This window comes from Roseateles sp. YR242, from assembly GCF_900109745.1.
In the GTDB taxonomy this organism is placed as follows: domain Bacteria; phylum Pseudomonadota; class Gammaproteobacteria; order Burkholderiales; family Burkholderiaceae_C; genus Roseateles.
This window is the reverse complement of sequence record NZ_FOAV01000005.1, coordinates 228802-286472: the sequence shown is the minus strand read 5'-3', so window position 1 is coordinate 286472 and position 57671 is coordinate 228802. Positions and strand designations below refer to the sequence as shown.

The following is a 57671-nucleotide window of genomic DNA, read 5'->3' as shown; positions in this document are numbered from 1 at the left end:
CATTGAGTCCGGCGGTGTCGCCCTGGACATGGCGGAGATCAATGTCGCCGAAGTGGCGAAGGCCACCACGCAGCAGCAGGAACCGGCCGCCCGGACGCTGGGTATCTCCCTGAAGCTCGACATCACCACAGAACCAGTGGAGGTGGTGACGGACGGCGTGCGTGTGCGCCAGATCCTGACCAACCTGGTGTCGAATGCGCTCAAGTACAACCGTCCCGGTGGCACCGTCACCGTGTCCATGGAGCCGCAGGCCGAGCGAGTGCATATCCGCGTGGAGGACACCGGCCAGGGCATGAGCCCAGCGCAGCTCAAAGGGCTCTTCCAGGCCTTCAACCGGCTCGGCCGGGAGCGAAGCGCCGTCGAAGGCACAGGCATTGGCCTGTTCATCACGAAGCGCCTGGTGGACCTGCTGGGTGGAACACTCACGTTCGAGAGTGTGGAAGGGGAGGGCACGGTGGTGACGTTCTGCCTGCCCACGCGGCTCGCGGCATCTCCGTTGCAGGAGCCCCCCGCCGACGCCGATCCGCCAGACCGCAGGCGGGAACTGGCCGCCAGCGTGGTCTACATCGAGGACAACCCGGTCAACGTTATCCTGCTGGAGCAGTGGTTCCGGCGCTACCCCGGTATTGCGCTGACCACGGCAGAGACCGGCCACGCCGGCCTGGCCGCCTGCCACGAATTGAAGCCCGATCTGGTGCTGCTGGACATGCAACTGCCCGACATGACTGGCGTTGAGGTGCTGAAGCAGCTTAGGCAGAACCCGCGCACCGCAGACCTGCGCGTGGTGGCGTTGTCGGCCAATACCCTCCCGGCGGACATCCAGGAGGCGCTGACCGCAGGCGCCATGGCCTATTGGCCCAAGCCGGTGGATTTTGACCGGATGGAAACGGACCTTGCCGAGGTGCTTGCCGATCGTCCTTGACCCACTCGCTGCGCTGGCAGCCTGCGCTATGGCCGGCGCTGCCCTGATGGCGCCGACATGATGGTGCCCGCTAATCGATGAGTGCGTTGATGGCCGCTTCGAACGCCGCCTGTAGGCCCTCAGGCACCTGAATGACGGGGGCTCCCGATGGGGCGAGTGGGGCGAGTGGGGCGCCATCAACGCTGCTGGCATCAGCGGTGTCGGCAACCGCAGCGTCCGGTGTGGTGACGGCCACCACCAGTATCGGCAGGGCTTTGGTTACCGCGCCCGAAAGGACCTGGTCTTCCCAGAAAGTGATGGGCGTGGACAGTGTTTGGCTGGACGGCTGGTTTGATTCAGGTGAAAAGGTCTTGCCGATGCGCTCGGGCCAGACCTGCGTGATGTTTTGGCGGCAGACCTTCACCTGAAGACCACGTCGAGCAAGCACCCGCAAGACATCAGGATCCCGCCCCCCAAGCGCCTGGGCCACGGCAACGAGGTCTGCGAAGTCCGCAGTGCCCTCACGTCTGATGAGTCGTGCCAGGTGTTTGGCCTCTTGAGGCGGCATTCCCTGGAGGCGCAAGCGGACCATCAGCCGCGTGGACATCATGGCATCGAGCGCGCTACGGCACCGTGCACTTTGGTGCAGATAAACGTTCTGGGTGTATTGCAGGATGCTGAGCAAGTCTTCGCGCGAGGCTACCGGCTCCGCCGTTGCCAGAAATTCACCAAAGGAGACCAGGGACGAGTGTGGAATGCCGTTGTAGTGCTGCTCCGGCAGGTGACGCACCAGTTGGCTCGCTGCGGCGTCATGTGAAAACCTTTTCGTCGGAAGCCCCAAGCTGTACTGGGTCAGTAAATCTGCCTTCAGCGTCTGCGCGCGCAGCAGATGTTCCCGAGCGGCCAACGCACCACCGATGGAATTCTCCGTCGCGGCATGAGCGAGGTCATGAGCCTCCGTAATACGCGTCAAGTGTTCCTCATGGTGTTGCTCGAGCATCCAGTGCTTCGTGCGAATCTCCCGCAAAACAGTGTCGTCGCGCGCCGTGCGGCGGTCCTCGTCGACTTGGGATGTCATGGAACGGGCTTCATCCATCCGTCGCAGCAAGCGGTCGGCTGCAACGTGCCAATGCCAAAACGTGGCGTTGTCCTGTGCTTCCGCCATACGGTCCATCAGGTCTTCGAAGTATTCAACCTGTTTCTTGTTGGGGCTGAGGTCCGCGAACTTCTTGATGCACTCGTCGCGCGTGCGTAGCAACTCGCCGATCGCCAACGGCTCATGCTGGAGAATGTGTAACGCCCTTTGCAGGGCGGTGACACTGCGACGGATGTGCCGCAAGTCCTCGTCGCGGAGAGCGTGGCCGCCAGCGTTGTCCGGGTAAATGTTGCCCACGCCACTGATGCGATCGGCCGCTTTCTCGCGATCGATCCACTCCCGCACCACCTGCGAGGTCTCTGGTGCGAGGGCGTCGAGGGACTGTGTCAGCTGATCAATGGCGAGGGTTTTGTTGCTGCATTGCTCTCGGTATTCGTGATACCGAAGCAGGGAATGATGGATCTCAAGCCAGGGCGGTCCCGAGGTCTGCGCGCCAGCCTCAGCGGTGATGACGCGCTGTGGAACCGCAGGTACCTGTGCATCAGGCCCGGCGCTGGCCAGTTGTCGCTGCGAGCGGCCAAGGGGAGGGCTGTCGGCCGCACTCACCGCGCTATAGGCCGCCCCCGGAAAACGTCCAACGGCCGCTCTCGCCAGGGTGCTCGTTGGTAGGCACCGGCTGATCACGCGCCCGAGCGCGGATCGTGCAATCTGAAAGCAACCCATGTTCCCGGTTTCTCGCCCCGTGGCTTCCGCATGGGTCGATGGCGCCATGCTGGACAACGACTCGTTGTGGTGATCAGGCAGGGGTTGCATCGGAAAGCTGTTGAAGTCAGGCCTGCGCATGCTGTATCTCTCGTGCATTTGTGCATTTGTGCGTTTCCGCGTTGGGGCTTGGTGAGGAAACCGGGTGGGCGCAGTTCTCCCTTAGCGCGAGATTGACCCTGAAGTGGCATCTGGGGTGACACTGGTGGTGGCGAGCGTTGTGGCGATGGTTGTGGCCCGTGATGCCGCCACCAGATCCCTCAAGGCGGCCGGCAGGGTGGCGAATCGATAGACGAAACCGCCGGCCAGCGCCCGCTTCGGCCACACCTGCTGCCCATCCAGCAGCAAGGTGGACATCTCCCCTGCGCACCAGCGCAACGGCTGTGCCGGCACCCGCATCCAGGCTCGCCGCCCGACGGCACTGGCCAATGCTTGTGTGAATGCCGCCTGTGTGTGCAGTTCCGGGGCAACGGCATTCACGGCGCCTCGCAGATCGGCGCGGCGCAGGGCCCAGACCACCATGCCCACGGCGTCCTGCAGGTGGATCCAGGGCAGAGGTTGCAACCCATCACCCAGCCGCGCCCCCAATCCCAGCCGGGCGGCCAGGGCCTGCATGGGCAGGGCGCCATCGTCGCGGCCGAGGATCACGCCGAACCGCATGCGAACCACCCGCACGCCCAGTGCCTCGGCCCGTATCGCCTCGTGCTCCGCCGCTGCACAGAGTTCGGACTGGAACACGCCGGCCATCGGCGCGCTGTCCTCATCGCAGCGGCGCGTTGGGTCCGGCAGGCCGTAGAAGCCCACCGCGGAAGCCGCCACCAGCACCGAGGGCCTGCGCTCCAGCCGCATCATCAACTGGCGCAACTGCTCCATCAGCGCGGTACGGCTGTGCACCAACACACGCCGACGAGCCTGGGTCCAGGGCCGGCCCAGCACCCGGGCGCCCGCCAGATGCACGATGGCTGCGATACGTGTCTCCGCCGCAATCTCGTCGAGCGAGCCCACCACGGCAATACCGCTGTCGAACTGCAGCCGCGCCTGCTTCACGTCCCGGCTCAGCACAATCAGGCGTTGCCCCTCGTCTCGCAGCCGAGCCACCAGCGCCTGGCCCACAAATCCCGTGGCGCCCGTCACCAGCACGGCATCGGCTCCGCGTGCCACTGGCACGGGGACGGGCGGTTCCGCCCGGCTCAGCCGGCGCACCGCCAGCGCGTTTCGGACACTCCAGGCCCACACGCCCACCGCAAAGGCGGTGTACAGCCAGGAGACCAGGCCCCGGCCTGCCGGCACCAGCGCGGTCGGCTGCTGCCACCAGCTCAGCAGTTGGGGGCCCATCAACCCGACAAACAACCCATAACTCACCGTCAGCACGGTGTGCAGCCAGCGCTCGAAAGGCGGCAGGGTCCGGGTGCGGTCTTCCTCCAGGAAGTCGCTCAGGGTGATGACGATCTCCACCACCAGAACGGCCGCCACCATCAGTGCCCAGGCGCCGTGCCAGGCCCACCAGCCCAGGCCCAGGAACAGCGCGCCGTACAACGCCTCGCGCCCCGCATGCAGGGCCAGCTCCCGCCGCGCGCCGCGGCGCTGGGGAAGGCGGGCGGCCCATTCGTGGTGCCAGAGATTGTCGAAAGCGCCCAGCAGCGCCTGAAGGATCAATACGGTATCGATCATCCACATGTCATTGCTCCTCGGCCGGGTCCACAAAGACGCCGGTCTGTTGAAAGGTCTGGCCCCAGCGGGCGTGTGTCATGGTCAAGGTGAAGCGGAAGCGGCCGGCACCCAGGTCCCGGTGTTCCGCACGGCACACCCCTGGGCTCATCCAGTCCGGCAAACGCAGGTGGAAGCGGCCGACGCACCAGAGGTAGTGACGGCTCTGGAACACCAGCGCGCCCTGGTCCTCGAATACATCCAGCGCCATGGCCAGGCCGCCGGTGGTGCGCTCCAGCACACCGTTCACCGGATGGGCCTGCTTGACCGAGCTGACCGTGTGGCGGCCGATGCAGCGTGTCCAGGCCACCCCGCCATGGCCATCCGGCGCCACACCCACCTCCACCGGCAGGTCGCGCACACGCTGCGGAACCAGCGGGCCGCGCAAGGGCCAGGTCAGCCAGGCCAGCACGCGGCCCGCACGGGAGCAGTCCAGGTCCATGTGGCCGCGATAACGCGCCGCTGCGGCATGGGTCCCAAACCGGCGGCGGACCGCTGGCGGCAGCCGGGCCCAGGCGTGCGCGCCCATCAGGATGGGCAGATCCAGGGCGGGTGGTTCCGCCGCGGCCACGGACGGGGTGGGGCGCCGCCATGGACGCAGGCTGTTGGTGAGGGCGGCGAGGGCAGTGGGGGTGTTCATGCCCCTTCTATTGCGAGAAGCGGGCCAGGCTTGATAACGCCGCTAAGTGATTGATTTATCAAGAAGTTGCCCTGCGAGTTGTCTCCGTCGTATACAGTTGCGCTCCACCGAACTGTCAACGACGGATACACATGCTGCTGCGTGTTGCGATGGGGTTTTCGCTGCTGGAGACGCTGCTGCTGGCCGGCGTGCTGCTGGCCTGGGCGGACCGGGTGGCAGGCGGCCGTTTGCTGGCCGCGTTTCTGGCGGCGATTGGTGTGTGGATCGCGGGCAATGAGTTGCCCAACTGGTTCGGCCCGGAGGTGGAGACCCTGGCGCTGCACCTGCTGGCCACGGCACCCCTGACCTCGGCCGTGTTCTTCCACTTCTGCGTGGTGTTCTGCCGCGCGCCGGTCGGCAGGCGCTGGGTGGTGGCGGGCTACGCGCTGGGCGGTGTGGCGGCGCTGGCTTCGCAGATCCTGCTGCCGGCGCGCTTCACCGACCATCCTGATATCGGCCGACTGGCCCTGGCAGAGCCTGCCGCCGTCATCACCAGCATCTCCTGGGTACTGCTGGGCCTGGCTGGCGTCACGGTGCTCATCCGTTCGCTGCTGCGCGCCCGCGCGGACGGTTCGACACCCGCTCGTGCCCAGATCGCGGCCGTGACGGCCTCCTGCCTCTGGGGGCTGGTCTGCATCGGCGGCTACGCCATCGCATTGATGCAATGGCCGATCTACCCATTTCCCCTGCTGGCGCTGCCGCTGTACCCGCTCATGCTGGTCTACGGCATCCTGCGCTATGGCGTGTTCGTGGCCAATGCCTGGGCGGGCCGTGCGCTGGTGTGGACGCTGCTGCTGGCCGGCGGTGCAGCCGTTGTCGGGTTGATGCCCTTGCTGCTGCCCTTTGAGTCGCGCTGGCTCAGCGGACTGGCGGTGGCCGCTGGTTGCCTGGCGCTGAACGGCCCGGTGCGGCGTTTTGTGCAGCGACTGATCTACCCAGGCGGGGAGGTCAGCGCCCAAGACCTGACCGCTTGGCGCGAAGCGCTGCAGCACAGCGATGGCTTCGCGGCGCTGTCGGCCAAGGCGACGGAACTGTTGAGTCAGCGGGCAGGCATGCGAACGGCGGTTCTGGTGGAGACAGCGGAAGGTGCTGACGCTCGCCTGCCTGGCGCCGCTGTGCTGCCCCGACTCACCTTGCGCCGCACGGATGCCGGTTGGTCGCCCATCTGGTCCGGCTGGGAGGCTGCACCCCCTGGACAGCGCCATGCGGCTGAACTCTTTTCCACTGTCCTGGCGGATGCCGCGCTGCACGTCGAGCAGGCGGAGCAGGTGGCCGCGCGGGAGCGCGAGCGGCAGGTCCAGGCGCGTCTGGCGGAGCTGGGGGCACTGGCGGCCACGGTAGCCCATGACATCCGCAACCCCCTCAACATCATTGGCATGGCGGTGGCCATGGCGCCCGCTGAGACACGCCAGGAAGTCGGCGTGCAGGTGGCGCGCATTGCGCACCTGGCGAGTGACCTGCTGGACTACGCCAAACCCTGGAAGCTGATGCCGCAGCGTGTGGATCTCGCCGCCACGGTGCGGGGCATTGCGCGGCGCGAGGTTGATGTCCGACTGTCTGATGCCTGGCCGCAGAGCTTGTGGATGGACCGGGTAGATCCCCACCGCATCGAGCAGGCGCTGGTCAACCTGATCGAGAACGCGCGCGGTGCGGCGCCGGATGGCTGCACCATCGATGTCGACAGCGATGACAGCGCCGTTCGGCTGCATGTCTGCGACAACGGGGCCGGCGTGCCGGAGGACTTCCGGACCCGTCTCTTCGAACCCTTTGCGTCCCGCAGCCAGGGGGGCACGGGCCTGGGCCTGGCGATCGTGGCGCGGGTGGCACAGGCCCACCAGGGCCGGGCCATGCTCACGGAACGCCCGCCCTGGCGCACTTGTTTCACGATGGAGTTGCCGCGATGACTACCCCCAACAGCCCCGCAGCAAGCGCCGTCACGCCGGGCCGTGTGCTGCTGGTCGATGACGAGCCTGCCTTTCAGCGGCTGGGCGGCGCCTTCCTGCGCAACCTGGGCCAGGAGGTGACGGTGGCCGGCGACGCTGAACAGGCCGTGGAGGCCTTTGCCGCGTCACGTCCCGATCTGGTCCTGCTGGATCTGGCCATGCCGCCGAGCATGGACCCGGAGCAGGGGCTGGCGTTGATTCCGCGTTTTGCGGGCGTGCCGGTGGTGGTGCTCACCGGCCATGCTGAACATGAACTGGCGCTGCGTGCTGCGGAACTGGGGGCCTGGGATTTCCTGCCCAAGCCGATCGACCCGGACCTGCTGCGCTTTGTGGTCACTCGCGCCTTGCGCAAGCATCGGCTCGATCAGGAACTGAGCCAGCTGCGGCTGCAGCAGGGCGAGGAGTCCATGGGGCTGCTGGGCCAGGCGCCGGCCATGCAGTCATTGCGCGCCATGATCCGGCGTGTGGCGCCCTCGCGCGTCAACGTGCTGGTGCTGGGGCCGACCGGCACCGGCAAGGAACTGGTGGCGCGAGCGCTGCATGAGCAAGGCCCACAGGCCGCGGGGCCGTTTGTGCCGGTCCACTGCGGCGCACTGTCGGCGGAGCTGCTGGAGAGTGAGCTGTTCGGCCATGTGAAGGGCAGCTTCACCGGCGCCTATCGGGACCAGCCGGGCCTGGTGGAAGTGGCGCGCGGTGGCACGCTGTTTCTGGACGAGGTGGGCGAGATGCCGCTGCCCATGCAGGTCAAGCTGCTGCGCTTTCTTCAGGAGGGCAGCTTCATGCCGGTGGGCGGCAGGGCGACCAAAACCAGCGAGGTTCGTGTGGTGGCTGCCACGCACCGGGACCTGGAGGCCATGGTGCGCAGCGGCGAGTTCCGGGAGGATCTGTACTACCGGCTCAAGGGCGTGGTGCTGCGCACGCCGGCGCTGGCCGAGCGCCGGCAGGACGTTCCGTTGCTCGCCGTGCGGTTTGCCCAGTTGCGGGGCGTGGGGGTGTCCGCTAGCGCCATGGCCTGGCTGAGTGCCTGCGACTGGCCGGGCAACGTGCGCGAGTTGAAGGCCGTGGTGGAGGCCTCCGCAGCATTGCTGCTGCCGGGGCAGCATGAACTCGATGCGGAAGCCTTGTCCCTGGCGGCTGGTGCAGAGATGCCCGCAGTCTTGGGTGGGGCTGCAGCCAGTCACCCAGGGACACGCGGCGAGCAGGACGGGCTGCTGGATGCAGCCTTGGCGGAGCTTGAACGACGACTGATCTCCGAGGCCATGCAGGGCAGCGGGGGTAACCAGTCGGAGGCTGCGCGTCGGCTGGGGATCTCACGCGTGGGGCTGATCAAGAAGCTGGGGCGACTGGGCCTGCGCTGACCGATACCAGGTTCACTCCTCAGTCACGATTGCGCCCGCCACGCTGAGGCCGGAGGCGGTGACCTCATCGGCGCTGCGTTGACCTTTTTTGAGGTTTTGCAGCGTGCGGAGCAGTGCCGCATCGAACGCGGGGGGGACCTCGAATGTTGTAGAGGCCGGCACTGCTTCCGCACCAGCGGGTGGGGGTGGGTCGACTTGGGTCAAGGCGACCACCAGGAGCGGGGGATTCCGGTCAAGCATGGTGCAGACCTTTTTGTCATCCCAATACAACGTGGTGGCGTCAGCCTGGGCCGCCCTTGATGTTGGGGCAATGACGCCCTTCAGTCCGCAAACGTAGTTGGTGATGTCATGGCGGCAAACGGCTATTCGCAAACCCGTTTTTTCCAGCGCCTCCAATGAAGACCGCTTTTGCGCCAGTAGGTAGTTCGCGACTTTCAGCATGTCGCTGATATCCGTCGGCCCTGCCCCTCTGAGCAACTGTGCCACCTGACTGGCCTTGTCAGGTGGCACGTGTTGCTTGCAAAGCCGTGCGCGCACGCGTGCGGCATTTGTCGCATGAACGAGAGAGTCGCGGCGCTGCAGGCAACGCGATATGAATTGCAGCGCATCCATGACCGCAGGAACATCGCGCAGACCTTCCATGGTCGCCAGGAAGTAGCCGATGATTGCGAGGTCATCTGATTGTGTGCCTGCCGGGTTCAGGCCGGCGATGGTGTCGATAATTTCCCCGCATAGCGGATCGCCTTTGTCTTTGAACAACTCGCGGCTCTGCATCAGGTCGTCTGCGTGACGGCCAGCAGATTCAAGTAAAACCAATGCGGAGGTGTTGCCGCCGATAAATTCGGACTGCGCTTTGTAGGACTGCGCAATGAGATGATGGATGGTCATGCGCAGAATGTGCTCATAGGGCCCACTGGCCCCAGAAGCGCCCACATGCTGCAGCGTCGTCAGCAACTGAGCCCGCTCGTTGTTGCACTGACTTTGCAAATCGCGCGATTGATCCACCAGTTGGCTGAGGCGGTCGATGGCTGCTTTCCACTTCCGCTGCTGGCTCGGCGCCGTTGTTGATTGGAGGAAGCCCTGCAGTTCATCGAACGTGTCAGTCTGCGCCCGGTTCGGTTGCAGCGCCAGAAACTCCCTGCGCGCCTCCTCCGGCATGGGCTGCCGTTTCGGCATATGCATCGCCTGAGCGGGGCTGTTCGTCTTGAGTCCGGAAGGCGTGGTGGCGGTCCGCTGGTACCTCGCCGTGTAGCCCGTTGCCCTGCCGTGGCGGCGATCCAGGCAACGCCCCAGGGCGGTCCATAAGACCTGGAGACATCCCTCGCTTGCGGCGACCGGAGCCGCAGTCCGCTCGGGCGCCAGGGTCACAATGCCGTCGTCGACGATCGAAATCAATGCGGTGCGAGAGGGATCGATCAAGGTGCTTGGATTCATAGGCCTCCAGGAGGTGAAGCACTGCGGATGTCAGTGGTCCTGGGTGAGCCCCCCGGGGCGACGAGTTCGTCGCGGCGGGACCAATGTCACGCCACACTGGCGGCTCGCGCAAAGAGCGCGACGCCTCGCCCGCGCTGGGTGATGGCAGCGCAGGTCTGGGCTGACCGCCGGTGACCACGGTCACTGTCCGACGAAGGCTTCGGCTCCGGCTCCGGCTCCTGCTTCTGCTTCTGCTTCTGCTTCTGCTTCTGCTGCCCGCCGAGCATGGAGGCGATCGGCGGCGATTTTTTGGGCCGTTCTCATCGCGCCGGGCAGAATCTCATCGAATTCCCGGGGAACCTCGAACGTTGTGATGGTCGACACTGATTCGGCACCGGTTGGCGGGCGGGAGACGACTGGGGTCAGCGCGACCACCAGGAGTGGGGGATTCTCGTCAAGCACGCGGAAGACTTTTTTGTCATCACAGAACACCAACGGTGTAGTAGCAATTGCCCCAGGCATATTGGCTTTGAGGCCCTTCAGTCTGCAAAGGTAGTCGGTGACGGAATGGCGGCAGACGCCTATGTGCAACCCCGATTCGCCCAGCGCCGCCAACGGCACCGGCTTTTTCTCCAGCAGGTGATTCGCGACGGTCAGGATGTCCTCGATGTAAGTGGGGTTAGCCGCATTCAGTAGTGGAGCTACCTGATTGGCCTGATCAGGCGGCACACCTTGTTTGCAAAGCCGTTCGCGCACGCGCGCGGCCGTGATGGCATTAAAGATATGTAAGTTGCGCTGCAGGCAATCAGATATGAACTGCAGCCCGGATTCCACGTCAGCGAGATTGCGCAGGCCTTCCGTTCGCGCCAGGAAGTTGCCGATTCTTGCGCGATCACCCGGTTCCAGGTGAGCCAAGTTCATGCTGGCGGTGAAATTCTTAATCTCCTGCCGTAACTCATCGTTTTCATCGCTGAACAACTGTTGGCTAAGCATCAGGTGTTCCGCGAACTGGCTAGCCGATTGAAAGAACCCCAGCGCGGAAGCGTTCCCTCCGATGCAGTCGGTCCGGGCTTCTTCGGAATTGTTGATGAGCTGGTGAATTCCGCTGATCAGCGTGCGCTCATAGGGTTCCATCTGCTGCACTGGGCGCAACTGCTGCAGCGTTTGCAGCGTCAACAGCAGTTCCATCCGTTCATTGATGTAAGTATCTTGTAATTGATTTGATTGCTCCAGGAACCCGATGAGGCGGGCCATGTCCGTCTGCAACTTCTTCCTATAACCGGGCCCCTCTGCTGATGGGGGAGGGCTCACCAGACTATCGAACCACCTGATTTGATTCTGGGTCGGTTGCAGCTCCATGAATGCCGCGCGGCCCTCCTCCAGCGTGAGCGGCCGATGCGGCATTTGCACAGGTTCATTGGGATTGTCTGTTGTAGGTGGGGACTCCGTGTTGGCGGCCCGCTGATACCTCGCCGTATGGGCTGCGCCCCTCTCGGAGTCGCGAGCCAGACACCGGCCCAGGGCGGTGAAGATGCCCCGAAAACATCCTTCTCTGCCGGCGACCGGGGCCTCCCGGTCAAGGGTCAGGGTCACTGTGCTGTCGTCGGCGGATTGCTGCAACGGAATATGAGAAGGGGCGATCAGGCTGCTTGGATTCATGGGCCTCCAGGGCGTGAAGCACTGCTAATGACAGTGGCCCTGGGTGACACCCTCGCGGAGAAGAGTTCAAGACGGCGCGGCCAACGTTGCATTACGCAGGCGGCTGGCGCACAGGGCCCGGCGTCTCGCCCTCCTTCGGAGAGCAAGGGCAGGCCTCATCAGAGGGTGGGGGCCGTCAACCCCTGGCCAGTGCCTGGCGCAAGGCCTCCATGGCGGTTTGCATGGGCGCCAGTATGTCGGGCGCCTGGTGCTGCAGATCCAGCCATGCCGGCTCGGTTTGCCAGTGATGCTCCAGGGTCAGCATGGCTCGAAGGTCGGCAGCTTCAATGCTCAGCAAGCGGATCATGGGCCGCAGATCAGCCAGGGCCGATGCGGCTTCCGGGTCGTTGCTTTGGCGGATCTCGGCGGCCAGACGCTCCAGGCTGGCAAGCCCCTGGCGACGTGCTGCATGCCAGTGGTCCACTTCGACCCGACGGTCCATGGGGGTGCCAGGGGCGAGAAGGCTGGGAGTCATGTGTGGTTATCCTGAAGCGACGCTGGCCATGCCAGTGCGGCTGGGTGGACGCACACTCTGGATGGGTTCGTCGCTCAGGTCGGCACGCTCATGTCGGCGGACTCCAGGGTCAAGCCCAGAAACCTCGCGAGGCATGGATTCCGGTTTTTGCGGAACCCGTCCGAGCCGTAGGGAAGCTCAGACCTTGAACGCCTCGACCGTCTTCATCAGCGAACGAGCCTGTTCGTCCAGGCTCTGCGCTGCCGCCGCGCTTTCTTCGACCAGTGCGGCGTTCTGCTGGGTCGCCTGGTCCATGTGGACCACCGCCGTGTTGACCTGGCCGATACCGGCACTCTGCTCGGAAGCGGCGGAAGAAATCTCGCGGATGAGTTGGGAGACCTTTTCCACCTGCGCCACGATCTCCTGCATGGTCGTGCCAGCCAGTGAGGCGTGATGGGCGCCAGCTTCCACCCGCTCGATGGAGCTGCCGATCAACGAATTGATTTCCTTGGCGGCCTGGGCGGAGCGCTGTGCCAAGGTGCGCACCTCGGCCGCCACCACCGCGAAACCGCGGCCATGCTCGCCCGCCCGGGCCGCTTCCACGGCCGCATTCAGTGCCAGGATGTTGGTCTGGAACGCGATGCCGTCGATCACGCTGGTGATGCTGCCGATCTTCTTGCTGGATTCGGTGATCTCGTTCATGGTGCTGACCACATCAGCCACCACCGAGCCGCCCTTGCCGGCGGATTGGCTGGCCGCGTTGGCCAGATCCGCCGCCTGGCGGGCCGAGCTTGCGCTCTCGGTCACGGTGCTGGTCAACTGCTCCATGGAGGAGGCGGTTTGCTGCAGCGCGCTGGCTTGCTGCTCGGTGCGGCCGGAGAGATCGAGGTTGCCGGCGGCGATCTGGCCGGCGGCGGTGGAGACGGAGTCCACCCCCTGGCGAACCGAGGTCACCACCTGGCGCAGGGCGCGGGTGGTCTGGTCGACCGCGCGCAGCAGTTCGCCCATTTCGTCCTGGCGGACCACGACGAGATCGCTGGTGAGGTCGCCCGCCGCCACGCGCTTGAGCGCCTGCACGGCATCATCCACCGGGCGGGTGATGGAGCGTGTGATCAACACCCCTGCCGCGATGGCGAACAGCACCGCCACGATGCTGCCGCTGACGATGTAGGTCACGGCCTGGGCCATCGCCTTGTCGGCCTCGTCGCCGGACTGGTCCATGCGCTCTTCTTCATGGGTGGTGAAGGATTCCAGCTCCTTCATGTAGGCCAGTTGCGGGCCCCGCACCTTGTCCAGCAGCACGGTCTTGGCGGCGTCGAGGTCGTTGGCCTTGATCTTCTCCACAAACAGGGCGAGCTGCTCGCGATAAAGGCGGCGCTTCTCCAGCATGGTGGCCAGCAAGGCCTTGCCGGCATCGCTGCTCATCATCGGGGCGAGCTTGCGGAAGGCCTCGTCCACGATGGGCAATTGGTCCTGCAATTTACTCAGCTCCTCGGCACGCTGCTGGGCATCCGTCAGGATCACCAGGTTGCGGGCGGAGCGCGCCTGCTGGTTGACCGCACGTGTCATCACGGCGGCCTGCTTGACCTTGGGGTATTGGTCGTCGGTGATGCGGTCCAGCTGCGCGCCCACACCCTGCAGGCCCACATAGGCCAGCACGCCCACGGCCACCAGAAGGGCGCAGATGGCGGCGAAGGCCAGGAGGAGGCGTTTGCCAATCTTAATGTTGTCCAGAGCGAGCATGGTGGACCGGGCCTTGGCGGCCGGTAACTGAGGAAGATCAGCGACTCTATGAGGCCCAGGCGCTCCGGTCAGTCGGGCGCTGTACGTTGGGGGTGTGCGGTATTGCGGGAACCTGATGTAGGTGGAAACCCTACAAGCTCATGCCGTCGGAGAGCGTCAGCCAGGTGATTGGCAAAAAGACTGTATGCGTATACAGTTATCTCATGCCTTCCCGAGACGGTGAAGGAAAGGAACGAACATGCTGCTCGACCTGAACGAACCCTCCAGCATCGTGACCTGGTGGGAAGTGTTTCCCGAACGTCATGGGCCGTTGCTGGCCGACTGGGCGCAGCGCCGGCCGGAGGTGCGGGGCGCCATTGCGCTGGCTTCGCAGATGATCCGCGCCAACCCGCGCACCGCCGTGTTGCTGCGCGAGGCCGAGCTGCGACGTGCGGCGGCGGAGGTGCGGGTGCCGGTGGTGAGGCCGTCTCACGACGAGCAACTGGGCGAACAAGCCGCCCTGGAAGATGGGCGTGACGGGCGTGACGAACGTGACGACTGGGAAGATTCGAACGAAGACCGGTCAGCCTCGTGGGATGACCACCAGGGGCGTCGATATCACCAGGTACATGCGCAGGCGCATGACCTGGAGATGGCGTAACACGGGTTCAAGACAGCGTCCGGTGGCCCCGCAGCACGGTGGCCTCTCAGTGCATCAACTGCATCAACTGCCTCAAGCGCATCAACTGCATCAAGGCTCCTGGCCGTACCGCTGTGTGTACTGCAGTCGCAACTGATGGCAGTGTGCCCGGGCCTGGGCTCGGGCCGCGTCGTCCAGGCTCAGATTTGCCGCGCCCAGATCGCATTGGTGAATGGCTTCGGCCGCCGAGGAAATCTCGCGTCGTCTTGCGTCCGGATAGACCAGCGCCAGCACACCCAACGCGGCCATGCCCGCCACCATCACGCGCAAGTGCACACCGCGCAGCCAGCCCGGCCGGCGATTGCCCTCATCCATGAGGGGCTCCTGTGCGGAGGCTGTTGGTCCCGAAATCCCGACGGACAGCCTGGAGCTGTCCAGATGTTGTTGTTGCATTCATCCCACCCTCGTGAATGCTGCCGATGCGCAGCAATTCTCCGGAGTGGGATTTTGATGCTTTCCCGGTTCGCTCTACGCCCCGAGATCGGGGGGAAGTGGCGGCAGTTGTGACGCATGCCACGGCGGGGCGGCTACGCTTGGCATACTTCCGGAACTAGCTGCTCCCCCGGCCCCCGGCAAGCAGCCCGGCTGTCTCCCCGCTGAATGTCTTCTATCCCGATGTCTTCTTCCCCGTCTACCCCCGCTCACGATCAGACGCTGGTCATCACCCCCGACGAACGCGCGGCCCTGTATTTCATCCCTCAGGCGCCCGGCGGCATGATCGTCAGTGAAGAGATGCAGCAGCGCCTGCAGGACAAGGGCTTGGCCACGGGGGTGCGGGAGGATGGCCGCCGCTGGCTGACGGAAATCGGCGACCGTGTGCGGCTGGGCAAGCTCTGAGGCCAGGCTTCCCGTCTCGTCCCGTCCCGTACTGTCCCCGTAAGGGGCTTCAACTCTCACCCAACGCGCCAGCGCTTCGGCCGGCTCAGTGCCGCTTGTATTGCGTCCCGCCGAAGAGGTTTTCGCGGGCCTTGTCGTCCACCAGCGGACGGCGGTGGTCCGCCAGCACCTCCACGGCCCGTTTCACGGCCGGCCGGGCAGCCAGCTCGTCGAACCAGCCTTTGAGATGGCCATAGTCGGCCAGTTCCACGCCCTGGTTCTTCCAGCTGCGCAGCCAGGGGAAGATGGCCATGTCGGCGATGGAATAGGCGTCGCCAGCGATGTATTTGCTTTGGGCCAGGCGCTTGTCGATCACGCCATACAGCCGCTGGGCCTCGTTGGTATAGCGGTCGATGGCGTATTCGATCTTCTCGGGCGCGTAGATGCGGAAGTGGTGGGCCTGGCCCAGCATCGGGCCGACACCGCCCATCTGGAACATCAACCACTGCAGCACCTCATACCGCCCACGCGTGTCGGTGGGCAGGAACTGACCGGTTTTGCCCGCCAGGTACAGCAGAATGGCGCCGGATTCAAACAGCGACATGGGCCGTCCGTCCGGGCCTTGCGGGTCGATGATGGCGGGGATCTTGTTGTTGGGACTGATACTCAGGAACTTGGGGTCGAACTGATCCCCGGCGCCGATATCCACGGGAATCACCCGGTAGGGAAGACGGCATTCCTCCAGCATGATGTGCACCTTGTGCCCATTGGGCGTGGGCCATGAATACACTTCGATCATCTAGCGTTCTCCGTTGGGGCGCAGGGCTTCGGTCGGATCGGGCAAGGGCCCATGTCTGTCGGGCCGGTGCGCTTCCCCAGCCCTCATGGTAATCAAACAAATCAAACAGTGGTTCACCGTTCGTGCCAATGCCGCGCGGTGGCGCCCGCTGATCGACTGGGCCGAAGAGCGCGGCGGCCTGCTGCGCCATGCGCGGGACGGGCGCGGCTTCGTCATCGACCTGCCGCGCACGCTGCCCGGCCTGACCCGCATCGAGTGGGGGCCGTCCCAGCGCAGCTACATCAGCGGGTATGAGCTGCGCATGCGCTGCGAGCTCAAGCTCAGCCCGGACATGCAGATGATGGTCATCGAGCGCAAGCTGATGGAACAGCTGGAAAGCAGCGTCTTCGAGGCTTACACCGACACCCTGCGCACGCGGGTGGACACGGACACGCCGGAGGAAATGCGCTGGCTGGTCATGTTCCCCAAGCAGCCGGTGCTGGAATCCAAGCTGGTGAAGCAGCGTTTTGGTGTGGTGGGTGTGAATCAGGAGCTGTGCACCGCCTGGATGTCCTCCAGCCTGTGCGAGCGGCTGGCCCAGGCCAGCCAGGACATCCTGGTGGAGGGCCGGCCCTTTGTGCTGCTGAGCCTGCGTGGCAACGTCTACCTGCGCACCGCCATGCCGGACCCATCCCTGCCGGAAGTGCAGGGCCTGACCCGGGTGCTTGAGGCGGCGGCGCTGAGCGCCCAGGAGGTCGGCCACCGCTTCGGAGAAGGCGGCTCCTGGCCGACCACCACCTCAGTGGCCTGGCACAACCGCCCCGCAGAAACCGACCACAGCGTCCCCCGCAACGACGTGGCCTAGGAAGCGCTGCATCAGGCCTGCTGCGCGAACTTCCAGCCGAGTTCGGCCAGGGGCAGCGCGCCAGCGGCGGCCTCCCGGGCGCGAGCGCTGGAGGCCGTGCCGTCTTCGACTCGCTTGGCAATGCCCTGCAAGATGGCAGCGATACGGAACAGGTTGTAGGCCAGGTAGAAGTTCCAGTCCTTCATCACCAGGGCCGCATCCCCGCGCCCGGTGCGCTCGCAGTAGCGCCGCACATAACTGAGCTCGTCCGGGATGCCCAGGCCCGCCAGGTCCACCCCGCCCAGCCCGCGTGCCGCGCCGCTTTGGCGGATGTGCCAGGACATGCAGTGATAGCTGAAGTCCGCCAGCGGGTGCCCCAGCGTGGACAGCTCCCAGTCCAGCACCGCCAGCACACGCGGTTCTGTCGGATGGAAGACCAGGTTGTCCAGCCGGTAGTCGCCATGGACGATGGCGACTTCGCGCTCGTCCCGGGCCGATGCCGGTATGTGATGCGGCAGCCACTCGATCAGCCGGTCCATCGCCTCATTGGGGCCGGTGACCGAGGCCTGGTACTGCTTGCTCCAGCGGCTGATCTGCCGCTCGAAGTAGTTGCCCGGCTTGCCGTACTGCGACAACCCGACCGCGTTGACATCCACCTTGTGCAGCGCAGCGATGACCCGGTTCATCTCTTCATAGATGGCGCCGCGCTCCGCATTCGAGGCGCCCGGCAGGGACTGGTCCCACAGCACCCGGCCCTGGATGAACGCCATGACATAGAAGGCCCGGCCCATGACCGATTCGTCCTCGCACAGGGCCAGCATGCGGGGCACCGGCACGTCCGTGCTTTGCAGCGCCCGCATGACGGTGAACTCGCGCTCGATGGCATGGGCCGATGGCAGCAGCTTGGCCACCGGTGCCGGCTTGGAGCGCATCACATACTGCGCCGTGGGGGTGACCAGCTTGTAGGTCGGGTTGGATTGCCCGCCCTTGAACTGCTCCACGGTCAAGGGCCCGGCAAAGCCGGGCACGTGCTGGCTCAGCCAGTCCGCCAGCGAAGCGGTGTCCATGGGTTGGGCGAGGGCCCGCGTGCCGGTGAATGCGTCGTCCACGTTGTCTCCTGGAATTGAACTGATCCGCGGCGATGCGCCCGACCACCTTGTGGCAAGCCCAGGAGTCTGGGCCCGCTCAGCGGTTGGCGATCGCCAATAGTTTTTCTTTGCTCAGCAGCACCAGCCGAGTGGGTTCCACCCGCACTGCGCCTTCCCGTTCGAAGCCCTTGAGCTCCTGGTTCACCCGCTGGCGGGAGGCGCCCAGCAACTGGGCCAGATCTTCCTGCGCCAGCTGCAGGCCGATGCGAATTTCCTCCGTCCCTTGCGAGACCCCATAACTGCGCGCCAGCAACAGGATCTGCTTGGCCAGCCGGGAGGCGAGGGGACGCGTGTTGAGGTCTTCCACCACGTCGAACATGAGCCGCAGGCGCCGGCAGTTCAGGCGCAACAGGGCTTCGTAGAGCTCGGTATGGCGTTGCAGCAGGTCCCGGAAGTCTGCCTTGCGCACGACCAGCAAGGTGGTCTCGCCATGGGCGCTGGCGTCGTGGGTGCGGGGCAGGCCATCGAAAAGGGCGATGTCGCCGAACCAGGTGCCGGGTTCGACATAGGTCAGTGTGACCTGCTTGCCGGACAAGGACACCGAGCTCACCCGTACCGCGCCCTTGGCCACCCCCACCCACTCCACGGCGGGTTCGCCGCGCACGGACATCAACGCACCGTCGGAGAGGCGGCGTACAAATGCGCGCGCCAGGATGTCGCTGCGCAAAGGCAGAGACAGTTTGGAAAACCAAGGCCCCGACTCGATGTGGTTGCGTTCGGAAATTGTAAGAACCGAGCTGTTCATGCTTTGTCGCTGGCGTGACAGCGCCAGTCGTCTCCTGATTTTGTCGATCCTATTGTGTATGAGCAGGCCCCCTTTACACCGGTGACACGCGGTTTCCCCTGGGAAAACCAGCAGTGGCGAATGGCCGCGCCTCGCCCCTCACGGATTGAAGGGATCGCGTCGCATCTGGCCGAGCCGCGCAAGTACGTGGGTCGAGAGGGCATTGGTCTGCGCATTGGCATGGGGGTGGGCGTGGGCTGCACCGACGGCGTCGCGCCATGCGCGGACTCGGCTCCAGCGCCCGAAGGTGTTGAACGGTCCTGTAGCGTTGAGATGCGCATTGGCGTAGGCGAGGGCCTTGTACAACGCCACGGTGAGCGCCTCGACGCTGCCGGCGCCCGCGATGGTGTGGTGGTCGTCCTTGATGCCGCCGATGTTGTTGCCAAAGTAGCGATGGGCGCGGTCATTGGCCTCTGTGTCGGTGTTGGGATTTTGGCCTGGGCTGACGACCATGGTGAGCGGGTTGGCAAACTCGCGACCGCCCCCGAGCGCTGACCACGCCGCGTGCCACGACTGGGCACCGGGACCGTACATCTGGAAGTAGAAGCGCGGATCGTTGCTCACGCCGCCGAGCCCATCCTCGGCGTTGCGCGCGTAGTTCTCCAGCGTGATGAAGTCACCGGCGTCACGAGCGACGACGCCGCCCCAGTGGTAGCGCCACATATTGTTGTTGCCCGGCGCATTGACGTCACGGTGGTTGTAGGCGTCCTCGTGGATCGGGCCGGCGACGCCGGCCTGAGCCGCACCCATGGTATGCGTGACGAGCCCCTGGCCGACGGCCGGCACGGCGTACTGGTTGATCCCCAGGTGCATCATCCGGGCGTCGAGGGCAGCGTCGTGGGCGACATGGCCGTGGTTCCACATCGCCTGGCCATAATTGCGGGCGATGTCGTTCTGCTCGGTTTTCAGGTTGTCGTTGTTGAGAGACATGCCGGCGCCAGGCATGCCGCCGCCGACTGCACCGACGCCGGCAACCTGCGCCAGTTCAGCGGCGACGTAGTATTGCTGCAGCGTCGCGTGGACGGTGGTATGGGCCGCAGGGAGCGCGATCGCCGGCGCATTCTGGAATATCGGGCGGGGCTCTCCGAAAGCGCCGGTCACCTCTTTGACCGTCGAATCGCAATGCTGAGCGATCGTCATGTTCTGGCCCTGGTTGTTCGTCGCCATGTTGCGCGCCTCAACCTTGACCAAGGTCCGCAAATGGCCGCCGGCCACCGGGGGCATCGTGAAGCTGATCGTCTGGGAGCCCACGGGGACGAGTTGAAAGTAAGAGCCGGTCGCCATAAGGGCCTGGTTCCACGCTTGAAGCTGCCCCGCTTCGGCGTAGAAGTGTTTGGGCTGCGCGTTGCCAAGGTTGGCGTCTTCGATCGCCAGCAGCCCGCTCTGTGACACCCGCACCGCTGGCGCCACCGCGTGGTTGATGCGCGGCGCGAGGGTGATCGGGTCCATGAACGACGTGCCGACCCCGGTGTTGGTCTGGGTAGTGAACTGGTTGGCGAGATTGGCCTGATACTGGCCAGCGGCGGCACCTGGGTTGTAGACGAAGTAACCCTGCAGCACCGGGTTGGCGGGCGACCTTGCCGCCTTCATTGGCGCGCCAGGTGCGGGGATGCCCTTGCCAGTGACGTCTGCAGCGGCCCGCTGGTCGCATCCGAAGCCAAATATCGCCGATATCAACTGGCGCTGCGCCAGCATCCTCGGCGACACCGTTACGGACGCCTGGAATGAACCGCCGCATGCGCCAGAGCCCGGTTCCCTCTGATGAACGGCCGCAGAGACATCTTGACGTCGTGTCGCTTCGGGATTCGTCGTCGCACGGCTGTTCATCATCGCTCTGAAAGAAGTTCTGCCAAGCAGACGTTAGCCGCCGTGACGCCCGAGGCCTATCGGTAGAGTGCGGAGAACCGCCTATGTCGCTTCCTAGGGAACCTCTGCATCACTCCTCGCGGCCGATGTGACCCCGCTTCGGGCGGTCCGCGGCGTTGCAAATCCTCGCCATAGCGCCCGCTATGGCTGCGGTTTGCGCCTTGCGTCCCATCCCCATCAGGGTCACCTCGGCTCGCGGGAGTTATGCAGAGGTTCCGTAGGTGGGAATGCTTGCTGGTGTCATCCGGCGCCAGGGTGTAAGGTGGGCCCCGACGGGGGGAGTGGCAGGCGAATCCCGATCTCACATGTAAGAGGCCGTGCTAGAGTGAAACGCACCCAACAAGCCTTATCACAGTGGGATGACTAGAGACCATCACAGCCAGCGGGGCCCAAGCCCCGCGCCCAGCCTGCTCATGCTTGCTTGCTTGGCGATGATGTCCACCTCTGCATGGAGCCTCGGCGTCGGCCGGCCCCAGACCGCTTCGGCGCTTGGGCAGCCCTTGAACCTGTTCTTCCCGGTGCAACTGGCACCAGGCGACGTGGTCACGACCGATTGCATCCGTGCCGAGGTCTCAGCCGGTGATTCGATGCTGACGCCGTCTTCATTGCGCTGGCAATTGGAAACTGACGGCCAGCAGCAACTGCGCGGCGTGCGTCTTCGAAGCAGCCAGGCCATTGATGAGCCGCTGGTCTCCGTGAGCCTGACTTTGGGCTGCGCGGCCAAGTTCACGCGCCAGTACACCGCCTTCATCGACCCGCCCGGCCACAGCATCGAGCCCCCGGCGGATCCCGGCACGCTGGCGGACCCCCCACTGACCCCGGTCTTCCAGGTCGCCACAGGCGCCGAGCCCAAGCCGCTGCCACGTCGGGATGCCTCCACCCCGCGCGCCAGCGGCGTGATGGCGGAGGTGGATGCTGCTTCGGCGGCCGGTGCGGCGGCCAGTGGCGCCACCGGTGCCGCCAGCCGCGCCGCCGGTGCCTCCACCAAAGCGCCCCCCCGCAATCGCCGGCCGGCCGCGCGCCGCACCGCCGAATCCGCTGTGGCGGCCCCCGGCACCGCCCAGCCCTCATCGGGCGCACGGCTCTCGATGGAGCCTGCCGAAGCGCTGGCGGTGCCCAACCCCACCCAGTTGGCGGCTGCCGTAGAAGCCGCCAGCGCAGCCAGTGCCGCGGAATCGGCCCGTGCGCAATTGGCCGTCATGGAAAAACGCGTGGCGGACCTGCAGGCGGAGCAACGCCGCACGCAGGACGTGCTGGAAGCCCTGCGCCAGGAGTTGAAGGCCGCCCGTGAGCAACGGGCGGAAGGTGGCGGTTACCCGGCCTGGATGCTGGCCCTCACGCTGCTGAGCCTGGCATTGGCTGCCAGCAGCCTGCTGCTGTGGCGCAACCGCAAGCCGCAGCGCAAGGATGCTGAACAGAGCTGGTGGGACGAGCCCCAGGCCGACACCGGTTCCGCCCAGGATATGGGTACGGCCCGGGTGACCTATCCGTCTGGCCACCCCGGCGCCTCGGGCGTCGCGCACACCAACACCGCACCGGGTGCCGCAGCCGCGGCGCTGGTGGCGCTGGACCGTCAAGACCTGGGAAGTACAGCGAACCAGGGCCCGACCACCATGCCGATGCCCTTGAGCATCACGGACCCCGAGCGGACCATGCAGTTGCCGCCCCGGGGCGCGGCGAGTGCCGCATCACCTGTTTCCGCAGCCACTCCATCGGTACCCACACCCGAAGCGCTTTCTCTCGAACTCGGCCCCGAGACCGAACCTGCCGCACTCACGGCGTCTGTGGGCCGTAGCGGCAGCACGGGCAGCACGGCCGGCAGCGGCCGTTCCGCCACCACCGCCGTGGACGACGCCCTGGATGCATTGGCGAGCCTGGAGGCCATGGATTCGATGAGCTTCGAGCGGCGGCAGCCGCCCGGAGACACCCGCCCCACGCCGCTGCTGGCTGAGCTCAATGGCCTGGGCGCGGTCACGGTCGAAGAATTGATCGACCTGGAACAGCAGGTCGATTTCTTCCTGGTGCTGGGCCAGGACGACGCCGCCATCGAGCTGCTCTCCAGCCGCCTGGGCGAACGCGACGCCGCCAGCGGGTTGCCCTATCTCAAGCTGATGGAGCTCTACCAGCGCCGAGGCGACAAGACGTCCTTCGAACGTGTGGCCCAGCGCTTTGGCCAGCAGTTTCGCGCTCGGCCGCCGACCTGGAGCGACGACCTGAACGAGGGCGAGGGGCTGGAGTCGCACCCGGAGCTGGTCCAACGGCTGGAGGGCGCGTGGGCGGACCCGTCCGGCAGCATGAGCATGTTGCAGGATCTGTTCTCCCATCACCAGGAGTACAGCGGCGACCTCGGCCTGCCGGCATACCGCGACCTGCTGTTGCTGTATGCCGTGGCGAGAGACCGTGCCGAGCATGAGCTGCGCGCCCAGGACATCGACGTTTTCCTGCCGCTCGACGCGACCGCGCCACCGGACATGATGGCGACCATGGTGTGGCAGAGCCCACCGTCCGCGCCGGATGCGCCGGTGCGACAGCAGCGGCCCGGTGTGGGCCAGTCGCTGGACCTGGATCTCTCGCTGGCAGACGACGAGGACGACGCGCCGAAGAAGCCCAAGGCGTATTAAAGAGGATCCTCGGGCGCTGATGCCACTGCTGGCGCGAATGCCGCCGCCGCTGGGGCGATGGGCGCTTCAGCGTGTCTGCTTCTTCAGGCCGTCTGGATTCGGCGCAGCCGCTCCAGCGCCAGTGCCAGCGTCTCGTCCTTCTTGGCGAAACAGAAACGGATGATGGGCGGCTGCTCACCGGTGGTGTCCGGCGTGCTGTAGAAGGCCGACATCGGGATGGCCGCAACGCCGATTTCCCGGGTCAGCCATTGGCACAGGGCCATGTCGTCCAGCGCGGCCAGGGGGGCGGGCAGCCCGCTGTAATCCACGCACTGGAAGTAGCTGCCCGGGCAGGGCAGGAGCCGGAAGGGCAAACCCGCCAGCCCGTCGCGGAAGCGGTCCCGCTTGCGCTGGTAGAAGTCGCTCAGGCCGAGGTAGGGGGCCGGGTTCGCCATGTACGTCGCCAACCCCACCTGCATGGGCGAGTTGACGGTAAACACGTTGTACTGGTGCACCTTGCGGAATTCGGCCATTAGCGGCGCCGGGGCGGCCACAAAGCCCACCTTCCAGCCGGTCACGTGATAGGTCTTGCCGAAACTGGACACCACAAAGCTGCGCGCGGCCAGCGCCGGGAAGCGAGCCACGCTCTGGTGCTGCTGGCCGTCATAGACCATGTGCTCATAGACCTCGTCACTGATCAGCAGCACATCGGTGCCGTCCAGCACCTGCGCCAGCTGCTGCATCTCGTCGGCGGTCCAGACGTTGCCGCTGGGGTTGTGCGGCGTGTTGATCATCAGCACCCGCGTGCGGGGCGTGATCGCTGCGCGGATCTGCTCGAAGTCGGGCCGGAAGCTGCGCGGGTCCAGCGGCACCGGCACCATGGTGCCGCCCGCCAGGGTGATGTTGGGGCCGTAGCTGTCGTAAGCGGGCTCCAGGACCACCACTTCGTCGCCGGGGTGCACCACCGCCAGCAAGGCGGTCAGGATGCCTTGCGTGGCCCCGGCCGTGACGGTGATCTCGCGGTCCACGTCATAGCGGTGGCCGTAGAGCGTTTTGACCTTGTCGGCGATGGCCTGGCGCAGCGCCGCCACACCGGGCATGGGTGGGTACTGGTTGTGGCCGCCGCGCATGGCGTGGTCCACCGCATCCAGCAGGGCGGGGTCGCCTTCAAAGTCCGGGAAGCCCTGGCCCAGGTTGACGGCGCCATGCTGCTGCGCCAGTGCGGACATTACGCTGAACACCGTGGTCCCCAGCTGCGGCAGCCGGCTGGGCGGCACCGGGGTATGCGGGACGGGGTCCTGAGGCGTGGCGGGTGAAGTGCTCATCGTCAACGTTCCCTCGAAGTTCCGTCAAAGTCCGTAGTCGGTCGCGTCGCCGCTCATGGCGCGCTGCAGCAACGAGCGGTTGAGCCGGTCGGACAGCAGTTCCGCGAAGCTGTAGACGTAGTTGCGCAGGTAGGCACCGCGCTTGAAGGCGATGCGGGCGATGTTCTGGCCCAGCAGGTGGCCCAGGGGGCGGGAGACGAGTTCTCCGCCCACCGGGTCCTCCCGCACCGCCATCTCGGCCACGATGCCGATGCCCAGCCCCAGGCGCACGTAGGTCTTGATCACATCCGAGTCGATTGCTTCCAGCACGATGTTGGGCGTGAGCTGGCGCTGCGCAAAGGCGCGGTCGATGCGGGTACGGCCGGTGAAGCTGGGATGGTAGGAGACCAGCGGCTCGGCGGCGATCTGCTCCAGGTTGATCCGCTCCACCTGGGCCAGCGGATGTTCCGCGCGCATCACCAGCATGTGCTGCCATTCGTAGGCCGGCAGGGTGACCAGCTCCTCGAACTGCGAGAGGGACTCCGTGGCCAGGCCGACATCGGCGGTCTCGTCGATGAGCATGCGGGCCACCTGGTCGGGGCTGCCCTGGTGCAGGCCGATGTTGACCTGCGGGAATTGCTTGCGCAGTTGCGTCACCGGCCCCGGCAGCACGTAGCGCGCCTGCGTGTGGGTGGTGGCGATGGAGAGCGTGCCGGCGTCCTGCTTGGAGTATTCCTCGCCGATGCGCTTGAGGTTGCCCACCTCGCGCATGATGATCTCGATGGACTTCAGCACCTGCTGGCCCGGCTCGGTGATGCTGCGCAAGCGCTTGCCGTGGCGGGAGAAGATGTCCACGCCCAGTTCTTCCTCCAGCTCCAGGATGGCCTTGGAGACACCCGGCTGGGAGGTGTAGAGCGCCTTCGCGGTTTCCGTCAGGTTGAGGTTGCGGCGCGCGGCCTCTTGCACGAAGCGGAACTGATGCAGGTTCATGGCTGGGTGTTGGAGGAGGGCGGGGGCGGGCTGGCGGAGGTGCCGGCCGGCGCAGCCTTGACCGGCGCAGTGGCCAGGGCGGACGTGAGGCGCGGGTGCTCCACGGTGGCCGAGACCAGGTCCAGCGTCGCGGCGGCCATGGCGCGAATGACGGAGGGCTGCTCGCCGATGGCGTCATGCACGATGAACAGCACGGCCGGATGCTCCCGGCGCAGCGCCTCCACCAGGGGTGGCACATCCTTGCGCACATGGCCGCTCGCGCCCAGGAACATCGGCACGATCTGGATGCGCCGGCAACCCAGGGCCACCAGCGCCCCAGCGGCCGTGGCCAGGTCCGGTGTCATCAATTCCAGGTAGGCCAGGGCCAGCGGCAGGTCGGGCTGCCGGGCCTGCAGGTCGGCCGCGATGGCCTGGAAGGGGGTGGCCCAGGCGGGGTCACGCGCCCCGTGCGCGAAAAGCAGCAGTCCGTCGCCATGCATCGCGGTGCTCCCGGTTGTTGTCATCGGTAACGCACCAGCCACCAGAACGCGGCCATGGAGATGCCAAGGTAGAACAGGCTGGGTGCGGAAGCCACCAGCCAGGGGGTCCAGTCCCGCAGCAGGCCCACGTGGCCCGTGATGGCGTTCAGCACCACGAAGCTGATGCCCAGCATGATGCCGCCAAACACCTTCACGCTGATGCCGCCGGAGCGGAAATGCAGGTAGGCGAAGGGCAGGGCGAGGCCCACCATCACCATGCAGGCGAACGGGTAGAAGGCCTTGCGCCAGAACTGGATCTCCGGCTGCTGCGAGGCCTGTTCCTGCGAGGACAGGTGGCGGGTGTAGCGGTAGAGCTCCAGCGTGGACATGTTCCAGGTGGGCTGCACTGCGGCGGACACCACGCCGGCCGGCAACTGGCTCTGCCAGCTGTATTGCGGCATGAGCAGTTCCCGCACGGTGGGGTTCTCGGCCAGCTTGTCCTGCGGGGAATCGGGGTCCTTGGGGTCGGTGACCGTGCCCGCCGCACGGTTCAGCGGCGTCAGCGCACGGGACCACTGCATCAGTTTCACGTCCTGCAACTGCCAGCGGCCGCTGCTGTCCACCGTGCCCTGTTTGGCCGTGACGCGCGTGGCCATCGCGCCCTTCGCGTCGAATTCCATGATCAGCACGTCTTCCATGAGCCCGTTGGCCCGGGCGCGGCCGACGTGCACGGCATAGCTGAAGTCGCCGTCGCGGTCCTTCATCCAGGCGCCGGCCGCGTTGGTCACGCCGCCGTTGCCGCTGGACTTGAGCAGTTGGGCCTGCTTGTCGGCCCAGGGGGTGACGTAATCCCCCACCACGAAGGCCAGCAGCGCGAAGAACAGCGCAATCACGCTGAGCAGCCCCAACGCCCGGGCGGGGCTCAGGCCGCCGGTGCGCAGGATGGTGAATTCGCTGGACTGTGCCAGCCGGGCCAGGCTGAAGATGGTCCCGATCAGCACCGCGATGGGCATCAGCTCATAAAAACGCCCGGGCACCTTCAGCAGGCAGGACCAGACCGCCCAGCCCATGCCCAGCCCCATGCGCTGGAAACGGTCCAGGTCGTCAATGAAGTCCACGAAGAAGAACAGCGCCAGGAAGCCCGCCATCACCAGCGCGAAGGAACTCAGGATGTCGTTGTACAGCAGCCGACGGACGGTCTTCATGCCGGGACTCCGGGCGTGGTGGTGTTGTGCATCGACAGGGGTGTGCCCAGTGCGGGCGCAGAAGGGGGCTGAGCCGGTGCGGGCGCGGGGGGCGGGGGCGGCGGTGGGGCGGGCGGCGAGGGGGGCACGCGCTTCCAGGGCGTGCCCAGCCGGTTGCCCATGTCCCGCCAGGCCAGCAGCAGGATGTTGATCACAAAGGCCAGGCCATGCAGCACCAGCAGGCTGGAGCCCAGCTTGAACTTGCCGTTCACCACCCAACTCTGGGTGAGGTTGATCAGGTTGAAATAGATGATGAAGGCCAGCAGGGCGAACAGCAGATTCCAGTTGCTGGCGCGGCGCGGGTTGGTGGCGGAAATGCCAATGCCCAGCAGCACGAGGTTGAGGCAACCCAGGATCATGCCGAAGCGGTAGGCCAGTTCACCATCGTTGAGCTTGCCGCGCACGCGCAGCAACTCCAGCGTGGCCAGGGTCTTGGGTGGCGGTGTGCTGGCGGCCCGCATCACGCCGTCGTCCACCGTCACCAGATAGCGTTCGAAGCGGGCGACGGATTTGTCGCCGTTGGCCGTGTCGATGTCGTTGCGCTGGCCGTGCTGCAACACCAGCAGGCGCTTGTCGCCCTGGTTGACCAGCGCGCCCTCGGCAGAGGTGGTGACGGATTCCAGCCGCTTCGTGTCGCTCATGATGAACACGTTGCGGGCGGCCGCCTCGTTGGTGGGGTCGCGTTCGATGAAGAACACCCGGCTCCCGTCGTTGGAGGTCTGGAACTGGCCGGGCGCGACCCGGGACAGGTCGCTGCGCTGCTCGAACTGCTGCCGCAACTGGGCGCTGTTGTTGTTGCTCCAGGGCCAGACGATGGTCATCAGCACCGCCACCACCAGCATGACGGGCCAGGCCATGGCCAATACCGGCCGGACGAAGCGGCTCAGGCCCAGACCACTGGCGAACCAGATGGTCATCTCCGACTCCTTGTACATCCGCCCCAGGGACATCACCACCGCCACGAACAGCGACAGGCTGAGCATGATGGGCAACTGGGCGAGCGTCAGGTAGCCGAGCGACAGCAGCACATGCTGCGGCGCGACCGACCCCTTGGCCGCCATGCCGAGCGAACGCACGAGCAGCATCGTCACCACAATGGTGAGGATGACCACGAACGCGAGGCCGAAACTACGGGCGGTTTCTTTGCGTACGGTTGAATCGAATAACATCCGGGCACTTTATCTACTTCTCGGTATTATGGACTTTCGCACTCTGTCCGCGTCGCAGGACGCGCTGGCGTCGCAAACAGCAGACGCCCTGGTGGTCGTGATTGCGGGCGACACACTGCCTGCTGGCCTGGACAAGACCGTTGCGGCCTTGATCAAGGATGCGATCAAACTTGGTGATTTCGAGCTCAAGGCGGGTCAGGTCGTGACGCTGACGCGTCCGGCCGGTGTGAAGGCCGCACGCCTGGTGGTGGCGGCCAGCGGTGCCACGCTGAAGGCCAGCCGGGCCGCCGTGGCGGCAGCGCTGGGTCAGGTCAAGGGCCGTGGTGTCGTGCATGCCGCGATCACCTTTGTAGGCTTTGAAGCCGCGCTGACCGAATCGCTGATCGAACAGGCGGTTCTGGCTGCCCACGAGGCGGTCTACATCTACCGTGCCACCAAGCCGAGCGCGCCTGCCGCGCCGAAGCTGGAGAAGGTCACGCTGCTGGTGAACAAGGACGACGCCAAGGCCGTCAAGGCTGGCCTGGTCCGTGGCCAGGCCGTGGCCAACGGCATCGCCCTGGCCCGTGAATGCGCCAATCTGCCGCCCAACGTGGCCACGCCCACCTATCTGGGTGAACAGGCCAAGGCCCTGGGCCGCAGCCACGGGCTGAAGGTCGAGGTGCTGGACCAGAAGGGCATCGAGAAGCTGGGCATGGGCTCCTTCCTGTCGGTGGCCAAGGGGTCGATCGAGGCCCCGCGTTTCATCGTGGCCAAGTACGAAGGTGCGGCCAAGACGCAGGCACCGGTGGTGCTGGTGGGCAAGGGCATCACCTTTGACTCGGGCGGCATTTCGATCAAGCCGGGTGCCGGCATGGACGAAATGAAGTTCGACATGGGTGGCGCGGCCAGCGTGCTGGGCGCACTGCGTGCGGTGGCCGAGCTGAAGCCGAAGATCAACCTGGTGGTGATCGTGGCGGCTTGCGAGAACATGCCCAGCGGCAACGCGGTGAAGCCGGGCGACGTGGTGACGTCGATGTCGGGCCAGACCATCGAGATCCTGAACACGGATGCCGAAGGCCGCCTGATCCTGTGTGACGCCCTGACCTATGCCGAGCGTTTCAAGCCGGCCGTGGTGGTGGACGTGGCCACGCTGACCGGCGCCTGCGTGATCGCCCTGGGCGGTGTGCGCAGCGGCATGTACGCGAGCGACGACGAACTGGCGGCCTCGCTGAGCGCGGCCGGTGAAGCGGCGCTGGACCCGTGCTGGCGCCTGCCGCTGGACGACGACTACGCCGAAGGCCTGAAGTCCAACTTCGCCGACGTGGCCAACGTGGCGGGCCGCGAAGGTGGCTCCATCACGGCGGCCAAGTTCCTGCAGCGTTTTGCTTCGAAGTACCGCTGGGGTCACCTGGACATCGCCGGTACGGCCTGGAAGGGCGGCGGCGCCAAGGGCGGCACCGGCCGTCCGGTTGGTTTGCTGACCCACTTCGTGCTGTCCCAGGTCCGCTGAGCGGGCCGGGCGCAGCAGTTTGAGCAGGTATTGAGCGATTGAGCGGGTGGGGGAGAGCCTGGTGACCGAAGTCAATTTCTACACCGGGGTCCCCGACCGCCAGGCGTATGCCTGCCGTCTGTTGCGCAAGACCCTGGGCGCTGGCCTGAAAACCGGCGTCTGGGGGCCGATGCGCCTGCTGGAACGGCTGGATCAGACCTTGTGGACGTTTGATGCGCAGGAGTTTCTGCCCCACGTGTTGGTGAAGAGCTCCACATCGGCGCTGCTGCGGGAGCGCACGCCGGTGCTGTTGTCTGATCAATTGGACGACCTGGTGGGATGCCAGGCGTTGCTGAATTTCGAGCCGGAGCCGCCGGCCGGGCTGGAACGCTTTGAGCGGGTCCTGGAGCTGGTCTCCACCGAGCCGGAGCAGGTCGCTGCGGGCCGGGTGCGGTTCAAGACCTACAAGGCCATGGGCGTGGTGGTGAACCACTTCAACTTGACCCCTTGAACTGACCATCGATCGATGCGGTTTGGCGAGGCATTGAGCGCCGACATTTCGATGCTGTGCGGTGATCCGCACTCGGTTTTCCAGGGGTAGTGCGGAAATCCGCACTCGGCGTTTTGCCCCGTTGTGGTCGGTGTTGCACTCGATGAGGGCTTGTATGCACGGGTGTTGCGCATGGGCCAAATGCCCATTGGGGAATGCCCAGGTGAACGGGGCGCGACAACGTGTTGGGGCCGGTGGCGTTCACAGCATTTTCACTATGGTTCCCACAGGTGAAAGGGAGTATGTTCTGCCGCGTTGAGAACTCAACGTCAATCCACAAATCCCGAGTCCGGAGGTTCTTTGATGCAAACCAAGCTGAATGTGATCGTGGGCGCTATCGCCATGACTCTGAGCGGTGTCGCCATGTCGCAGGAAGTGGTGAAGATCGGCCACGTGGGGCCGACCAGCGGCGGCATTGCCCACCTGGGCAAGGACAACGAGCTGGGCGCGCGCATGGCTGTTGATGAGCTGAACGCCAAGGGCGTGACCATCGGCGGCAAGAAGGTCAAGTTCGAGCTGCTGGCTGAAGACGACGCCGGGGACCCGAAGCAGGGCACCGCCGCCGCGCAGAAGCTGGTGGACTCCAAGGTCAATGGCGTGATCGGTCACCTGAACTCCGGCACGACCATCCCCGCCTCGAAGATCTACAGCGATGCGGGCATCCCGCAGATCTCGCCGTCCGCCACCAACCCGAAGTACACCCGCAACGGCTACAAGACCGCGTTCCGCGTGGTGGCGGATGACGTGCATCTGGGTGGCACGCTGGGCAAGTACGCCGTGACCTCCCTGAAGGGCAAGTCCATCGCCGTCATCGACGACCGCACCGCCTATGGGCAAGGTGTGGCGGACGAGTTCGAAAAGGGCGTGAAGGCGGCGGGTGGCAAGGTCGTCGGCCGTGAATTCACCAACGACAAGGCCACGGACTTCACCGCCATCCTGACCTCCTTGAAGGGCAAGAAGCCCGACGTGGTGTTCTTCGGTGGCATGGACGCCGTTGCCGGCCCGATGCTGCGCCAGATGAAGCAACTGGGCATCGACGCCAAGTTCATGGGTGGTGACGGCATCTGCACGGCCGAACTGCCCAAGCTGTCGGCCTCCACCCTGGCTGACGGCCAGGTGGTCTGCGCTGAAGCCGGCGGCGTGGAAGGCGAATCCAAGAAATCCCTGGATGCCTTCAAGGCCAAGTTCAAGCAGAACTACAAGGTGGACGTCCAGATCTACGCCCCCTATGTTTATGACGCTGTGAACGTCCTGGTGGCCGCCATGGTCAAGGCCGGCTCGTCCGACCCGGCCAAGTACCTCCCGGTCCTGGCCAAGACGGACGGCTACAAGGGCGTCACCGGCACCATCGGCTTCGATGAAAAGGGTGACATCAAGAACGGCGCGCTGACCCTGTACACCTACAAGGCCGGCAACCGCGAACAGATCGCCGTCGTCCGCTGACCCTCGGCGGGCCAGGCCCGCCTGAAAAAACGCCCACCCCACGGTGGGCGTTTTTGTTTCCACATCCCCACCGACGCACCATCCCCAACCCGACATGAGCTGTCCCCTGATCGCGGGATGATCCCCCCCACTCGCGTGCATTCCGGCACACGGGGGCGTCAAAGCATTCAGTCAGGGGGTTTGCACCTAACCAGCCCCAAAGACAATGGCGCCGTCATGTCACGCAAGGGCAGTTCGGGCACCTGAACGTGATGGGCATCCGCGGTGGTTTCACCTAGCGCATCCAGGGGATGTCGCCCCTCCAAACGGGGGGCTTTCAAGCCCCAGGGTGGGAGGCATCATCCGCCCGCAGTGAACGTAGCCAAATGTATCCACGGCTTCGTTCGCGCCCGGCGGCGCAGGGAGAAACCCGGCGGTCGATCCAGCATCCAAGAGATGCCTTGACCTGCTGTGGGGACTGGCATGATTCGAATTTTTAATCATTACCTTCATCGTCGTACCCTGATCCAGGTCCTCTTCGACCTGGGGCTCATCGTGGCTGCGGTTTTCGCCGTCGCGGTCAGCCAGAGTACCGGTGAACACATGATGACCTTTGCGGCGTCATATGGCCTCTCGCTGGCGGGTGGCATGTTCGTCATCAACTCCGCGTCGGGCCTCTACCAGCAGTCGCACAAGCGATCGCTCACCCAATCCTGTGCCCGGGCGCTGTTCGCGCTGCTGATCGGCCTGCCGCTGGCCTACGGCCTGTTCAGCCTCATCCCGGCCACCGTCTCCCACCGTGAACTGCTCACCACCACCGCCATGCTGGCCGTGGGCATGGTGATGATCCACCGGGTCTACGCCGCCCATGCCGGCACCCAGAACGGTGGCCGCACCAAGATCCTGATCTTCGGCAGCGGTGCCGCCGCCCTGGCTGTGAGCGAAAGCCTGCGCGCCGCGGACCCGCACGCCCAGATCGTCGGCTTCCTGCCCGGCCCGAACGAGGTGGACCCTCTCGTGCCGGCCCAGCAGCTCATTTCCGCCGAAGAATCGCTGACCGAGGCGGCCCTGCGCCTGGGCGTCGATGAAATCGTCGTGGCGCTGTCCGAGCGCCGTGGCGGCAGCATGCCGCTGCGCCAGCTGCTGGACTGCAAGCTCTACGGCATCCGCGTCGTGGACCTGGCCACCTACTTCGAAAAGACCCTCGCCCAGATCAAGATCAGCCATGTGCACGCCGGCTGGCTCATCTTTGGTGATGGGTTCAACCAGGGCATGCTGCGCAGCGCCGTCAAGCGGGTCTTCGACTTGCTGTCGTCCCTGTGCCTGCTGGTGCTGTCCGCACCGGTGATGCTGGTGACCGCCGTGCTGATCAAGCTGGAATCGTCCGGCCCGATGTTCTATACGCAGGAACGGGTGGGCATGAACGGCGCCACCTTCAAGGTCATCAAGTTCCGCAGCATGCGCCAGGACGCCGAGAAAGACGGTCGTCCCCAGTGGGCCACCAAGAACGACAGCCGCGTCACCCGCGTCGGCAACTTCATTCGCAAGGTGCGTATCGACGAACTGCCGCAGCTCTTCAACGTGCTGCGCGGCGAGATGAGCATGGTGGGCCCGCGCCCCGAGCGCCCGTTCTTCGTGGACGAGCTGGTCGCCAACATCCCTTATTACGCCGTCCGCCACAGCGTGAAGCCGGGCGTGACCGGCTGGGCCCAGGTGCGCTACGAATACGGCTCCACCATTGAGGACTCGCTGGAAAAGCTCCAGTACGACCTCTATTACGTCAAGAACCACACCCTGTTCCTGGACCTCCTGATCATGTTGGAGACCGTGGCCGTGGTGCTGACCGGACGGGGCGCCCGCTGAGCGACGCCGCAGGGCGCGCGCTGGCTCCCTTCCGGCCCACGGCTCGTTGGGCTCGATGCTGAGCAACCTGTCCTCCCTCTCCCTCATCGCAACCGCCTGCGGCGTGCTGTGCGTGCTGGCACATCTGGCGCTGGCGGTTGTGGTCTTCCCGCAATTCCAGCGGCACCCGCGCCGGGCCCTGCGCCTGCAGGCTGCGCTGCTGCTGACGGTCGCCTGGGGCGCACTGGATACGCTGGACCAACTCGGCTGGATCCCGGAGCGCCACGTCATCGTCCAGGTGGTGACACCGGTGGTGGACGTGCTGCGATATGCCGCCTGGTTTGCCTTCATCCTCGCCCTGATCGAACTGCCGCCCCAGGCGGATGGCCGGCCGGCCTCCGGCGTGCCCCGCCCGCTGGAAGGGTTGGCTTGGGCCGCTGTGGCGCTGGCCGTGGCGCTGCCCGTGTGGCGCCAGTGGGGCGACACCCCGGTGATGCTGATGCAGCGGCCCATGGCCATGGCCTGGTTGGGGTTGGGAGTGCTGGGCCTGGTGCTGCTGGAGCAGATGCTGCGCAATATCGACCGTGACGCCCGCTGGAACGCCAAGCCGGTGTGCCTGGGGCTGGGGGCGGTGTTTGTCTTCGACGTCTTTGTCTACTCCCAGGCGTCGCTGTTCCAGCAGTTCGACGGCGACGCCCTCAGCATCCGCGCCCTGGTGCACAGCATGGCCGTGCCGCTGCTGTGGCTGGCCAGCCGGCGCCATCGCAAGTGGCTGGACAAGCTGCATGTCTCGCGCGCGGCGGCCTTCCAGTCACTCACGCTGCTGATCGTCGGCGTTTACCTGCTGGTGGTCTCCGGCCTGGGTTACTACGTCCGCTACACCGGTGGCGAATGGGGCCGGGCACTGCAGCAGGTGCTGCTGGCGGTGGGGCTGCTGGCATTGCTGCTGATGGCGCTGTCCGGCGCCATGCGCGCCAAGCTGCGGGTCTACATCAGCAAAAATTTCTTCAGCTACCGCTACGACTACCGGCAGGAGTGGCTGCGCTTCACCGCCATGCTCTCCGCCAGCGCCTCGCCAGCGGCCTTGGGTGAATCGGTCATCCACGGCATGGCCAACCTGGTGGAAGGCCCATCCGGCGCCCTGTGGCTGCGCCGTGCCGCTGCCACCGAGGACTTTGTGCAGGCCGCGCGCTGGAACCTCCATGAAGAGCGCGAGGCTTTGGTGCCTGAGGGGCCCTTGCTGCACTGGCTGCAGGACCGCGCCTGGATCATCGACCTGCAGGAGTGGCGGCAGCACCCGCAAGCCTACGAGCATGTGGCGCTGCCCGGCGCGCTGGTGGACGACGAGCGCCACTGGCTGCTGGTGCCGCTGCTCAACGCCGGTGTGCTGATTGGCTGGGTGGTGCTGGGCCAGCCGCGCACGCCGCTGGAGCTGAATTGGGAGGTGCGCGATCTGCTGCGCACCGCGGCCCAGCAGGCCGCCAGTTATCTGGCGCAGATGCAGGCCACCGAGGCGCTGCTGGAGGCGCGCAAGTTCGAGGCCTTCAACCGGATGTCCGCGTTTGTGGTGCACGACCTGAAGAACATCATCACCCAGCTCTCGCTGATGATGAAGAACGCCAAGCGCCTGCGAGACAACCCCGAATTCCAGCAGGACATGCTGGACACGGTGGAGAACTCCGTGGAGAAGATGCGCCAGCTCATGCTGCAACTGCGTGAAGGCGACAAACCCCATCACGGCAGTGCGGGCGGCGTCGCGCTGGTGCCCATCGCCCGGCGCCTGGCGGCCGCGGCGGTCAGCAAGGGCCGCGGCCTGGAGCTGGATCTGCGCGACGAGGTCAGCGCTCGCGGCCACGAGGAACGCATCGAACGTGTCCTGGGCCACGTGGTGCAGAACGCGCTGGATGCCACCCCGATTGAGGGGAGGGTATTACTCCGATTACAACGCATGGGCAGCCATGCGCAGGTCGAAGTGGAGGATACTGGTTGTGGCATGACGCAGGAGTTCATCGACCAACGCCTGTTCAAGCCCTTCCAGACCACCAAGAGTGCTGGCATGGGCATCGGGGCCTACGAGAGCTACCAATACCTGCAGGAACTTGGAGGAAAGATCAACGTGGAGAGCGCCCCCGGCCGAGGCACGCAGGTGAAGATTCTGCTGCCGCTGTTTTTTGCTGATGCCGGTCGCGATGCTGGCCGTGACACGGGTCGTGACACGGCCGTGGAAGCCCGATGAGCGCCGCCTCGCCATCCGCCCCTGCCGCCTCGTCGCCCACGTGCTTGCTGATCGTTGAGGACGATCTGGCGCTGCAGAAGCAGTTGAAGTGGTCGATGGATCGCTTTGAATCGGTCACAGCCGATGACGTGGCCTCGGCCGTCCTGCAGTTCCGCCGCCACAAGCCGCCCGTGGTCACCATGGACCTGGGCCTGCCGCCCGACCAGGACGCCGTCTCCGAAGGCTTCCGGCTGCTGGAGAAGCTCATCGAACTCGAGCCCAGCACCAAGGTCATTGTGCTGACCGGCCAGAACGACCAGAACAACGCCTTGCGCGCCATCCGCATGGGCGCCTACGACTTTCTCGCCAAGCCGGTCGACCCGGACGTGCTGGTGCTGACGGTGGAGCGCGCCCTGCGCCTGCACGAGTTGCAGCAGGAGAACCAGCGCCTGCTCACCCAGCAGGAGGGCGAGCCCACCAGCAAGCTGGTGACGCGCGACGCACAGATGCAACGCATCTGCCGCACCGTTGAACGCGTGGCCGTCAGCGACGCCACCGTGCTGCTGCTGGGCGAAAGCGGCACCGGCAAGGAAGTGCTGGCGCAGGCCGTGCACGACGCATCCCGCCGCAAGGGGCGTTTTGTGGCCATCAACTGCGCCGCCATCCCGGAAGCGCTGCTGGAAAGCGAGCTGTTCGGTTACGAACGCGGCGCTTTCACCGGCGCCACCAAGACCACCGTCGGCAAGATCGAGACCGCGCACGGCGGCACGCTGATGCTGGACGAAATCGGCGATCTGCCCATGCCGTTGCAGGCCAAGCTGCTGCGCTTCCTGCAGGAACGCAGCATCGAGCGTCTGGGCGGCCGGCAGGAGATCGCGGTGGACGTGCGCATCGTTGGCGCCACCCATCAGGACCTGAAGGCCAAGATTTCGCAGGGCCTGTTCCGCGAAGACCTGTACTACCGCCTGGCCGAGATCGTGGTGGAGATTCCGCCGCTGCGCGACCGCGCCGGGGACGCCGTGCTGCTGGCCCATGCCTTCCTGCGGCGGTTTTCTTCCGAGCAGCGCCGACCCATCCTGCGCCTGAGCGATGACGCCATCCGCAGCGTGGAGGCGCACCGCTGGCCCGGCAATGTGCGTGAGTTGCAGAACGTCATGAAGCGCGCCTCCATCATGGCCGATGGCGATCGCATCACCGCCGAGGACCTGGGCCTGGCCGTTCCCGACGCCCAGCCGGCCGATGACACCACCCTGGACCTGCGCAGCGTGCGCGAGCGTGCGGAGCGCCAGGCGGTGGTGGCGGCATTGGCCCGCACCGACAACAACATCGCCAAGTCGGCGGACCTGCTGGGCGTGAGCCGGCCGACGCTGTATGACCTGATGGCCCGGCTGGGCCTCAAGACCTGACCTTCCGCGGGCGACGGCGGTCCACGAGACCGGCGCGACCCACTCCGGCACACAGACGCCAACATCGCATCCGAGAGAGACCCCACGATGTCCCGAGATTCCAAGACCGGCCGTTCTGCTCCAACCGCGGCGCCTCAGCCTGGCGTTGCGCTGTCTGTTCGCCGCCTGTCGAGTCCGCTGGCCCGTGGCGCCACGGTGCTGGCCCTGGGTTCGGCCCTGCTGCTGGCGGGCTGCTTCGGCGAGTCCGCGCAGGACCTGGTCAAGTCAGCCCGCGACCACCTGGACAAGAAGGACACCAAGGCGGCCATCATCCAGCTGAAGAACGCGCTGCAGAAGGACGGGTCGCTGGGCGAAGCCCGCTTCCTGCTGGCCAAGGCCCTGCTGGATGCGGGGGACCTGCCGGGTGCTGTCATCGAGGCCGACAAGGCCAAGGCGCAGGGCTACAACAGCGAGGCGCTGACGGCCCTGCAGGCCCGCCTGCTGCTGCTGCAAGGCAAGCCTGAGGATGTGGTGGCGCAGTACGCCACCCGGCATCTGAGCACCCCCGCCGACGAGGCCGATCTGCAAAGCACGCTGGTGGGTGCCTTCGTGGCGAAGCGCCAGATGCCGGAGGCCCGCACCGCGGCCGATGCGGCCCTGAAGGCCGCTCCGGACAGCGCGGCCGTGCAGTTGATGAACATCCGGCTGATGACCAGCGAAGGCAAGCTCAAAGACGCGCTTGTCCAGCTGGATGCCCTGCTGGCCAAATCGCCCAACCTGGCCGAGGGCTGGCAGGTCAAGGGCGACCTGCAGGAGCTGGCCGAAGCGCCGGTGGACGAGCGTATCGACAGCTACCGCAAGGCCCTGGCCATCGACAAGAAGCTGCCCGGCGCCCATTCCGGGCTGATCAGTGCCTTGATGCGCAAGGGCGACAAGGCCGCCGCCAAGGAGGCCGTGGCCGCCATGAAGGCCGCGTTGCCCACACATGCGCAGACCTTCTACTACGCCTCCATCTTTGCGCTGGACGCCGGCAACCTGAAGGAAGCCACCGACCTGAGCCAGGCGCTGCTCAAGATCGCGCCGGGCAATGACCGCGCGCTTTACCTGGCGGGCCGTGTGGCCCAGGCCAATGGCGACCTGCGTCAGGCCGAATCGAATTTCGCCAAGGTGGTGAGCACGTCGCCGGAGGCACCGCAGGCCCGCATCGCCCTGGCACAGGTGCAACTGCGCGGTGGTGACGTGGACCAGGCCTGGACCACGCTGCAACCGGCGCTGGACGGCAAGCCCGGCCCCACCGGTGAGGCGCTGGCGCTGGCTGCCGAGATCAAGCTCAAGCAAGGGCAGGGCGACCAGGCCGAGAGCCTGCTGGCCCGCGCCGCTGCGCTCAACCCCGCCGACATCACCAGCCGTGTCGGCCTGGCACTGACACAGGCCAAGAAGGGCCAGGAGGCACAGGCCGTCGAGGCGCTGCGCAAGCTCACTGTCGAAGACAAGGGCATCACCGCCGACCTCGCCCTGGTCAGCCTCTACCTGAGGAAGAAGGACTGGGCCAAGGCCAACGAGGTCATTGACGGCATCGAACGCAAGCAGCCCGAGAGCGGGGCCGCCCCTGAACTGCGGGGCCGCGTGGCCTTGTTCCGGGGTGACCGTGCCGCTGCCCGGGCCCAGTTTGAGCAGGCCATCAAGCGCGAGCCCAAGGCGCTGTCGCCGGCCAACAACCTGGCGTCCATGGACCTGCAGGACAAGAAGCCGGAAGACGCTGCCAAACGCTATGACGCCGCCATCAAGGCCGACCCGAAGAACCTGAAGGCGATCATGGCGCAGATCGGCGTGCGTGTGACCCATCAGCTGGTGACGCCCGATGACGCGATCAAGCAGCTCAACGAGATCGCGCGCAATTTCCCCTCAGAGCCCGCACCCCGCCTGGCGCTGGTCAGCCTGCTGGTCAACAAGCAGGACCTGAAGCAGGCGGCAGCGGTGGCGCAGGAAGGCATCACGGCCAACCCCGACTCCGCCGAGCTGCTGGATGCGCTGGGCCAGGTGCAGCAGGCGCAAGGCGAGCGCCAGTCGGCCATCACCAGTTTCAACAAGCTGGTGAGCGTTCAGCCGCGTTCTCCGGTGGGCCAGTTGCGCCTGGCCGACCTCTACATCGCCAGTGGCCAGCCGGCGGACCGGGAACTGGCCGCAACTGCGCTCAAGCGCGCCCAGGCGATCGGCCCGGGTGACGCCGAACTGGCCGAGAAGGTGGCTGGCAAGGCCTTGTCCATTGGCCACCCGGACGTGGCCCTGGTGGCCGCCAAGGGTCTGCAGGCGGCGCGCCCCACCTTCGGACTGGGCTGGAAGCTTGAGGGGGACGTGGCCCGTGCCCGCAAGGACTGGACTGGTGCATTGGCGGCCTACCGCAAGGCGGACCAACTCTCCAAGGATGCGGGTGCCTCCGTGCCCAACACCGCCCTGGCTGTGGCCCTGCATGGCGTGCTGGTGGAGTCCGGCAAGACGGAAGAGGCCAAGCAGTACGCCGCGACGTGGTTGAGTCAACACAAGCAGGACACTCTTTTCAGGTACCACCTGGGCGATGTGGCGCTCACCAAAGGTCAGTACGACCAGGCAGAGCAGTACTATCAGGGCGTATTGGCGGACTCTCCGGAAAACGCTGCGGCAGCCAACAACATTGCCTGGCTGAAGCTGCGTACCGGCCGCAATGACGAGGGCCTGAAGTACGCGGAGAAGGCCAACCAGATGCGGCCCAAGGTGGCGCCCTACATGGACACCTGGGCCGAAGCGCTGGCCGCGAAGGGCCAGACGGACAAGGCCATTGAAGTGCAACAGCAGGTCGTGCAGCAGGCACCTGGTGTGCCAGCGTATCGGCTGCGGCTGGCCCAGTTGTATGTGGCTGGCGGCAAGAAGGCCGAGGCGCAGACGGAACTCAAGCGCCTGGCCGACCTGGGTCCACAATTCGAGCAACAAGCCGAGGTGCAGAAGTTGCAGGCGGCGATCCGCTGAACCGGACGCTTCCCGGCAACTGACCGCGCCGCAAGGGAGACGGTCATATGAGCCAGATTCGTCGCTCCAGCCTTCGCAAGCGACTGCACCAGGGCATGCGCAAGCTGTTCTCCAGCCTGCCCCGACCCTGGCGCTTTGCGGTCTACCGCCGCATGGTGGACTGCGACCCCGCGCCCAGCGAACGCCTGGAGCTCAAGGTTGCGGAAACGCAGGAAGAGCTGGAGGCGTGCTTTCGCATCCTGCATGACGCCTACGTGGGCAGCGGCTTCATGAAGCCTGACCCCAGCGGGATGCGTGTCACGATCTACCACTCGCTGCCGACCACCACCACCTTGTGCGCCAAGTACGACGGCGTGGTGGTGGGCACCATCTCGATGGTGCGCGAGGGCGTTTTCGGCTTCCCCCTGCAGTCGGTGTTCGACCTGGAGGGTGTGCGGGCCAAGGGCGGCAAGGTGGCCGAGATCTCCGCGCTGGCTGTGGCGCCGGCCTTTCGCAAGACCGGTGGGGCCATCCTGTTCCCGCTGATGAAATTCATGCACCAGTACTGCACCGAGTATTTCGATACCCGGCACCTGGTCATTGCGGTGAACCCGGACAAGATCGAGCTGTATGAGGCGCTGCTGTTTTTCAAGCGCCTGAAGGAACAGACGGTCGCCAACTACGACTTTGCCAACGGTGCGCCGGCGGTGGGGGCGGCGCTGGACCTGCATGAGGCGGACGCCGTCTTCGAGCGCGGCTACCGAGGGCGAGCCGCTCGCAAGAACCTGCACACCTACTTCTTCCGCCAGAAGCTGCCCAACATCAAGCTGCCGGAGCGGCGCTATCACACGACCAATGATCCGGTCATGACGCCGGAGTTGCTGGACCTGTTTTTCAACAAGCTCGTGCCGGTGTTCCCGGAACTGCCGGACCGCAAGCGGGCGCTGTTGTGGTCGGTCTATCCGCAGCCGGAGTACCGTCGGCTGCTGCCCATGCTCAGCGGTGGTGGTGAAGACCTGGGCAAGGCCTTGCGGCAATATCCGCGTTATTCCATGCGTTGCCCGGGCCATATCGACCTGCCGGCGGCGGGTGGGGTGCCGGCGGTGGGGCATGTGCAGCTGGATGTGATCGAAGTGTCTGCGCAGGGTTTCCAGGCCGAGTGCAAGCAGGAACTGCCGTTGAATGTGGATGGCCGAGTGGAGATCGAACTGGGCCGCAACACGCGCTCGCTGCTGCTGGCGCGGGCGGTCCGCCGGCGCGAGACGGATCAGGGCACGTTCTACGGTTTCAAGATCGACGAACCGGATCGGAACTGGCGCAGTTTTGTGTCGGAACTGGAGATGGGGCACACGGCGAAGGATCTGGCGGCATGACGGGTGGGCTCGGGCCACCGGGATGCGCGGAGCGCAGGCGCTGAGCGTCGTCTCTTGGGTGAAGATATTCGGGCCTGGCAGATCTGGCAGATCTGGTAGATATGGCAGAGGGCCAGCAAGAAGCGATGGGTGAGACGATGAACAACGATGAGTGCTTGCGGGGCCTCGGTGAGCCGGGGCAGGTTGGGGCGGGGCATGTTCCATCGCGGCGGCGTGTGCTGACGTTGGGCGGTGCTTCGTTACTGGGCGGAGCAGTTCCTGGCTTGTCGGCGTCGTTGTCCCTGTGGGCGGGCCCTGCGCAAGCGCAGGAGATGTCCAACACCTTGCCGGACCTGATCGACAAGAGCCGGCAGGCGGTGGTGGCGGTGGGCACGTTCAGCGCCACGGACAACCCGCGCTTTGGATTCCGGGGGACAGGTTTTGTGGTGGGCGATGGCAAGACCATCGTCACCTGCGCACACGTCATTCCCAACCCGATCGAAAAGGACCTGGCCATCCAGGTCCCGGCCAGCGGCAATGCGTCAGGCACGCCGCAGTTGCGCCCGGTCAAGCTGCTGCGCCGAGACACCACGCGGGACCTGGCCGTGCTGGAGCTGGAAGACGGCAAGCCGCTGGTCGTCACGCTGCCACTGGCGCCCGTGGATGATGCCGCCATGGCGGTACGCGAGGGCAGCGCGGTGGCGCTGCTGGGTTATCCGCTGGGCACGGTGCTGGGGGTGCAGTTGGTGACGCACCGCGGCATCGTTGCTTCCATCACGAAGGCGGCCTTGCCGGCACCGACCTCCAACAACCTGTCCGAACGCGCCATCCGTCAACTGCGGTCCGGCGAGATGGAGTTCCTGCAGTTGGACATCACCGCCTACCCCGGCAACAGCGGTGGGCCGCTGATGGACATCCGCACCGGCAAGGTGGTGGGGGTGGTGAACATGGTGGCGCTCAAGAGCACACGGGAGTCTGCATTGAGCGCACCGAGCGGGATCAGTTATGCGGTGCCGGTGAAGTATGTGTTGCCGTTGCTGACGCCTTGAGGCGGCGCGGCTCAAAACACGAAACCGGGTCAGACGGCTTGCACGCGTTCAGTTCCCAGATCGCAGAAGTCGCCGTGATAGAAGCGAGCGAACATCGCGTCGAGTATCGAGGAAGAGATGAACGTAGATGATGTGCTCGGTCACCTCATAGATGATCCGATCCATTCCTGAAATCCGTTGCCGGTAAGCGTCCAAGCCAAGCTCCACCAATTCTTCGGTGACCGACCCGCTGAACGGGAAAAGCCTCACCTGGCTATGGTCTGAATTCGGTCCGAATCTATCTCGGGCATGCCACCTTTCTTCTCCCTCTTGAAGTGGCATGAAGCGGGAAGGGCCACTCGAAGGTGGCCCCATCATCGAAACCCGTCGGGGCTTTGCCCCCCGACCCGCTCAAGCCAGCCGCATCCCATCCCGCAGCTTGAAGCGCGCGATGATTTCCGACAGCGCGTGCGCCTGTTGACGCAGGCTTTCCGCCGCCGCCGCACTTTCTTCCACCAGGGCCGCGTTCTGCTGCGTACCTTGGTCGATTGCCGCCACCGCCGCATTGACCTCGCCGATGCCGGTGCTCTGCTGCTCGGTGGAGGTGTTGATGTCCCCCATCAGGTCAGTGACCAGGCGCACCTGCTTCACGATGTCGTCCATGGTGCGGCCCGCTTCGGACACCAAGGCGCCACCCGCGTCCACCTTCTGCACGCTGTCGGAGATCAGTGTCTTGATCTCCTTGGCTGCATTGGCCGACCGCTGCGCCAGTGCACGCACCTCACCGGCCACCACCGCGAAGCCGCGGCCTTGCTCACCCGCCCGTGCCGCTTCCACGGCGGCATTCAGCGCGAGGATATTGGTCTGGAACGCGATGCCGTCGATCACGCCGATGATGTCGTGGATGCGGCGGCTGGAGCCGTTGATGGCTTCCATGGTGCTGATCACCCGGCCCACCACTTCGCCGCCCTGGCCGGCCACCTTGGCCGCCTCGCTTGCCAGGTCGGTGGCCTTGCGGGAGGTCGCCGCGCTGTGCTGCACGGTGGAGGTCATGTGGGCCATCGAGGAGGCCGTCTGCTGCAGGGCGCTGGCCTGGGTCTCGGTACGGGAGGACAGGTCGTGGTTGCCGCTGGCAATTTGTGTGGAAGCCGCGGCAATGCCTTCGGCGGCTTCCCGGACGTTGTTCACCATGCCCGAGAGGTTGTTGCTCATGGCCTTCAGGGCGCCCAGCAGCTGGCTCATCTCGTCCTCACCGGACACCTCGATCTCCTGGCGCAGGTCCCCCTCGGCGACGGATTCAGCCAGGCGGATGGCGCGGGTCAACGGGCGGGTGACGGCTGCGCTGATGATCCAGCCCAGCACACCGGCCATCAGGGCCGCACACACGGCCGTCAAAGAGAGCATCCAGCGGTCATGCGTCTGGCGGGCGGCGGCGTCCGCCGCCTCCGCTGCCGCTTCCTGATCTTCGTAAGCGATGAACTCGGCGGTCGCCTTCAGCAGCGAAGCCAGCAAGGGGCGGCATTCCGCGTTCATCTTGGCGATGGCTTCATCGCGCTGGCCCTGCTGCGCCAGGCCGACGATGGCCAGCGCCACCGCACCGTACTTCTGTTCGATGCCTTCGACACGGGTGAAGAGCGCCCGGTCCTGCGAGGTGGCCGAGCCACCGTCGAGATCTTTCTTGAGCTTGTCCAGCGCGTCCTTGACGGCCTGGTGGGACTGCGTCACCGCCGCGAGTTCAGAGGACCGGTCCTCCGGTGTGGTCACCAGCACCAGATTGCGGGCAGAGATGGCTCGCGATTTGGCGGCCGTTTCCAGTTCGGCGACCAGCCGCTGCCGGTGGCCGACACCATCCAGATAAGCCTGGAAGCGTGTGTTGGCATGGTTGAGCCAGAACAGCGCCGAGGCAGCAATCGCCACCACGATGACAGCCATGAGGCCGAAGCCCATCCAGAGCTTGGTCTTGACCTTGAGTGATGACAGTTGCATTTCGGATACCCCCTGAGTGACTCGCTGTAGTGATCCGCGTGGCCGTCGCTTGTTGTTGGTTTAGGCGACCGTCTGGACCGATTCCATGAGGATCTTCGACCAACTACTACACATTTTGAAGGGCCTGCAGGCGCTGTGCCGGGTGGGGAGCCACTGAAACAGGTGTCGGCAAAAGACCTACAACCTGGGGGCGGCGGCGCGGAGCGCCGTCTTCATCAGGCGCCGAAGGCGTGGGCCAGCCCGGCCACTTCCCGCTCGAAGATCATCCGCTCGCGCAGCACCGCCTGCCGGGCCGGCAGGCAGAGCTGCAGATAGAGCGCGTACTGCTGCACCAACTGATGGGCCCCGGCATACACCTGGTCCACCTGGTCCGGCTTGAAGTAGCACTCCTCGGGCAGCACGTAGTCCCGTGCCGCCCCCACATCCAGCGCAAATACGCAGCACTCGCGCATCAAGGCCTCGCGCGCCAGCCGGTCCTTGCCGGGGAAATTACCCAGGTCGATGAAGAGCTTGCTGCGTCCCAGCGCCTCATACACCTGTGCCCGGCTCATGCCGCGGATCAGGTGCACCTTGCAGCCGTTCTCGCGTTCCAGGCGGGCCGCCATGGCGCCCACGTCGTAAAGCACCTTGTGGTTGGCATTGAGCGCGATGTCGGTCTTGGGCAGCACCTCAGCGGCGACAGCGCCAGGCGTGTAGTCCGACAGGGGCAGCGTCCGCGTGCAGCCCAGCGCGCGGATCACCTGATGGGCATAGCTGGATTGATAGGTGTGCAGTACCCGCTCGCTGCGCAGCGCGTTGAGGTTGATCTTTTGAACCGACAGGTATTCAAACGCGTTGTCGATGCTCAGCCACCACACCATGGGTGTGCAGGGCTGAAAGTAGCGCAGCCAATGCACATAGGTCTCTGCCAGCACCACGCAGGTGTCGGCATTCATGACGATCTGTTCGGCCAGGCGGACCTGGTATTTCTCGTAGTCCGCCACCGTGTTGGGTCGCGGCTGCAGGCGCAGTGCCGTGTCCGCGCCCAGGCCATTGTTGCGATGCAACTGGTCGATGGCCGGCAGGTCGCTGGGCAGCACGTACCAGACGCGGGCGTCATGCCCCTGGCGGATCAGCGCGTCCGAGAGCTGGTGCAGCGCCTCGGGGCCGCCCGTCTGCACGCCGTGGGGAATCAGGATGATGATCTGTTTCATCGCGTCTTGCCGTGGTGAGGAGGTGCGAAAGGCGAGGGCGCCGGGGTCAGGTTCAGGTCGTGTTCAGACGCTGTTCAGGCCGGCGCGGCGGACAGCGCCGCCAGCCGCTGCTGCAGGCGCTCGGCGGCTGCGGGGGAGACGGCCTGCAGGCCCGGCAGCAGGAAATTGCTGCGGCTCTTGATGATGCGGTCCGAGAGGTTGTCCACCAGGAATTCCGGCATTTCCCGGTAGACCGAGGGCAGATGGAAGATGCCGTGGAAACCGAAGGTGGGGTAGGCCACTGCCGGGAATTCCACCGAGAAATGCTGGGCGATGGCCTTGGGCGCGAAACGGCAGCCCATGCGTTCCAGCGTTTCGCGCATGCGGCGGCAAATGAAGAGGTCTTCCGCTTCCGTGGGGTCGTCGTAGTCCAGTTGGGCCACGGCCTGCACCAGGCGGCGTGACCGCCAGGAGAACCCGCCGTTGCCCACCTCATGGCGGTCGTAGTTGGGCCAGGGCGCACCAATGTAGTCGTAGTGCAGGAAATGCGGGGAGAACTGATCGGCGTTGAGCACAAACCCGTCGTACTGGATCACCAGCACATGGTCCGCGCTGAGGTGCTTGGCGAGTTCACGGGTCACCAGCAGGTTGTATTCGGTGATGGAGCGCAGGGTGGGCACTGGAATCACCGGCAGGCCTGGCCACAGCTCCGGCCGGTCTGAGTAGATCAGCACCTGGGAAAACGGCAGCCCCTGACGCTCCATGGCCTGCATGCTGTGCACCAGAGCCTGGCGGGCGAGCAGGTGCAAGTCGGTGTCGATGATGGCAACGGCCAGCTTGGGCGGTGGGGTGATCATGATGGGCGCAGCCTATTCAACGGGGTCGCAGCGGGGTCGCAGCGGAATCGCAGCAGGGGTGGCAGAGGTCAGCACAGGTCCAGCAACTGGCGGGTCACGGTGGCCCAGGAGAAACGTTCGGCCAGACGCTGGCGGGCGGCTTCACGCCGCGCCGCTGGTGGCAGGCGTTTTTCCACTACCTGGAGCATGGCTTCGCGCAGGTCGTCCAGATCCGGGACCACGAAGGCGCCGCCCACCGGTGCCGGCGCATCCGCTGGGGTGCCGGGGCGAGTGAAGAGGCGGTGGCACAGCTCGGGCGGTGTGAAGTCGTCCGTGGCGCCGCCGCCGCTGACGATCACGTGGGTGCCGCACCCCATCGCTTCCAGCACTGGCAGGTTGAAACCTTCCGCGCGGTAAGGCGACACATAAGCGTCCGACAAGGCGTAGAGCGACCGGATCTGCGGCAGGTTCAGGCTGGTGGAGAGTACGGCGATGCCGTCCCGCACCACAGGCAGGCTCAGTTGCGGGGCGCGGGCAGCCATTTCAGCGAAGACCCGCTCCACCGAGATGCCGTAGAGCCCCTGGTGATCCTTAAGGATCAGGCGTACCGGCAGGCCGGCCAGGCGCAGTTCGGCAAAGGCCAGCAGCAGCAGGTCAATGCCCTTGTTCCACGTGGCCACGCCCACGTTGGTGAACACGATCTCGTCCGGGCGGATGTTGAGCGCCTGCCGGGCCTGTTCCCGCTGCGCTGCGGTCATGGGCAGGAAGGTATCGGTCTTGTAGCCGTGCGGCACCACCTGGACCTTGTCGGGCTCGAAGCCGTAGTCCACCAGCCTTGCCTTGGACCAGCGGGTGGGGGTGATGACGAGGTCGTCGCCCTGGGTGAAGGCGGAGGGTGCGAGTTCCGGTGGGTCGAAGCTCTTGCCGCTGAGGCCGAACTCGGTCACGACGAAGGTCAGGTGGCGGCGGGCTTGTTCCTGCAGGCTCAGGCGCACCGGGGAGGCGATGCGCAGGCAGGTGTCCATGCGCTGGTCACCCGGGTCGGGCAGGCCGTCGATGATGGCGCGCTCCTCCGGCGAGAAGCCGGAGTCCAGCTTGTTGCGGTCCCAGTGCGGCAGGAAGAAGGGAGCATCCCGGTGGAAGAGCTGGAAGCGCGGGTCCTTCACCATCTCCAGAATCTGGTTCTGGTTGACCATGGCGATGGAGTGGTTCACCCCTCGCCAGCCCTCAATGCACAGAGTTTTCAACGCGTATCCCTTCCGGTTGGCCCCAGGCGGCGTGATCAGGTCACGGCAGGGGCATCATCGCGCGGATTGTGTCTCTGCGGTGAAGGGAAGAAAGCATCAAAAAGGGGCACTCAGGTAGGCTAAATGGTGCCCGATCTGACATCTACTCTTGGAACTTCTGACCGGTGGATCTAAAAGTGAAACACTGACCGGCCCATCAGATCAACGGCGCCCCAGCCGCTTCATCCTCAGCGCCGCGCTTGATCATGGCCGCATGGACCAACAGGGTCGAAGCGGAGTCTGCGGAGGCAGAGGCTGTGGCCGTCACTGCGTGGGACAGCAGGCCGCCCGCATCAGTGCCGGCCTTGGCCGGCGCGGCCAGCAGGTCTGCGGCGTCCGGCAAGCTGGTGGCCGTTGTTGCAGACGTTGTCGTGGCGATGCTGGTGGCCGAGTGGGTGGTGGCAGCAGCCGCCGCCGTGGCCGCTGCCTCGCCAGTCGTTTCCCCCGACTTGGCAAACCACACGTCCGCCATCTGGTGCGTCACCCCATCCGCCGTCTTGTAGCCGGAGATCAGCCCCACCAGGTTGCCGTTGTCCTGCGTGGTGCTGCCCTGCGCCTGCAGGTCCAGCTCCACGATGCCCAGGGAGGCCAGGCTTACCAGTTCCCCGGTGTCGGTCTTGCCGTTGCCGTTGGCGTCCGCCCAGACCCGCAGTTCCCCAAAGGCCGCATCCGCCGCCGTCAGCTTGTGGTCGTGGTTGGTGTCCAGCGCTGCCATGGCCTCGTAGCCATTCGCCGCATGCTGGCCATTGGCCAGGAGGGTGCCGGTGCCGAAGAGCTCGGCGCCGGAGTTGATCTGGCCGTCCCCGTTGATGTCGCGCGCCAGCAGGCCGTTGCCGCTGGCCATCCAGCCCCATTGCTGTTGCTGGCCTGTGCCGTTGAGGTCAAACAGCACCCCATGCTCGGCAGCAACAGTGGAAATGCCGGCACCGTCCAGGTTCAGCATGATGGGCGTGGCCAGGAACAGGGCGTCCAGTTGCTTGCCGCTCATCGCATGGATGGCGTCGGAGCTGAAGGCCATCACCTGGTCCATGGTCAGCGCCGTCAGGTCGCGGGTTTCGAAACCGATCACCGCATCACTGCTGATGGCATGAATCTGGTCCAGCGTCAGCGCCTTGGCCTGGTCACGGCTCAGCGCCGTCAGGTCTTCGCTGGACATGGCGGCAAAGCCATCCGAGGAAATGGCGGCGATCTGGGCGGTGGTCATGGCCACGATGTCGTGGCTGTCCAGCGCCTGGATGGCATCCGAATTCATGGCCGCAATCTGCTCGGTGTGCAACGCGCGCAGCACCTGCGTGCTCAGGCCGTGAATCTGGTCTGAACCCAGCGCGGCCACCATGTCCGTGCTCAGGCCGTTGAGCATGGTGGAGCTGAAACCCTTCATCGCCGCCGAACTCAGCGCCGCGAAGTCTTCAGTCGCAAAGCCGCCCCATTGGCCCAGTGTGAGTTCCGCCACCTGGGCGCTCGTCAGCATGTGGATCTGGTCGGTGTTGAACGCGGCGAAGTCGCCGGCTTCCATCACGCGAATGGCGCGGCCTGGCAACAGGGCGACGTCCTGCGGGTCCAACGCGGCCATCTGGTCGCTGGTCCAGGCCAACACCTGCACATTGGTCAGGGCCGCGACCTGGTGGGTGTCCAGCGCAGCGATCTGGTCGGTGTGCATCGCGGCGGCTTGCTGGAAGGTCAGCGAGGCCACCTGGGTAGTGCTCAGCGCCTGGATCTGGGCCAGACTCAGCCAGCCGATCTGGTCGGTGCTCAACGCGCGCAGGGCGGTCGTGTGCAGCAGGGCCAGGTCCTGGGTCTCCAGCGCACCGATCTGGCTGGCATCCAGCGCCGCCAGTTGCGAGGAACGCAGGGCGGCGAACTGGGTGGTGGTCAGCGCCTCCAACACGTCGGTGGGCATGGCGGCGATCTGCAGCGAGGTCAGCGAGGCGATCTGCTTGGCCGAAAACGCAACGATCTGCGCCCCGTCCAAGGAAGCGAACTGGTCGCTGCCCAGGCCCAGTAGCGCGGTGCTGCTGATCTTGGTCAACTGGGCGGCGCTGAGGTGGTCCAGCTGGTCCACCGTCATCCCCATGACCTGCTTGGAGGTGAGCGAGGCCAGTTGGGCGTCCGTCATGCCGCCCACGCTGTCGCCGCTGAGCGCAGCGATCTGCGCCGAATTCCAGCCGGCCAGGGCGCGTGTGGTGATCGCCGCCACATCCACTACTTCCAGATTGGCGACCTGGTCGGTGGTCAGTGCGCCAATCTGGCGGGAGGACAGCACGGCGTACTGCGCCGTGTTCATGGCATTGAGGTCGCCCTGGGACCACGCCGCCAACTGACTCGTCGTCAGCGCGGCGATCTGGTTGGTGCGCATCGCGTCGATCTGCGAATCCACCAGCGCGTTGAGCTGCGCCGTGCTCAGCGCCTGCACCGCCATCACGCTGAAGCCGATCACGCCCTGGCTGGACAGCGCATCAATCTGGTCCGGCGTCATCGCGGCGACCTGCGCGGTGCTGAGCTGCGCCGTCTGGCTGCTGCCGAAGGCACCGAACTGTTCGCGGGTCAGCTGGCCGATCTGGGTGGCCCCCAGCACCGCCAGGTAGGCCGGCTTGACGGCCGCCAGCATTTCCGGGGCGAGCTGGCCGATTTCGTTGCTGGCGATGGCGGCGAGCTGGAACGAGGTCAGCGCGGCGAAGTTGGTGGTGCCTATGGCATTGAGCTGGTCATGGTCCAGCTCTCGCACCTGCGTCGTGCTCAGCGCCACCAACTGGGTGGTGCGCAGGGCGGTGATGGCGTTGGCACCGAGGGCGTCGAACTGGTCCGACGTCAGCCCCTTGATCGCCAGGGTGTTGATGGCGGCCATGGCCTCGGTGCTCAGTGCCTGCACCTGGTCCAGCCGCAGGGCCCCCACCTGGGCGGAATTGAGTACCGTCGCCTGGGCGGTACTGAACGCGCCCACCATGCCGACGTCCAGTGCATTTACCTGGGCCGTGCTCAAGGAACGGATCACCGTGCCGGAGAGCGCCCCGAAGTCGTCCGTCTGCAGCAGCGACACCTGGTCCGTGGTCAGCCCGCGGAACTGCTGGGAGCTGAAGGCGGCGAACTGGGTGGTGGTGAGGCTGTTGAGGTCGTCCGGCGTCAATGCGGCCAACTGGGCCGTGGTGAGCGCGCGCACCTGCGCCGTGGTCAGGGCGACCAGTTGGTCCGTGGTCAGCAGATCGATCTGGTCGGTGCTGAGGGTGGCGATGACCCGGGTGGTCAACGCCTGGATGGCCGTGGTGCTCAGCGAGATCAACTGGTCCGAGGTCAGGTCGCTCAGCTGCCGGGTGCCCAGCGATGCGGCCTGGCTGCCGCTCAGCGCGGCCAACTGCGTGGTATCCAGCGCGGCCAACTGCGCGGCGCTGAGCCCGCGCACGGCGGTGCTGCTCAGCGCGGCCAGGTCATCCGTGCCCAGCGAGTGCAACTGGTTGGCGGAGAGTGCCGCCACCTGGGACGAGCTGAAGGCGTTGAACTGGCTGGTGGTCAGCGCGGCCAGGTCGTCCGTATCAAAGGCCGCCAGCTGGCGGGTGGTGATGGCCTGGATCTGGACAGGCTTCAGGGCCGCGAGCTGGTCGCTGTCGAAGGCGGCCATGACATCGGGGCGCAGGCCCGCCAGCGCGGCACTGCTGAGCGAGCGCAGCTCGGCCGTGCTGAACGAGGCCAGCTGTTCGGAATGCAGGCCCACCAGCTGGGTGGATGTGAAGCTGGCCACCTGCGCGGCCGTCAGGCCGTTCATCTGGTCCGAGCTGAGCGCGGCAATCTGGGTCGAGTCCAGGGCCCGCACGCCCTTGGTGCCGATGACGCCCAGGTCCTCGGCTTCCAGTGCGGCCACCTGGGTGGTGTTCAGCGCCTTGATCTGCAGGGTGCCCACCGCGCTCATCTGCTCGGTGGTGAGCGCGGCCAGGTTGTCGGTGCCCAGGGTGCGGAACTGCTGGCTGGTCAGTGCGCCGATCTGCTGGGATTCCAGCGTCTGGATGGCCTCCGAGCTGAGCTGCGCAACCGCCGTGGTCGTCAGGTTGCGGACCGCCTGGGTGCTGAGCGCCTGCAGCGAGTCGCTGGCCAGGGTGTTGAGCTGGTCGGCGGTGAGCCCTTTGCTCTGGGAGCCGCTGATCGTGCCGATCTGCGCCGTGTCCATGGCGTTGAACTGGTCGCTGTTCAGCGCCCCGATCTGCACCGTGGTCATGGCCTTGACCTGCGCCGTGCTCAGCGCCGCCACCTCGTCAGTCGCCAGCAGCCCGACCTGGGTGCTGTTGAGGCCGCGCACCTGGATGGAGGTGAGCGCCTGGATCTGGGTGCTGTCCAGCGCACTGAACTGGTCGCTGTCCATGCGGCGCAGGCGATCGATGGTCAGCGCCGGCACCTGGTCGGTGGTCAGGGCGTGGACCTGATCGCTGGTCAGCGCCTGCACCGTCAGCGTGGTCATGGTCCGGATGGCCGCCGTGCTGATGGCCTGGACGTCCTCCAGCTCCATGGCCGCCAACTGGCCTGACGCCAGCGAATTGAGCTGCCGAGCCGACAGGGCGTGCACCTGGTAGGTCGTCAGCGCCACCACCTGGGAAGGGGTCAGCAGCGCCCATTCCGCACCCGTCAGCGTGTTGAGCTGGGTGGTGGTGAGGGCGGCAATCTCTTCCGGCGTGAGCGCGGAGACGTCGAAGGTGGCCATTCAGGAATCAACTACTGAGCAAGTCTGCCGGTCAATGTTCGCATCAAAGAACCTCAAGGATCCCCGTTCACCGCACCCCTCACTCACCAGAGCGCTGGAACGCGCGTAGCGTGGTTCCAGCGGGGCTCCGGTCAGCGAAGAGGGCTGCCGCCGGGCCGCTCCCAAGGCGGCCCGCAGCCCCCTCGGGGGGCGGATGGGCGGGCCCCAGGCCCGGCCATCCGGGGGCTTCCATGCCTTTAGATCAGAGGGGCGTTGCCGTTGTCCTCGTCGAGCTTGGTCTTGGCGATCGCCACGGCCAGCATGTCATGGACCGAGCCGGTGGTCGAGGTGGTGGACACACTCGTCGTCCCGGTCGCCGTCGTGGCCGCGGTGTCGCCCAGCAGGTTGCCGGTCGGCGCCGCCAGCAGGTCACCCAGGCTCGGCGAGGCCGAGCTCGTGGCGGTCTGCGTGCTGCCGTCCTTGGCCAGCCACACGTCGGTCATTTCATGGGTCGTGCCGTCCGACTTGGTGTAGCTGGAGACCAGGCCCAGGACGTTGCCGTTCTCCACCGTCGTGCCCTTGGTGGCATTCAGGTTGAGGTCGGTGATGCCCAGGTCGGCCAGCGTCTTCAGTTCACCCGCATCGGTCTTGCCGTCGTGGTTGGCATCCACCCACACCTGCAGCTTGCCGTAGTTGGCATCCGAGGCATTGATGTGGCCGTCGTGGTTGCTGTCCAGGGTGCCCAGGGCGGTGAAGCCGTCTGCGCCCTTCTGGCCGTTGACCACAGTACCCGCGCCGAACAGTTCCGCGCCGCTGTTGATCTTGCCGTCGCCGTTCAGGTCCATCACCAGCAGACCGTCGTTGCCGCCGACCCAACCCCACTTGTCGTTATGACCGGTGTTGTTGAGGTCGAAGTTCACGCCCTGGCTGGCCGACAGCGTCTGGATGCCGTTGCCGTCCAGGTCCAGCATGATCGGCGTGGAGAGGAACAGCGCGTTGTGCTGCGCGTCCGTCCAGCCGGCACGTTGTTCGGACGTGATCACCAGCGACTGCTCCATGCTCATCGCGGACAGATCCTGCGTGTCCCAACCAATGAACTGGTCGGAGGTCATCGCCATGATCTGGTCGGTGCTCAGGCCGTGGACCTGGACCGAGGTCAGCGCGTGGATGTCCTCGGAGCCGAAGGCCAGGATCTGTTCCGTCGTCAGGGCATGCACCTGGGCCGAGGTCAGCGTCGCGAAGTGGTTGCTGGTCAGGGCGCCGATGTCGTCGGTGCTCAGGGCCGCGATCTGGTCAGTGCCCAGGGCGCGGATCTGTGCGGTCGAGAACTCGTGCACCTGCTCGGTGGTCAGTGCGCCGATCTGGTCGGTGCTGAAGGCATGGACAGCCGCCGTGCTCAGGGCATGGATGCCGGCCGTGGTGATCGAGCCGATGTCGGCCGTCTCGATACCCACGATCTGCGAGGTGCCCACCGCGCTCCACTGCGAGGCCGTCAGGGCATGGATCTGATCCGAGCTGAAGGCTTCGAAGTCGGCGGAGCCGAAGGCCGCCATGTTGGCGCTGCTGATGGCCGCCAGGTCCACCGTGTCCAGCGCCGCCACCTGGTCGGTGGTGAAGGCCTGGAGCTGGGCCGAGCTCAGGGCCACCACTTGGGCCGAGGTCAGGGCCTGCACGTCATCGGTGGCCATCTGGCTGACTTGCAGCGTGGACAGGGCAGACACCTGGGCCGTGCTCAGGGCAGCGATCTGGTTGGAGTCCAGGGCTTCCAGCTGGGCGCTGTCGAGCGAGCGGATGGCTGCGGTGCCCAGGGCACGCAGGTCCACGGTTTCGAAGGCGGCCATCTGGGCCGTGGTCAGGCCATCCACCTGGGCCGAGGTCAGCGCACTGGCCTGGGTCGAGCTCAGGGCCTCGATCGCTTCGGTGCTCAGGGCGCCGATCTGGGCCGAGCCCAGCGCCTGGATCTGCGTGCTGGTCAGCGCGGCGACATCGTCGCTGGTCATCGTCGAGACCTGCGCCGTGGTCAGGGCCTGCAGCTGGGCGTTGGTCAGCGAGCGGATCTGGCTGCTGGTCAGCGCGTTCAGGTCGTCGCTGGTCAGGTTGCTGACCTGTGCCGTGGTCAGGGAATTGACCTGGTTGGTGGTCAGCGCGGCGATCTGGTCGCTGCTCAGGGCTTCCAGTTGCGCGCTGGTCAGGGCACGCAGGGCCACGGTCGAGAGGGCCTTGAGGTCACCCGATTCGATGGCAGCCACCTGGTCGGTCGTCAGACCCAGCACCTGGGCGGAACTCAGGGCACCGACCTGGGCGGAGGACAGGGCCACCACCGCGTCGGTCGCGAGCGCACCGACCTGGGCCGAACTCAGCGCCTGGAGCTGGTTGGTGGCCAGGGCCGCGACGTCCTCGCTGGTCATGGTGGAGACCTGCGTGGTCGTCAGGGCGGCGACCTGCTGGGTCGTCAGCGCCTTGATCTGGCCGCTGGTCAGTGCATTCAGATCGTCACTGGACAGGTTGCTCACCTGGCCGGTGGTCAGGGCCGCCACCTGTTGGGTGGTCAGCGCCTGGACCTGTGCAGAGCCCAGGGCGTCGAGCTGGTCACTGGTCAGGCTGCGCAGGGCCACGGTGCTGAGGGCCTTCAGGTCACCGGATTCGATGGCGGCGATCTGGTCGGTCGTCAGCCCGGCCACCTGCCTGGAGCCGAGGGCGGCCACTTGCAGCGAACTCAGGGCCACGATCGCGTCGGTCGCCAGCGCACCCACCTGGGCGGAGCTGAGGGCAGCCACCTGGTTGGTCGCCAGGGCGGCCACGTCGGCGGTTTCCATCGTGCTGACCTGGGCGGTGGTCAGGGCAGCCACCTGGGCGGTGGACAGTGCCTTGATCTGGCCGCTGGTCAGCGCGTTCAGGTCGTCGCTGGTCAGGTTGGCGATCTGGGTGGTCGTCAGCGCAGCCACCTGGACGGTGCTCAGCGCGGCGATCTGGTCGCTGTTCAGGGCTTCCAGTTCAGCGGTGCTCAGTGCCGCCACCTGGCCGGTGGTCAGGGCACGCAGCTGGCCGGTGGTCAGGGCCGCGAAGTCGTCGGTGGCCAGCTGGCTGACCTGGGTGGTCGTCAGCGAAGACACCTGCGCGGTGCTCAGGGCCTGGACCTGGTCGGAGCTCAGCGCTTCGAGCTGGTCGCTGGTCAGTGCACGCAGGGCGACGGTGGACAGGGACTTGAGGTCAGCCGATTCAATCGCGGCGACCTGGTCCGTGGTCAGGCCGGCCACTTGCTTGCTGGTCAGCGCAGCCACCTGGACCGAGCTCAGGGCCACGATCGCATCGGTGCTCAGGGCGCCGATCTGGGCCGAGCTCAGCGCCTGGACCTGGTTGGTCGCCAGGGCAGCCACGTCGGCCGATTCCATGGTGCTGACCTGGGCGGTCGTCAGGGCGGCGACCTGCTGGGTGCTCAGGGCCTTGATTTGAGCGCTGGTCAGGGCGTTCAGGTCATCGCTGGAGAGCGTGCTCACCTGGCCGGTGGTCAGGGCAGCGACCTGCTGCGTGCTCAGCGCGGCGATCTGGTTGGAATCCAGCGCGTCCAGCTGGGCCGAGGTCAGGGACTGCAGGGCGTTGGTCGTCAGCGCCTTCAGATCCGCCGTCTCGATGGCGGCGACCTGATCGGTCGTCAGACCCGCGACCTGCTTGCTGCTCAGCGCGCCGACCTGGGCGGAACTCAGGGCCACGATCGATTCGGTGCTCAGCGCGCCGATCTGGGCCGAGCTCAGCGCCTGGACCTGGTTGGTCGCCAGGGCGGCCACGTCTTCCGACTCCATCGCGTTCACCTGGGCCGTGGTCAGGGCCGCCACCTGGGCGGTTCCCAGGGCCTTGATCTGGGCGCTGGTCAGCGCGTTCAGGTCATCGCTGGAGAGGTTGCTCACCTGAGCGGTGCTCAGGGAAGCGACCTGCGCCGTGGTCAGGGCCTGGATCTGGGCGGAGCCCAGGGCGTCGAGCTGGTCGGTGGTCAGGGCGCGCAGGGCTTGCGTGCTCAGGGCCTTCAGGTCACCGGATTCGATGGCGGACATCTGGTCCGTCGTCAGGCCGGCCACCTGCTTGGTCGTCAGCGCAGCCACCTGCGTCGAGCTCAGGGCCACGATCGCGTCCGTGCTCAGGGCACCCACCTGGCCGGAGCTCAGGGCGGTGACCTGGGCGGTCGTGAGCGAAGCCACGTCGTCGCTGGTCATGGTCGAGACCTGGCCGGTGGTCAGGGCGGCCACCTGCGCGGTGGACAGGGCCTTGATCTGGGCGCTGGTCAGCGCGTTCAGGTCGTCGCTGGAGAGGGTGCTCACCTGGCCGGTGGTCAGGGCCGCCACTTGCGTGGTGGTCAGGGCCTGGACCTGGTCGGAACCCAGGGCGTCCAGTTGGCTGCTGTCCAGGGCGCGCAGGGCGCTGGAGGACAGGGCCTTCAGGTCACCGGATTCGATGGCGGCGATCTGGTCGGTCGTCAGGCCGGCCACTTGCTTCGTGGTCAACGCGGCGACTTGCAGCGAGCTCAGGGCCACGATGGCGTCCGTGCTCAGCGCACCCACCTGGGCCGAGCCCAGCGCGGCAATCTGGTTGGTCGTCAGCGCGGCCACATCGGCCGATTCCATGGTGCTGACCTGGCCGGTGGTCAGGGCAGCGACCTGGGCGGTGCTCAGGGCCTTGATCTGGGCGCTGGTCAGGGCGTTCAGGTCATCGCTGGTCAGGTTGGCGATCTGGGTGGTCGTCAGCGCGGCCACCTGGACGGTGTTCAGCGCGGCGATCTGGTCGCTGTTCAGGGCTTCCAGTTCGGCCGTGCTCAGCGCGGCCACCTGGCCGGTGGTCAGGGCGCGCAGCTGGCCGGAGGTCAGGGCGGCGAAGTCGTCCGTGGCCAGCTGGCTGACCTGGGTGGTCGTCAGCGAGGCCACCTGGACGGTGCTCAGCGCCTGGATCTGGTCGGAACTGAGCGCTTCGAGCTGGCTGCTGGTCAGCGCACGCAGGGCGGCGGTGTTCAAGGCCTTCAGGTCGCCGGATTCGACGGCGGCGATCTGGTCGGTCGTCAGGC

General features: G+C 66.1%; 39 protein-coding genes (2 of these 39 only partly in view). 16 read left to right on the top strand and 23 right to left on the bottom strand.

All coding sequences use genetic code 11. The annotated features are described in order from the left end of the window. Positions 1-922: the 3' end of an ATP-binding protein gene (locus BMY53_RS12410; protein WP_092946783.1), read on the top strand. 1805 nt of this gene lie to the left of the window's left edge; 922 of the gene's 2727 nt are visible here — the last part of the coding sequence; its start codon lies off the left edge, out of view; it ends in the stop codon at positions 920-922. Between the two features lie 70 nt (positions 923-992). Here the strand turns inward: BMY53_RS12410 and BMY53_RS12405 are convergent, their stop codons facing one another. The 3 genes from BMY53_RS12405 to BMY53_RS12395 form a co-directional block, all read right to left on the bottom strand. Beyond that, complete coding sequence (locus tag BMY53_RS12405; protein ID WP_143074049.1) at positions 993-2840, bottom strand: hypothetical protein; 1848 nt, start codon at positions 2838-2840, stop codon at positions 993-995. Positions 2841-2921: 81 nt separating this feature from the next. After that, complete coding sequence (locus tag BMY53_RS12400) at positions 2922-4436, bottom strand: TIGR01777 family oxidoreductase (protein WP_092946781.1); 1515 nt, start codon at positions 4434-4436, stop codon at positions 2922-2924. A gap of 1 nt (position 4437) precedes the next feature. Beyond that, on the bottom strand, positions 4438-5106 hold the full coding sequence (locus tag BMY53_RS12395) for a DUF4166 domain-containing protein (RefSeq protein ID WP_092946780.1): 669 nt from the start codon (positions 5104-5106) through the stop codon (positions 4438-4440). A gap of 131 nt (positions 5107-5237) precedes the next feature. Between BMY53_RS12395 and BMY53_RS26695 the strand changes: the two genes are divergently transcribed. Then, entirely contained in the window at positions 5238-7049 is a 1812-nt protein-coding gene (locus tag BMY53_RS26695; RefSeq protein WP_092946779.1) for a sensor histidine kinase, read from the top strand. Beyond that, entirely contained in the window at positions 7046-8446 is a 1401-nt protein-coding gene (locus BMY53_RS12385; RefSeq protein WP_092946778.1) for a sigma-54-dependent transcriptional regulator, read from the top strand. Before BMY53_RS26695 ends, BMY53_RS12385 begins: the two co-directional genes overlap by 4 nt. A gap of 12 nt (positions 8447-8458) precedes the next feature. On the opposite strand, the gene BMY53_RS12380 is transcribed toward BMY53_RS12385, so the two are convergent. The 4 genes from BMY53_RS12380 to BMY53_RS12365 all read right to left on the bottom strand — a co-directional run bounded on the left by BMY53_RS12380 (position 8459) and on the right by BMY53_RS12365 (position 13754). After that, entirely contained in the window at positions 8459-9880 is a 1422-nt protein-coding gene (locus BMY53_RS12380) for a hypothetical protein (RefSeq protein WP_143074048.1), read from the bottom strand. Between the two features lie 180 nt (positions 9881-10060). Beyond that, positions 10061-11518 (bottom strand): hypothetical protein, encoded by a 1458-nt coding sequence (locus BMY53_RS12375; RefSeq protein WP_143074047.1) that lies wholly within the window; start codon positions 11516-11518, stop codon positions 10061-10063. A gap of 175 nt (positions 11519-11693) precedes the next feature. Continuing rightward, positions 11694-12032, bottom strand: a complete 339-nt coding sequence (locus BMY53_RS12370; protein ID WP_143074046.1) for a hypothetical protein — start codon at positions 12030-12032, stop codon at positions 11694-11696. Positions 12033-12209: 177 nt separating this feature from the next. Beyond that, entirely contained in the window at positions 12210-13754 is a 1545-nt protein-coding gene (locus BMY53_RS12365; protein WP_092946774.1) for a methyl-accepting chemotaxis protein, read from the bottom strand. 238 nt (positions 13755-13992) lie between these two features. On the opposite strand from BMY53_RS12365, the gene BMY53_RS12360 reads away from it, so the two are divergent. Next, on the top strand, positions 13993-14394 hold the full coding sequence (locus BMY53_RS12360) for a hypothetical protein (protein ID WP_092946773.1): 402 nt from the start codon (positions 13993-13995) through the stop codon (positions 14392-14394). 90 nt (positions 14395-14484) lie between these two features. Here the strand turns inward: BMY53_RS12360 and BMY53_RS12355 are convergent, their stop codons facing one another. Next, positions 14485-14748, bottom strand: a complete 264-nt coding sequence (locus BMY53_RS12355; RefSeq protein ID WP_092946772.1) for a hypothetical protein — start codon at positions 14746-14748, stop codon at positions 14485-14487. A gap of 300 nt (positions 14749-15048) precedes the next feature. Here BMY53_RS12355 and BMY53_RS12350 point away from each other — a divergent pair, with 300 nt between their 5' ends. Continuing rightward, positions 15049-15270, top strand: coding sequence for a hypothetical protein (locus tag BMY53_RS12350; protein WP_092946771.1), 222 nt, complete (start codon positions 15049-15051; stop codon positions 15268-15270). Positions 15271-15355: 85 nt separating this feature from the next. Here BMY53_RS12350 and BMY53_RS12345 read toward each other — a convergent pair whose 3' ends face one another. Next, complete coding sequence (locus BMY53_RS12345) at positions 15356-16048, bottom strand: glutathione binding-like protein (protein WP_092946770.1); 693 nt, start codon at positions 16046-16048, stop codon at positions 15356-15358. A gap of 85 nt (positions 16049-16133) precedes the next feature. Between BMY53_RS12345 and BMY53_RS12340 the strand changes: the two genes are divergently transcribed. Further along, positions 16134-16892 carry a hypothetical protein gene (locus BMY53_RS12340; protein ID WP_092946769.1) on the top strand — a complete coding sequence of 253 codons (759 nt, stop codon included), beginning with the start codon at positions 16134-16136 and terminating at the stop codon, positions 16890-16892. An 11-nt stretch (positions 16893-16903) separates the two neighbouring features. Here the strand turns inward: BMY53_RS12340 and BMY53_RS12335 are convergent, their stop codons facing one another. The 3 genes from BMY53_RS12335 to BMY53_RS12325 form a co-directional block, all read right to left on the bottom strand. Further along, positions 16904-17938, bottom strand: coding sequence for a phosphotransferase (locus tag BMY53_RS12335; protein WP_092946907.1), 1035 nt, complete (start codon positions 17936-17938; stop codon positions 16904-16906). A gap of 118 nt (positions 17939-18056) precedes the next feature. Then, positions 18057-18764, bottom strand: coding sequence for a Crp/Fnr family transcriptional regulator (locus BMY53_RS12330; protein ID WP_092946768.1), 708 nt, complete (start codon positions 18762-18764; stop codon positions 18057-18059). Positions 18765-18902: 138 nt separating this feature from the next. Continuing rightward, the gene (locus BMY53_RS12325) at positions 18903-20498 is read right to left on the bottom strand and encodes a hypothetical protein (protein WP_143074045.1); all 1596 of its coding nucleotides are present in this window, start codon (positions 20496-20498) and stop codon (positions 18903-18905) included. A 605-nt stretch (positions 20499-21103) separates the two neighbouring features. Here BMY53_RS12325 and BMY53_RS12320 point away from each other — a divergent pair. Beyond that, complete coding sequence (locus BMY53_RS12320) at positions 21104-23290, top strand: type IV pilus assembly protein FimV (protein WP_218151226.1); 2187 nt, start codon at positions 21104-21106, stop codon at positions 23288-23290. A gap of 83 nt (positions 23291-23373) precedes the next feature. Here the strand turns inward: BMY53_RS12320 and BMY53_RS12315 are convergent, their stop codons facing one another. Genes BMY53_RS12315 through lptF form a run of 5 tightly spaced genes read right to left on the bottom strand, consistent with a single transcriptional unit; the run spans position 23374 to position 28434 of the window. Next, positions 23374-24594, bottom strand: a complete 1221-nt coding sequence (locus BMY53_RS12315; RefSeq protein WP_092946765.1) for a pyridoxal phosphate-dependent aminotransferase — start codon at positions 24592-24594, stop codon at positions 23374-23376. A gap of 24 nt (positions 24595-24618) precedes the next feature. Then, positions 24619-25563 (bottom strand): CysB family HTH-type transcriptional regulator, encoded by a 945-nt coding sequence (locus BMY53_RS12310; RefSeq protein WP_092946764.1) that lies wholly within the window; start codon positions 25561-25563, stop codon positions 24619-24621. Then, positions 25560-26042: a sirohydrochlorin chelatase gene (locus BMY53_RS12305; protein ID WP_092946763.1), complete on the bottom strand. Its 483-nt coding sequence runs from the start codon at positions 26040-26042 to the stop codon at positions 25560-25562. The genes BMY53_RS12310 and BMY53_RS12305 overlap by 4 nt, the downstream gene beginning before the upstream one ends. A gap of 20 nt (positions 26043-26062) precedes the next feature. Next, the gene (gene lptG, locus BMY53_RS12300) at positions 26063-27226 is read right to left on the bottom strand and encodes an LPS export ABC transporter permease LptG (RefSeq protein ID WP_092946762.1); all 1164 of its coding nucleotides are present in this window, start codon (positions 27224-27226) and stop codon (positions 26063-26065) included. Then, positions 27223-28434 carry an LPS export ABC transporter permease LptF gene (lptF, locus tag BMY53_RS12295; RefSeq protein WP_092946761.1) on the bottom strand — a complete coding sequence of 404 codons (1212 nt, stop codon included), beginning with the start codon at positions 28432-28434 and terminating at the stop codon, positions 27223-27225. The genes lptG and lptF overlap by 4 nt, the downstream gene beginning before the upstream one ends. Before the next feature lie 28 nt (positions 28435-28462). Between lptF and BMY53_RS12290 the strand changes: the two genes are divergently transcribed. From BMY53_RS12290 to BMY53_RS12250, 9 genes are all read left to right on the top strand, one after another. Continuing rightward, positions 28463-29923 carry a leucyl aminopeptidase gene (locus tag BMY53_RS12290; RefSeq protein WP_092946760.1) on the top strand — a complete coding sequence of 487 codons (1461 nt, stop codon included), beginning with the start codon at positions 28463-28465 and terminating at the stop codon, positions 29921-29923. Positions 29924-29984: 61 nt separating this feature from the next. Then, on the top strand, positions 29985-30413 hold the full coding sequence (locus BMY53_RS12285) for a DNA polymerase III subunit chi (protein WP_177200846.1): 429 nt from the start codon (positions 29985-29987) through the stop codon (positions 30411-30413). A 381-nt stretch (positions 30414-30794) separates the two neighbouring features. Further along, entirely contained in the window at positions 30795-31895 is a 1101-nt protein-coding gene (locus BMY53_RS12280; RefSeq protein ID WP_404947874.1) for a branched-chain amino acid ABC transporter substrate-binding protein, read from the top strand. A gap of 462 nt (positions 31896-32357) precedes the next feature. Next, positions 32358-33737 (top strand): TIGR03013 family XrtA/PEP-CTERM system glycosyltransferase, encoded by a 1380-nt coding sequence (locus BMY53_RS12275; RefSeq protein WP_092946757.1) that lies wholly within the window; start codon positions 32358-32360, stop codon positions 33735-33737. Between the two features lie 55 nt (positions 33738-33792). After that, positions 33793-35952 (top strand): XrtA/PEP-CTERM system histidine kinase PrsK, encoded by a 2160-nt coding sequence (prsK, locus tag BMY53_RS12270; protein WP_092946756.1) that lies wholly within the window; start codon positions 33793-33795, stop codon positions 35950-35952. Beyond that, the gene (gene prsR / locus BMY53_RS12265; protein ID WP_092946755.1) at positions 35949-37337 is read left to right on the top strand and encodes a PEP-CTERM-box response regulator transcription factor; all 1389 of its coding nucleotides are present in this window, start codon (positions 35949-35951) and stop codon (positions 37335-37337) included. Before prsK ends, prsR begins: the two co-directional genes overlap by 4 nt. Before the next feature lie 87 nt (positions 37338-37424). Beyond that, positions 37425-40319 carry an XrtA/PEP-CTERM system TPR-repeat protein PrsT gene (gene prsT / locus BMY53_RS12260; protein WP_092946754.1) on the top strand — a complete coding sequence of 965 codons (2895 nt, stop codon included), beginning with the start codon at positions 37425-37427 and terminating at the stop codon, positions 40317-40319. A gap of 47 nt (positions 40320-40366) precedes the next feature. Then, positions 40367-41671 (top strand): GNAT family N-acetyltransferase, encoded by a 1305-nt coding sequence (locus BMY53_RS12255; protein WP_092946753.1) that lies wholly within the window; start codon positions 40367-40369, stop codon positions 41669-41671. A gap of 311 nt (positions 41672-41982) precedes the next feature. Beyond that, positions 41983-42699: a S1 family peptidase gene (locus BMY53_RS12250; RefSeq protein ID WP_255370163.1), complete on the top strand. Its 717-nt coding sequence runs from the start codon at positions 41983-41985 to the stop codon at positions 42697-42699. Between the two features lie 390 nt (positions 42700-43089). Here the strand turns inward: BMY53_RS12250 and BMY53_RS12245 are convergent, their stop codons facing one another. The 6 genes from BMY53_RS12245 to BMY53_RS12220 all read right to left on the bottom strand — a co-directional run. Beyond that, positions 43090-44664 (bottom strand): methyl-accepting chemotaxis protein, encoded by a 1575-nt coding sequence (locus BMY53_RS12245; protein ID WP_092946752.1) that lies wholly within the window; start codon positions 44662-44664, stop codon positions 43090-43092. A 215-nt stretch (positions 44665-44879) separates the two neighbouring features. Beyond that, complete coding sequence (locus BMY53_RS12240; RefSeq protein WP_092946751.1) at positions 44880-45857, bottom strand: hypothetical protein; 978 nt, start codon at positions 45855-45857, stop codon at positions 44880-44882. 74 nt (positions 45858-45931) lie between these two features. Continuing rightward, positions 45932-46693: a DUF5672 family protein gene (locus BMY53_RS12235; protein WP_092946750.1), complete on the bottom strand. Its 762-nt coding sequence runs from the start codon at positions 46691-46693 to the stop codon at positions 45932-45934. Positions 46694-46761: 68 nt separating this feature from the next. After that, the gene (locus tag BMY53_RS12230) at positions 46762-47886 is read right to left on the bottom strand and encodes a glycosyltransferase family 4 protein (RefSeq protein ID WP_092946749.1); all 1125 of its coding nucleotides are present in this window, start codon (positions 47884-47886) and stop codon (positions 46762-46764) included. 229 nt (positions 47887-48115) lie between these two features. Then, positions 48116-52642, bottom strand: a complete 4527-nt coding sequence (locus BMY53_RS12225; protein WP_092946748.1) for a hypothetical protein — start codon at positions 52640-52642, stop codon at positions 48116-48118. Between the two features lie 236 nt (positions 52643-52878). After that, positions 52879-57671: the 3' portion of a hypothetical protein gene (locus tag BMY53_RS12220; protein ID WP_092946747.1), read on the bottom strand. 4651 nt of this gene lie beyond the right edge of the window; the window shows 4793 of its 9444 coding nt (coding positions 4652-9444); its start codon lies beyond the right edge, outside the window; its stop codon occupies positions 52879-52881.

Excerpts from the sequence above, each read along its gene's own strand:
- BMY53_RS12405 (WP_143074049.1), bottom strand. The coding sequence starts at position 2,840 with ATGCGCAGGCCTGACTTCAACAGCTTTCCGATGCAACCCCTGCCTGAT.
- BMY53_RS12400 (WP_092946781.1), bottom strand. The coding sequence starts at position 4,436 with ATGTGGATGATCGATACCGTATTGATCCTTCAGGCGCTGCTGGGCGCT.
- BMY53_RS12395 (WP_092946780.1), bottom strand. The coding sequence starts at position 5,106 with ATGAACACCCCCACTGCCCTCGCCGCCCTCACCAACAGCCTGCGTCCA.
- BMY53_RS26695 (WP_092946779.1), top strand. The coding sequence starts at position 5,238 with ATGCTGCTGCGTGTTGCGATGGGGTTTTCGCTGCTGGAGACGCTGCTG.
- BMY53_RS12385 (WP_092946778.1), top strand. The coding sequence starts at position 7,046 with ATGACTACCCCCAACAGCCCCGCAGCAAGCGCCGTCACGCCGGGCCGT.
- BMY53_RS12380 (WP_143074048.1), bottom strand. The coding sequence starts at position 9,880 with ATGAATCCAAGCACCTTGATCGATCCCTCTCGCACCGCATTGATTTCG.
- BMY53_RS12375 (WP_143074047.1), bottom strand. The coding sequence starts at position 11,518 with ATGAATCCAAGCAGCCTGATCGCCCCTTCTCATATTCCGTTGCAGCAA.
- BMY53_RS12370 (WP_143074046.1), bottom strand. The coding sequence starts at position 12,032 with ATGACTCCCAGCCTTCTCGCCCCTGGCACCCCCATGGACCGTCGGGTC.
- BMY53_RS12365 (WP_092946774.1), bottom strand. The coding sequence starts at position 13,754 with ATGCTCGCTCTGGACAACATTAAGATTGGCAAACGCCTCCTCCTGGCC.
- BMY53_RS12360 (WP_092946773.1), top strand. The coding sequence starts at position 13,993 with ATGCTGCTCGACCTGAACGAACCCTCCAGCATCGTGACCTGGTGGGAA.
- BMY53_RS12355 (WP_092946772.1), bottom strand. The coding sequence starts at position 14,748 with ATGGATGAGGGCAATCGCCGGCCGGGCTGGCTGCGCGGTGTGCACTTG.
- BMY53_RS12350 (WP_092946771.1), top strand. The coding sequence starts at position 15,049 with ATGTCTTCTTCCCCGTCTACCCCCGCTCACGATCAGACGCTGGTCATC.
- BMY53_RS12345 (WP_092946770.1), bottom strand. The coding sequence starts at position 16,048 with ATGATCGAAGTGTATTCATGGCCCACGCCCAATGGGCACAAGGTGCAC.
- BMY53_RS12340 (WP_092946769.1), top strand. The coding sequence starts at position 16,134 with ATGGTAATCAAACAAATCAAACAGTGGTTCACCGTTCGTGCCAATGCC.
- BMY53_RS12335 (WP_092946907.1), bottom strand. The coding sequence starts at position 17,938 with ATGGACACCGCTTCGCTGGCGGACTGGCTGAGCCAGCACGTGCCCGGC.
- BMY53_RS12330 (WP_092946768.1), bottom strand. The coding sequence starts at position 18,764 with ATGAACAGCTCGGTTCTTACAATTTCCGAACGCAACCACATCGAGTCG.
- BMY53_RS12325 (WP_143074045.1), bottom strand. The coding sequence starts at position 20,498 with ATGCTGGCGCAGCGCCAGTTGATATCGGCGATATTTGGCTTCGGATGC.
- BMY53_RS12320 (WP_218151226.1), top strand. The coding sequence starts at position 21,104 with ATGTCCACCTCTGCATGGAGCCTCGGCGTCGGCCGGCCCCAGACCGCT.
- BMY53_RS12315 (WP_092946765.1), bottom strand. The coding sequence starts at position 24,594 with ATGAGCACTTCACCCGCCACGCCTCAGGACCCCGTCCCGCATACCCCG.
- BMY53_RS12310 (WP_092946764.1), bottom strand. The coding sequence starts at position 25,563 with ATGAACCTGCATCAGTTCCGCTTCGTGCAAGAGGCCGCGCGCCGCAAC.
- BMY53_RS12305 (WP_092946763.1), bottom strand. The coding sequence starts at position 26,042 with ATGCATGGCGACGGACTGCTGCTTTTCGCGCACGGGGCGCGTGACCCC.
- lptG (WP_092946762.1), bottom strand. The coding sequence starts at position 27,226 with ATGAAGACCGTCCGTCGGCTGCTGTACAACGACATCCTGAGTTCCTTC.
- lptF (WP_092946761.1), bottom strand. The coding sequence starts at position 28,434 with ATGTTATTCGATTCAACCGTACGCAAAGAAACCGCCCGTAGTTTCGGC.
- BMY53_RS12290 (WP_092946760.1), top strand. The coding sequence starts at position 28,463 with ATGGACTTTCGCACTCTGTCCGCGTCGCAGGACGCGCTGGCGTCGCAA.
- BMY53_RS12280 (WP_404947874.1), top strand. The coding sequence starts at position 30,795 with ATGACTCTGAGCGGTGTCGCCATGTCGCAGGAAGTGGTGAAGATCGGC.
- BMY53_RS12275 (WP_092946757.1), top strand. The coding sequence starts at position 32,358 with ATGATTCGAATTTTTAATCATTACCTTCATCGTCGTACCCTGATCCAG.
- prsK (WP_092946756.1), top strand. The coding sequence starts at position 33,793 with ATGCTGAGCAACCTGTCCTCCCTCTCCCTCATCGCAACCGCCTGCGGC.
- prsR (WP_092946755.1), top strand. The coding sequence starts at position 35,949 with ATGAGCGCCGCCTCGCCATCCGCCCCTGCCGCCTCGTCGCCCACGTGC.
- prsT (WP_092946754.1), top strand. The coding sequence starts at position 37,425 with ATGTCCCGAGATTCCAAGACCGGCCGTTCTGCTCCAACCGCGGCGCCT.
- BMY53_RS12255 (WP_092946753.1), top strand. The coding sequence starts at position 40,367 with ATGAGCCAGATTCGTCGCTCCAGCCTTCGCAAGCGACTGCACCAGGGC.
- BMY53_RS12250 (WP_255370163.1), top strand. The coding sequence starts at position 41,983 with ATGTCCAACACCTTGCCGGACCTGATCGACAAGAGCCGGCAGGCGGTG.
- BMY53_RS12245 (WP_092946752.1), bottom strand. The coding sequence starts at position 44,664 with ATGCAACTGTCATCACTCAAGGTCAAGACCAAGCTCTGGATGGGCTTC.
- BMY53_RS12240 (WP_092946751.1), bottom strand. The coding sequence starts at position 45,857 with ATGAAACAGATCATCATCCTGATTCCCCACGGCGTGCAGACGGGCGGC.
- BMY53_RS12235 (WP_092946750.1), bottom strand. The coding sequence starts at position 46,693 with ATGATCACCCCACCGCCCAAGCTGGCCGTTGCCATCATCGACACCGAC.
- BMY53_RS12225 (WP_092946748.1), bottom strand. The coding sequence starts at position 52,642 with ATGGCCACCTTCGACGTCTCCGCGCTCACGCCGGAAGAGATTGCCGCC.